The 57,671-nt window shown below is 35.5% G+C and carries 45 protein-coding genes, 2 tRNA genes and 3 rRNA genes (2 of these 50 running past the window's edge); 27 read left to right on the top strand and 23 right to left on the bottom strand.

Annotation, left to right across the window (positions count from 1 at the left end; translation table 11 throughout):
• Window positions 1–140, bottom strand: partial view of a FecR family protein gene (locus PQ463_RS23160; protein WP_274255679.1) — the 5' end (the start) only. 1,009 nt of this gene lie to the left of the window's left edge; the window shows 140 of its 1,149 coding nt (coding positions 1–140); its start codon is at window positions 138–140; the stop codon falls past the left edge of the window.
• A gap of 279 nt (window positions 141–419) precedes the next feature.
• Here PQ463_RS23160 and PQ463_RS23155 point away from each other — a divergent pair, with 279 nt between their 5' ends.
• On the top strand, window positions 420–1,031 hold the full coding sequence (locus tag PQ463_RS23155) for an RNA polymerase sigma factor (RefSeq protein WP_274255678.1): 612 nt from the start codon (window positions 420–422) through the stop codon (window positions 1,029–1,031).
• A gap of 48 nt (window positions 1,032–1,079) precedes the next feature.
• Here PQ463_RS23155 and PQ463_RS23150 read toward each other — a convergent pair whose 3' ends face one another.
• The gene (locus PQ463_RS23150; RefSeq protein ID WP_274255677.1) at window positions 1,080–1,829 is read right to left on the bottom strand and encodes an MBL fold metallo-hydrolase; all 750 of its coding nucleotides are present in this window, start codon (window positions 1,827–1,829) and stop codon (window positions 1,080–1,082) included.
• Between the two features lie 102 nt (window positions 1,830–1,931).
• Here PQ463_RS23150 and PQ463_RS23145 point away from each other — a divergent pair, with 102 nt between their 5' ends.
• Window positions 1,932–2,810 carry a LysR substrate-binding domain-containing protein gene (locus PQ463_RS23145; RefSeq protein ID WP_111376166.1) on the top strand — a complete coding sequence of 293 codons (879 nt, stop codon included), beginning with the start codon at window positions 1,932–1,934 and terminating at the stop codon, window positions 2,808–2,810.
• Between the two features lie 510 nt (window positions 2,811–3,320).
• On the opposite strand, the gene xylA is transcribed toward PQ463_RS23145, so the two are convergent.
• The 11 genes from xylA to PQ463_RS23090 all read right to left on the bottom strand — a co-directional run bounded on the left by xylA (window position 3,321) and on the right by PQ463_RS23090 (window position 17,814).
• On the bottom strand, window positions 3,321–4,646 hold the full coding sequence (gene xylA, locus PQ463_RS23140; protein WP_274255676.1) for a xylose isomerase: 1,326 nt from the start codon (window positions 4,644–4,646) through the stop codon (window positions 3,321–3,323).
• Window positions 4,647–4,655: 9 nt separating this feature from the next.
• A complete protein-coding gene (locus tag PQ463_RS23135) occupies window positions 4,656–6,137 on the bottom strand; it encodes a xylulokinase (protein ID WP_274255675.1) in 1,482 nt (493 codons plus the stop codon).
• Window position 6,138: 1 nt separating this feature from the next.
• On the bottom strand, window positions 6,139–7,146 hold the full coding sequence (locus tag PQ463_RS23130; RefSeq protein ID WP_274255674.1) for a GntR family transcriptional regulator: 1,008 nt from the start codon (window positions 7,144–7,146) through the stop codon (window positions 6,139–6,141).
• 409 nt (window positions 7,147–7,555) lie between these two features.
• Window positions 7,556–8,590, bottom strand: coding sequence for a glycoside hydrolase family 43 protein (locus tag PQ463_RS23125; protein ID WP_274255673.1), 1,035 nt, complete (start codon window positions 8,588–8,590; stop codon window positions 7,556–7,558).
• 21 nt (window positions 8,591–8,611) lie between these two features.
• Window positions 8,612–10,045 carry an MFS transporter gene (locus PQ463_RS23120; protein ID WP_274255672.1) on the bottom strand — a complete coding sequence of 478 codons (1,434 nt, stop codon included), beginning with the start codon at window positions 10,043–10,045 and terminating at the stop codon, window positions 8,612–8,614.
• A gap of 296 nt (window positions 10,046–10,341) precedes the next feature.
• A complete protein-coding gene (locus PQ463_RS23115; RefSeq protein ID WP_274255671.1) occupies window positions 10,342–11,451 on the bottom strand; it encodes an endo-1,4-beta-xylanase in 1,110 nt (369 codons plus the stop codon).
• A gap of 101 nt (window positions 11,452–11,552) precedes the next feature.
• On the bottom strand, window positions 11,553–12,716 hold the full coding sequence (gene uxuA / locus PQ463_RS23110; RefSeq protein WP_274257995.1) for a mannonate dehydratase: 1,164 nt from the start codon (window positions 12,714–12,716) through the stop codon (window positions 11,553–11,555).
• Between the two features lie 172 nt (window positions 12,717–12,888).
• Window positions 12,889–13,626: an SDR family NAD(P)-dependent oxidoreductase gene (locus PQ463_RS23105; protein WP_274255670.1), complete on the bottom strand. Its 738-nt coding sequence runs from the start codon at window positions 13,624–13,626 to the stop codon at window positions 12,889–12,891.
• Window positions 13,627–13,788: 162 nt separating this feature from the next.
• Window positions 13,789–15,942, bottom strand: a complete 2,154-nt coding sequence (locus PQ463_RS23100) for an alpha-glucuronidase family glycosyl hydrolase (protein ID WP_274255669.1) — start codon at window positions 15,940–15,942, stop codon at window positions 13,789–13,791.
• Window positions 15,943–16,209: 267 nt separating this feature from the next.
• Entirely contained in the window at window positions 16,210–17,238 is a 1,029-nt protein-coding gene (locus tag PQ463_RS23095; RefSeq protein WP_274255668.1) for a LacI family DNA-binding transcriptional regulator, read from the bottom strand.
• Window positions 17,239–17,376: 138 nt separating this feature from the next.
• A complete protein-coding gene (locus tag PQ463_RS23090) occupies window positions 17,377–17,814 on the bottom strand; it encodes a PepSY-like domain-containing protein (protein WP_274255667.1) in 438 nt (145 codons plus the stop codon).
• Between the two features lie 297 nt (window positions 17,815–18,111).
• Here PQ463_RS23090 and PQ463_RS23085 point away from each other — a divergent pair, with 297 nt between their 5' ends.
• Together PQ463_RS23085 and PQ463_RS23080 are read left to right on the top strand one after the other, a co-directional pair.
• A complete protein-coding gene (locus PQ463_RS23085) occupies window positions 18,112–20,301 on the top strand; it encodes a tetratricopeptide repeat-containing sensor histidine kinase (RefSeq protein ID WP_274255666.1) in 2,190 nt (729 codons plus the stop codon).
• Window positions 20,302–20,312: 11 nt separating this feature from the next.
• Complete coding sequence (locus tag PQ463_RS23080; protein WP_274255665.1) at window positions 20,313–20,954, top strand: response regulator; 642 nt, start codon at window positions 20,313–20,315, stop codon at window positions 20,952–20,954.
• A gap of 391 nt (window positions 20,955–21,345) precedes the next feature.
• Here the strand turns inward: PQ463_RS23080 and rrf are convergent.
• From rrf to PQ463_RS23045, 7 genes are all read right to left on the bottom strand, one after another.
• Window positions 21,346–21,455 (bottom strand): 5S ribosomal RNA (gene rrf, locus PQ463_RS23075).
• 153 nt (window positions 21,456–21,608) lie between these two features.
• Window positions 21,609–24,491: ribosomal RNA gene (locus PQ463_RS23070) — 23S ribosomal RNA — on the bottom strand.
• Between the two features lie 126 nt (window positions 24,492–24,617).
• Window positions 24,618–24,691: transfer RNA gene (locus tag PQ463_RS23065), tRNA-Ala, on the bottom strand.
• A 91-nt stretch (window positions 24,692–24,782) separates the two neighbouring features.
• A tRNA-Ile gene (locus PQ463_RS23060) sits at window positions 24,783–24,856 on the bottom strand.
• Between the two features lie 130 nt (window positions 24,857–24,986).
• Window positions 24,987–26,500 (bottom strand): 16S ribosomal RNA (locus PQ463_RS23055).
• The 16S, 23S and 5S rRNA genes sit together here with 2 tRNA genes alongside, the layout of an rRNA operon.
• A 479-nt stretch (window positions 26,501–26,979) precedes the next feature.
• Complete coding sequence (locus PQ463_RS23050; RefSeq protein WP_274255664.1) at window positions 26,980–27,144, bottom strand: hypothetical protein; 165 nt, start codon at window positions 27,142–27,144, stop codon at window positions 26,980–26,982.
• 339 nt (window positions 27,145–27,483) lie between these two features.
• Complete coding sequence (locus tag PQ463_RS23045; RefSeq protein WP_274255663.1) at window positions 27,484–28,488, bottom strand: LLM class flavin-dependent oxidoreductase; 1,005 nt, start codon at window positions 28,486–28,488, stop codon at window positions 27,484–27,486.
• Window positions 28,489–28,662: 174 nt separating this feature from the next.
• Here PQ463_RS23045 and PQ463_RS23040 point away from each other — a divergent pair, with 174 nt between their 5' ends.
• The 4 genes from PQ463_RS23040 (at window position 28,663) to PQ463_RS23025 (ending at window position 33,930) form a co-directional block, all read left to right on the top strand.
• Window positions 28,663–29,178: a DUF2975 domain-containing protein gene (locus PQ463_RS23040; RefSeq protein WP_274255662.1), complete on the top strand. Its 516-nt coding sequence runs from the start codon at window positions 28,663–28,665 to the stop codon at window positions 29,176–29,178.
• A gap of 2 nt (window positions 29,179–29,180) precedes the next feature.
• Window positions 29,181–29,387 carry a helix-turn-helix domain-containing protein gene (locus PQ463_RS23035; RefSeq protein WP_072975024.1) on the top strand — a complete coding sequence of 69 codons (207 nt, stop codon included), beginning with the start codon at window positions 29,181–29,183 and terminating at the stop codon, window positions 29,385–29,387.
• 117 nt (window positions 29,388–29,504) lie between these two features.
• The gene (locus PQ463_RS23030) at window positions 29,505–30,389 is read left to right on the top strand and encodes an ABC transporter ATP-binding protein (protein ID WP_274255661.1); all 885 of its coding nucleotides are present in this window, start codon (window positions 29,505–29,507) and stop codon (window positions 30,387–30,389) included.
• A gap of 4 nt (window positions 30,390–30,393) precedes the next feature.
• Window positions 30,394–33,930 carry an ABC transporter permease/M1 family aminopeptidase gene (locus PQ463_RS23025; RefSeq protein ID WP_274255660.1) on the top strand — a complete coding sequence of 1,179 codons (3,537 nt, stop codon included), beginning with the start codon at window positions 30,394–30,396 and terminating at the stop codon, window positions 33,928–33,930.
• Window positions 33,931–34,109: 179 nt separating this feature from the next.
• Here the strand turns inward: PQ463_RS23025 and PQ463_RS23020 are convergent, their stop codons facing one another.
• On the bottom strand, window positions 34,110–35,321 hold the full coding sequence (locus tag PQ463_RS23020; protein WP_274255659.1) for a polysaccharide deacetylase family protein: 1,212 nt from the start codon (window positions 35,319–35,321) through the stop codon (window positions 34,110–34,112).
• 167 nt (window positions 35,322–35,488) lie between these two features.
• On the opposite strand from PQ463_RS23020, the gene PQ463_RS23015 reads away from it, so the two are divergent.
• The 12 genes from PQ463_RS23015 to PQ463_RS22960 all read left to right on the top strand — a co-directional run bounded on the left by PQ463_RS23015 (window position 35,489) and on the right by PQ463_RS22960 (window position 48,643).
• Window positions 35,489–36,844 carry a sigma-54-dependent transcriptional regulator gene (locus PQ463_RS23015; RefSeq protein ID WP_274255658.1) on the top strand — a complete coding sequence of 452 codons (1,356 nt, stop codon included), beginning with the start codon at window positions 35,489–35,491 and terminating at the stop codon, window positions 36,842–36,844.
• Between the two features lie 363 nt (window positions 36,845–37,207).
• Window positions 37,208–37,489 carry a DUF7674 family protein gene (locus tag PQ463_RS23010; protein WP_008466868.1) on the top strand — a complete coding sequence of 94 codons (282 nt, stop codon included), beginning with the start codon at window positions 37,208–37,210 and terminating at the stop codon, window positions 37,487–37,489.
• Between the two features lie 160 nt (window positions 37,490–37,649).
• Window positions 37,650–37,727 (top strand): K(+)-transporting ATPase subunit F, encoded by a 78-nt coding sequence (gene kdpF / locus PQ463_RS23005; RefSeq protein WP_073099479.1) that lies wholly within the window; start codon window positions 37,650–37,652, stop codon window positions 37,725–37,727.
• Between the two features lie 134 nt (window positions 37,728–37,861).
• A complete protein-coding gene (gene kdpA, locus PQ463_RS23000; RefSeq protein ID WP_274255657.1) occupies window positions 37,862–39,583 on the top strand; it encodes a potassium-transporting ATPase subunit KdpA in 1,722 nt (573 codons plus the stop codon).
• A 198-nt stretch (window positions 39,584–39,781) separates the two neighbouring features.
• Window positions 39,782–41,839, top strand: a complete 2,058-nt coding sequence (gene kdpB, locus PQ463_RS22995; protein WP_274255656.1) for a potassium-transporting ATPase subunit KdpB — start codon at window positions 39,782–39,784, stop codon at window positions 41,837–41,839.
• A gap of 96 nt (window positions 41,840–41,935) precedes the next feature.
• Window positions 41,936–42,487 carry a K(+)-transporting ATPase subunit C gene (locus PQ463_RS22990; protein ID WP_274255655.1) on the top strand — a complete coding sequence of 184 codons (552 nt, stop codon included), beginning with the start codon at window positions 41,936–41,938 and terminating at the stop codon, window positions 42,485–42,487.
• A 411-nt stretch (window positions 42,488–42,898) separates the two neighbouring features.
• Window positions 42,899–43,975 (top strand): porin, encoded by a 1,077-nt coding sequence (locus tag PQ463_RS22985; RefSeq protein WP_274255654.1) that lies wholly within the window; start codon window positions 42,899–42,901, stop codon window positions 43,973–43,975.
• Window positions 43,976–44,192: 217 nt separating this feature from the next.
• Window positions 44,193–45,320 carry a sensor protein KdpD gene (locus tag PQ463_RS22980; RefSeq protein WP_111376114.1) on the top strand — a complete coding sequence of 376 codons (1,128 nt, stop codon included), beginning with the start codon at window positions 44,193–44,195 and terminating at the stop codon, window positions 45,318–45,320.
• Window positions 45,321–45,457: 137 nt separating this feature from the next.
• The gene (locus tag PQ463_RS22975) at window positions 45,458–47,173 is read left to right on the top strand and encodes a sensor histidine kinase (RefSeq protein WP_274255653.1); all 1,716 of its coding nucleotides are present in this window, start codon (window positions 45,458–45,460) and stop codon (window positions 47,171–47,173) included.
• Between the two features lie 58 nt (window positions 47,174–47,231).
• Entirely contained in the window at window positions 47,232–47,468 is a 237-nt protein-coding gene (locus PQ463_RS22970) for a hypothetical protein (protein ID WP_274255652.1), read from the top strand.
• Entirely contained in the window at window positions 47,450–47,749 is a 300-nt protein-coding gene (locus PQ463_RS22965; protein WP_274255651.1) for a type II toxin-antitoxin system RelE/ParE family toxin, read from the top strand. Before PQ463_RS22970 ends, PQ463_RS22965 begins: the two co-directional genes overlap by 19 nt.
• Before the next feature lie 132 nt (window positions 47,750–47,881).
• Window positions 47,882–48,643, top strand: coding sequence for a phosphatase PAP2 family protein (locus PQ463_RS22960; RefSeq protein WP_274255650.1), 762 nt, complete (start codon window positions 47,882–47,884; stop codon window positions 48,641–48,643).
• A gap of 164 nt (window positions 48,644–48,807) precedes the next feature.
• Here PQ463_RS22960 and PQ463_RS22955 read toward each other — a convergent pair whose 3' ends face one another.
• Window positions 48,808–49,257: a GNAT family N-acetyltransferase gene (locus PQ463_RS22955; protein WP_274255649.1), complete on the bottom strand. Its 450-nt coding sequence runs from the start codon at window positions 49,255–49,257 to the stop codon at window positions 48,808–48,810.
• 132 nt (window positions 49,258–49,389) lie between these two features.
• Between PQ463_RS22955 and PQ463_RS22950 the strand changes: the two genes are divergently transcribed.
• The 3 genes from PQ463_RS22950 to PQ463_RS22940 are packed head-to-tail and all read left to right on the top strand — an operon-like array spanning window position 49,390 to window position 50,596.
• Window positions 49,390–49,818 carry an SRPBCC family protein gene (locus PQ463_RS22950; protein ID WP_274255648.1) on the top strand — a complete coding sequence of 143 codons (429 nt, stop codon included), beginning with the start codon at window positions 49,390–49,392 and terminating at the stop codon, window positions 49,816–49,818.
• Window positions 49,818–50,138 (top strand): ArsR/SmtB family transcription factor, encoded by a 321-nt coding sequence (locus PQ463_RS22945; protein WP_213254177.1) that lies wholly within the window; start codon window positions 49,818–49,820, stop codon window positions 50,136–50,138. The genes PQ463_RS22950 and PQ463_RS22945 overlap by 1 nt, the downstream gene beginning before the upstream one ends.
• 17 nt (window positions 50,139–50,155) lie before the next feature.
• The gene (locus PQ463_RS22940; RefSeq protein ID WP_274255647.1) at window positions 50,156–50,596 is read left to right on the top strand and encodes a DinB family protein; all 441 of its coding nucleotides are present in this window, start codon (window positions 50,156–50,158) and stop codon (window positions 50,594–50,596) included.
• 141 nt (window positions 50,597–50,737) lie between these two features.
• Here PQ463_RS22940 and PQ463_RS22935 read toward each other — a convergent pair whose 3' ends face one another.
• Window positions 50,738–51,511: an XRE family transcriptional regulator gene (locus tag PQ463_RS22935; protein ID WP_274255646.1), complete on the bottom strand. Its 774-nt coding sequence runs from the start codon at window positions 51,509–51,511 to the stop codon at window positions 50,738–50,740.
• Between the two features lie 90 nt (window positions 51,512–51,601).
• Between PQ463_RS22935 and dinB the strand changes: the two genes are divergently transcribed.
• The 4 genes from dinB to PQ463_RS22915 all read left to right on the top strand — a co-directional run.
• A complete protein-coding gene (gene dinB / locus PQ463_RS22930) occupies window positions 51,602–52,783 on the top strand; it encodes a DNA polymerase IV (protein ID WP_111376108.1) in 1,182 nt (393 codons plus the stop codon).
• Window positions 52,783–55,836: a DNA polymerase III subunit alpha gene (locus PQ463_RS22925; RefSeq protein ID WP_274255645.1), complete on the top strand. Its 3,054-nt coding sequence runs from the start codon at window positions 52,783–52,785 to the stop codon at window positions 55,834–55,836. The genes dinB and PQ463_RS22925 overlap by 1 nt, the downstream gene beginning before the upstream one ends.
• A gap of 185 nt (window positions 55,837–56,021) precedes the next feature.
• Window positions 56,022–57,398 carry an exonuclease domain-containing protein gene (locus PQ463_RS22920; protein WP_274255644.1) on the top strand — a complete coding sequence of 459 codons (1,377 nt, stop codon included), beginning with the start codon at window positions 56,022–56,024 and terminating at the stop codon, window positions 57,396–57,398.
• Between the two features lie 42 nt (window positions 57,399–57,440).
• Window positions 57,441–57,671, top strand: partial view of an alpha-ketoglutarate-dependent dioxygenase AlkB family protein gene (locus PQ463_RS22915; protein ID WP_274255643.1) — the beginning only. Its footprint extends 396 nt past the window's final position; only the first 231 of its 627 coding nucleotides appear in the window; its start codon is at window positions 57,441–57,443; its stop codon lies beyond the right edge, outside the window.

The raw sequence follows: 57,671 nt of genomic DNA, 5'->3' as shown, positions 1-57,671 counted from the left end.
TAATTGGTTTTTACAAAATCCTTAAATGCAATTTGATTCTCTTCTTCTTTTAACCACTCCGTAAGCTGCTCAATCTCTTCTTGAGAAGCCTGATTTGTGATAAATTTAACAATTAGTCTCTCTGACTTTTTTGCTGTCATTTTAGTCGTTTTTAATATTATTACGAAGCCAAAAAACAAAACCCTAACAATTTGATAAAGTTTTTTTCATTTTGCTGAATTTTTTATTTTTCACAAGTCTTTTCTTTCAATAAAACTCGACTAATTTGGTAGAAATTATAAAACAAAAGATTTATATTTGCATTTTATTCCTTTTTTATTTGTAATAAATTTCGAATAGAAAAGAAAAAAAGAAGTCGTTTTGAGCAATTTCAGTTCACTTTTGACCCAAAAAAACTATTAATTTATATATTTGTTTTTATGAAGATTGATGATTACAGCGATAATACCATTCTAATTGAATCTCTCAGAAATGGAGATGAAAGCGCTTACACGTATCTTATCGACACCTATCATCATAAACTTTGTGTGTATGCCAACAGCTTGGTAAAAAATGTTTACAGCGCCGAAGATATTGTGCAGAACGTTTTTATAAAAGTGTGGGAACAACGCACAAGATTAAAAGCAGATCATTCTCTAAAAAGCTTTCTTTATAAATTGACTTATAATGAGTTTATCGATTTATATCGAAAAAACCAGTCTTTGTTTTCTTTAGAAAAGTCCTATTATGATGCCTTAAACGGAATTGTGCAGGAAGAAGATTCTGAGGATTTTAAAAGAGTTTTGAATGCTGTGAATAAAGAAATTCAGAACCTTCCTCCAAAATGTAAAGAGGTTTTTATTTTAAGTAAAAAAGAAGGTTTAACCAATATCGAGATTGCAGAACATCTTGACGTTTCAATAAAAACCGTTGAAGCTCAGATTACAAAAGCATTTTCTATTCTAAGGACTTCACTTGAAGAAAAAGTGAGAAGTGTTTTATTTCTTCTGTTTTCTGCTAAAAAAAAATTCAGACTAAATAATTTAATCTGAATTTTCTTTTTATTGTTTTAAAGTTGAAATTGATTGCAAATCTTTTATTTATGATACGTATTTCATTTCTTCTTCAAAAAACGCTACAACAGGCGTTTTCATATCGTGATAAAAAAGCACTTTCCAATTTTCATCTTTTGCCTGCTGTTCCCATTTTTTACGAGATTGCATAGCGCGTTTTCCGTCAAAATCAGTTTTGTAGGCAACGTGCATGGACCAATATATTTTTTGCGGCAAATCGTCGGCTCCATAAAAAACAATTTCATCATCGGCTTTAATCCAAAAAACTTGATGAAATTGGGTATGCCCAGCCGAAACTTCATAGAAAATTTCATCGGTTATATTTCCACTATCAGAATTCAGCAATTCTACATTAGGAAGTTTTTTCAGCTCATTTAATATTTCAAATACATAAGATGGATTATTGATTTGTTCTAGAGCAAAATCAATTTCTCTTTCTTGAATATAAATTGTCGCGTTTGGAAAATTTTGAACCAGATCTCCGTTTTCAAAATAACCAATTCCTTCAATATGATCTTTATGCAAATGTGAAACCAAAACTTTGGTTATCTGCTGAGGTTCAATATTGTTCTTTCTTAAAGTTTCATAAATAAACGGAACGCCATTATTAACAAATCCTAAACCGAAGTCTAATAAAATAACGTCATTGTCGGTGATAACAACAAAGGGCTGGATTGCCATTTTTAAACCTGGAGTCGTTGATTCAGCTGTTAAAAGCTGAAATTCTTTTTGAGAATTGGCAACATAATTTCCTTCTTGTAAAGCTATAATTTCCATTTTGTTTTGCTTTAATTTTGCAACACGACAAAGTTCTAAAGAATTTCTATATTTGTAAAACCTTATTTTTCGATAAAATCAATCGATAAAACCGATTTAGAAATGGAACTTCGTCAGCTAAAATATTTTCTAAAAGCAAAAGAATTACTGAATTTTACCGAAGCTGCTTCGGCGCTTTACATCAGTCAAAGTACATTATCGCAGCAAATTAAACAGCTGGAAGATGAACTTCAAGTGCCTCTTTTTAACCGAATTGGAAAAAGAATTACGCTTACTGAAGCTGGAGATTTGTTTGCCGTTTATGCGCAGCAATCTATCAACAAAGCTTCTGATGGATTGGAATTATTAAAAGATTTAAATAATCTGGAAACAGGAAAAGTAGCAATTGGCGTAACGTATGCCTTACGTCATGTGGTCACAAAAGCATTGATTTTGTTTAGTTCTCAATACCCTAAAATTCAATTCGAAATTGTGTTTGGCACTTCGCAGGAACTCATTCAAAAACTAAATCATTTTCAACTCGATGTTATTCTGACTTTTGAAGAAATTGCTTCAGAAGCGCACTTTAAATATCTCGAATTATTTACTTCCCCAATGGCTTTGGTTACGGCATCTGAAACGCCGTTGACCAACAAAAAAAGCATTTCTTTAGATGAGGTAAGTTCATTGCCACTTGCACTTCCGTCGAGTGGTTTTAGTACGACGCAATTTATCAATAAAGCTTTTGAAAAAAGTAATTTACACCCAAATGTTACCATTGAAATAAACGATATTCCGACTCTGCTTGAATTGATTAAAACGGGAAAATGGCATACGATTTTAACCAAAACTACCATTGAAAATGAGGAAGATTTACATGCGATTCCGATAAGCGGTAAAAATATGACACGAACAGCAATGCTGATTTCTTTGAAAGAAGTGTATGAGAAAAAAGCGGTTGTCGCGTTTTTGAAAATGCTAATGGAAAATGTAACTACATAGAATATTAAAGTTTTTTACGTGAATATTCAGTAAAAAAAAGCTCTTTTCTGAACGAAAAGAGCCTGCAAATTGTGTGATTTATTTTAGTCTAGAGATTCATTTTTTTAGCATCTTCAACAAACTGTTTCAATCCGATATCAGTCAGCGGAGATTTCTCCTTCGTCGAAATGACAAAACTGTACGTATTTCTTTGCTTAAGTAAAGTTCTAGTGAGTAAAAAATGTGCATTTCGATTGATTTTGCTCTTCAAAAAACCTTCAATAAAAAATACTCACTATTATTTTATCAAACTGACCTTTTATTCGTTTCGATTTTCAAAAAATAGCAACTAAACCTTAAATCTATTTTTTTTCAAATCTCAAGAAAAAAAAGCCATAATCTTAATACACATTTTTAGAATTTTATCTAAAAGAATATCAGAAAACAGTTTTTAAACTTTTCTAGATTTGCCTCACTAAATATTTTGTAGAAACCCAACAGATTTAGAAGATCTGTTGGGTTTTAGTTTTATTAAATATATTGATTGATGATATTTTCAAACAATTCTTGTTTACCGCTTTGAAGATTTAATTCTCCATTTTCGTGAGCGATTGTATAAAGATCTTTCAAGTTTAATTTCCCATCAGCAAAATCTTTACCTTTTCCAGAATCGAATGAGCTATATCTTTCTTTTCTTAATTTCTCGTAAGGAGAAGAAGTAATGATTTTATCTGCAGTCAATAATGCTCTTGCAAAAGTATCAGCACCACCAATGTGCGCCAAGAAAACATCTTCTAAGTCGGTAGAGTTTCTTCTGATTTTAGCATCAAAGTTAACTCCTCCGCCTTGTAATCCGCCAGCTTTTAAGAAAACCAACATAGCTTCTGTAGTTTCCTGAATGTTGTTTGGGAACTGGTCTGTATCCCATCCGTTTTGGTAATCACCTCTGTTCGCATCGATGCTTCCTAACATTCCTGCTTTTGCAGCCACTTCCAATTCGTGTTGGAAAGTATGCTGTGCCAATGTAGCGTGGTTTACCTCTATATTGATTTTGAAATCTTTATCTAAACCATAATTTTTCAAGAATCCAATTGCAGTTGCTGAGTCAAAATCGTATTGGTGTTTAGATGGCTCCATTGGTTTTGGCTCAATAAAGAAAGTTCCTTTAAAACCTTGAGCTCTAGCATAGTCTCTAGACATTGCTAAGAATTGCGCCATGTGGTCTAATTCTCTTCCCATATCTGTGTTTAGTAGAGACATATAACCTTCTCTACCACCCCAGAATACGTAGTTTTCTCCGCCTAAAGCGATTGTAGCATCTAGAGCTAATTTTACTTGACCTCCAGCTCTTGCTACTACATTAAAATCAGGATTTGTAGCCGCCCCGTTCATGAATCTTGGATTTGAGAAACAGTTTGAAGTTCCCCAAAGCAATTTAATTCCAGACTCTGCTTTTTTCTGTTTTAAGTAATCTGTAATAAAAGCCAAACGTTTTTCTGATTCTGCAAAAGTTGGCCCTTCGTTAATCAAATCGTAATCATGGAAACAGAAATAATCAAATCCCATTTTGCTGATGAATTCAAAAGCGGCATCTGCTTTATCTTTCGCTGCCTGATAAGGATCTGATGAAGCATCCCAAGCAAATTGCTGTGTTCCTGGTCCGAATGGATCGCTACCTTGTCCGCAGAAAGTATGCCAATAAGCGATAGCAAATTTAAAGTGCTCACGCATTGTTTTTCCAGCCACAACTTGATCTGGATTGTAATATTTAAATGCTAAAGGATTGTCTGATTCTTTTCCTTCAAATTTTATTTGGCCAATACCTTTGTAGTATTCTTTATCTCCTAAAACTATCATTTGATTCTTTTATTTAGTTGTTAATATTAATTCTAATTCTTGTTTCCATTTCTTATAAGCAGCTTCGTAAGGTTCTTTGTTATGAAGTGGCAAAAACGTCATTACGTGGTCATTGTCACTAACATTAGCTCCAAACTTGCTGTAATCGCCATCTTTTAAGCCAACCGCTCTTGCTGCACCAACTGCTCCGGTTGTGTTGTAAATTTCAATTTCGTGTCCAATTAAAGTCGCCACAGTATTGGAGAAAATCTCAGAACGGAAAAGATTATCATTTCCGGCTCTAATGACATTAATAGTTGCATTATCTTCTTTTAAGCATTCCATTCCGTAGACAAACGAAAAAGCGATTCCTTCAAGAGAAGCTCTAAACAAATGTGCGCTGTTGTGAATATTTAAGTTGAGGTTTAAGAAATGCGTACCAATTGTTTTGTTGTTGAACATACGTTCAGCGCCATTTCCAAACGGAATCACAACCACTCCTTCTGATCCAATTTCAATATTCGAAGCTTTTTCATTCATTACCTCGTAACTTTCGTTCCCCATATTATTACGAAGCCATCTATATTGAATTCCCGCTCCGTTAATATTTAAAAGTTTACCAACTCTCGGCGTTTCCAATTCGTAGTTTACATGGACAAAATTGTTTACTCTAGTGCTTTTTCCAGAAGACATTTCGCTTACTGCATAAAACACTCCCGAAGTTCCGCCCGTAGCCGCCACTTCTCCTGGATTCAAAACATTTAATGAAAGAGCATTATTAGGCTGATCTCCTGCTCTATACACAATAGGAATTCCAGCTGGAAGTCCAGATTCTGCCGAAGCCTTTTCAGTAACAACGCCTTGATTCGTAAAATTCTCTACAATTTTTGGAGTCATAGACTGATCGATTCCGTAGTAATCCAAAAGCCAGTCGGCTACTTTATTTTCTTTATAATCCCAAAGCATTCCTTCAGACAAACCGTTTTTAGTTGTCGTTACTTCGCCTGTCAGTTTCAAAGCGATGTAATCTCCAGGAAGCATATATTTAGCAATTTTACTATAAAGTTGAGGTTCGTTTTCTTTAACCCATTTTAGTTTTGAAGCTGTGAAATTTCCTGGCGAATTCAATAAATGCGACATACATTTCTCTTCTCCAATTTCGGTGAAAGCCTTATTTCCAATTTCAACGGCACGGCTGTCACACCAGATAATTGAATTTCGCAATGGTTCGCCTTCTTTATCGACAATTACCAATCCGTGCATTTGGTACGAAATACCAACTCCTTGAATTTTAGATGCATCAATATTAGCTTCTTTAATGGCTCTTTTTGTTGCCGTACAAATGTGGTTCCACCAGATTTCAGGATCTTGTTCAGCCCAGTCGGGATGAATCGAAAGGATTTCCATTTCATTCTGAGGCTCGTTCAAAACGATTACTTTTTTACCCGTTTCAGCTTCTACCAAGGCTGCCTTGACAGAAGAACTTCCAATATCATAACCGATATAATACATACTACAATGATTCTCTTATTATTAATTTTGTCGGCACATAACACTTCGTTTCTTCGTCATGCGTAATAAATGCCGCTGCTTTGGTTCCCATTTCTTTAAAATCAGTTGAAACAACCGAAATACCTTTGTATATAAATTTCTTCATCGGGGTTTCGTTGTACGACAAAAAGCCAACGTCTTTTCCCGGTTCAAAATCTTTCTCTTTGCATTGTTCCAAAAAGTGCCCTAAAATCCTGTCGCTTACACTGATATAAGCAATTCCTTTTTCGATATCGAACTTCTTTGGATCTGTAATTACTTCATATTCAAAACCAAAATCGGCACAGAATTTCTTAAAAAATTCAACCGTTTCCCACGGGTGATTTGTAAAATCAGGATATACAAATTGTATATTTTTATACTTTTTAAACAAATCCACAGCCTCTGTCAAAGACTCATAAAATGCTTTTCCAAAATCCTGAAAAACATAATTATTGGCTTTATCTGCCTGAATATTCCAGTCTATCAAAAGCAGTTTATCTTTTGAAATAGCCGACAACACAGAAGCGATTTCTTTGTGATCAAAGTTCATCACCACATATTTATAATACTTCCCGATTCCGTTATTAATGATCGTTTTAAAAACATCAATATTATAATGATGAAACTGCACATCTATAATCACATTATCAGGCAGGTTATTCACAACCGAATGATACAAAACCTCTTTATAAGCCTTAAATGTGTCTAAAACCAAAAGCACTTTTCTGGTTTCACCAGCTACATAATAGCCTTTATTCGGTACAGAATCAATTACTTTTTGGTCTTTCAAAATCGAATACGCTTTAAAAACCGTGTCCCTTGAAAGCTGATACGTTTTACAGATTACATTAACAGAAGGCAACAAATCTCCCTTCTGCAAAATATTCTCTGCAATGGCATTCGTAATCCCATCAACCAACTGCTGGTACTTCGGAATATCACTTTCGTGATTTATTATAAACTCAAATTTTTCTTCTTCTTTTAGCATACCGTTCTGTTCCGTTCTGTTATGCTAAAATAGATAAAATTCTTTTATAAAAAATTGTTTTTTGCATTAATTATGTTAAGTTTTTAAAATCCTATATTTCAATATTTTGGGCGTTTGCCTGTCCCGATAACTATCGGGAGGCTATCCGTTTCAAGTCCTCGCACTTCCTTCGTCAGGCTCCGGGCTTTCCACTGCTATCCTTCACGCAAATCGTTTTCATAAGAACGTTTGCTTAATTTTTGTCATTTCGAGAAACTCCGAAGATTTCATAAGTAACCCCTTAAATAATAATTTTCAATCTTTTCAGAGTTTATCACAAAGATTTCTCGTTCCTCGAAATGACAGACCAGGCGCACTAAACTAACACAACCGATTGTAGTTTTTGTGAAATTTTTTTACACAAAAAATCCTAATCAAATAATCTTCTTATTCCGTACGGGTCAATAGTTACAATAGAGCCGTCTTCCAAATAATCTATTTTAGTAACTTTCATACTTCGCAAGTGCGTTACGCCTTTTGAAAGGCTTGAATCATGATAGAACAGATACCACTGCCCTTCCACTTCGCAAATCGAATGGTGCGATGTCCACCCGATAACCGGATTCAGAATTCTTCCCTGATACGTAAAAGGCCCATACGGACTGTCGCCGATTGCATAGCAGATAAAATGCGTGTCCCCCGTTGAATAGGAGAAATAGTATTTCCCATTGTACTTATGGACCCATGAAGCTTCAAAAAAGCGGCGGTTATTGTCTCCCGCAAGAATCTCATTTCCGTTTTCATCCAAAATCCTGATTTCTTTTGGCTCTTCGGCAAACTCAAGCATATCGTCTCTCAACAAAGCCACAATTGGCCCTAAAGCTTTTTCTTCTGCAAGAGGCTCTTGATTGTTTTCATCGTATCTATTATTTCTGTATTTCTGAAGCTGACCGCCCCAGATTCCGCCAAAATAGATGTAATGCCTGCCGTCTTCATCTTCAAAAACCGCGGGATCTATGCTGTAACTGCCTTTTATGGCATCCTTTTCAGGAACAAAGGGGCCAACAGGCGAATCTGAAATGGCAACGCCAATCTGGAAAATTCCATTGGCGCGTTTGGCAGGGAAATACAGATAATACTTTCCATCTTTATGTGCGGCATCGGGCGCCCACATCTGCTTTTCGGCCCAGGCAACGTCATCCACATGAAGCGCAACCCCATTATCCACAGCTTCCGATGAAATATTCTCCATCGAAAAAACATGGTAATCCTCCATTCCGAAATGGTCGCCATTGTCATTGAACGGAATTCCCGCATCAATGTCATGCGACGGATAAATGTAAATCTTCCCGTTGAATACATGAGCCGAAGGATCGGCCGTATAAATATGGGACACTAAAGGCTTTGAAATCGCCAGATTATTAATTTCTTCAAAATTAATGTGTTCAATGCTATCTTCAGGCATAGTATATTTTTCTTTAAATAATTAACTTCTTCTTTCTTTCAATTCAGCTTCAATCTTCACTTCCATTTTCTTGTTGATCTTGTAAAAAAACAGTAATCCAGCTCCAATTAAAAAAGGGATTGCAGGAAAAATGCTTACCAATAATTTGATTCCATTTATTGCTATTTCTGATTGTTGAGGAGCATTTGGAACGTAGTGAAAATAACCTAAAAATAAGGTTGTCAAAGCGCCTCCAACACTTAATCCTGTTTTCAGCCCAACCATCATAGCAGAGAAAATAATTGCAGTAGCACGACGGTTATTCAACCATTCCGAGTAATCGGCAACATCAGCAATCATAGCCCATAAGATTGGAATTGTAATTCCGTAGAAAAATCCATGCAAAATTTGCGAGAAAAACATCAGTCCGATCGAAGTTGGCGGAAAGAAATAAAAAGCGATAATGAATAAAGTCGAAATGAATAAAAACAATCCAAATACATTTCGCTTCCCATATTTGTCAGCCAAATTTTTAGACAAAGTAATACCAACAATCATAAAGATAATTCCACCCGCATTGAATAGACCAAAGCCTGCAGAAACGGGATCATTTCCAAAATAATTCAATCTTATATTAGTTAAAAAATCTAAAATAGGTTGGATAAAAAGAGCTAGCTGGTCTTTATTTACATAGTTTTCGAAATAATAGACATACGAGCCGCCTTTCATTGCCAGAGTCACAAAAACCAGAGTTGTCAGCGAAAGCATAATTATCCAAGGCCTATTCTTGATTAAATCGCTTAAATCCTCTTTGACACTTGACTTTTGCTCAGGCTTTGGAATGATTCTTTCTTTTGTAGTCAAGAATGTAATTAAAAGCATAATCGTTCCGATAATTGCCAAAGCGGTCATTACTTTTTCAATTCCAACTGCTTTATCACCGTTTCCTGCACTTTTGATAATGCCAAGCATAAAAACCTGAACAAAAAATTGTGCAAACATCACTGCCACAAAGCGATATGACGACATACTATTTCTTTCGCCCATATCGCCAGTAATAACACCACTTAAAGCAGAATACGGCAGATTGTTTCCTGCATAAAAAAGCAACAATAAGGTATAGGTTACAACGGCATAAATTACTTTCCCTTTATAAGAGAAATCGGGAGTTGAAAATGCTAACAATGCCACGATTCCAAGCGGAATTGCGGTCAATAAAATCCAAGGTCTGAATTTCCCCCATTTGGTACTTGTTCGGTCTGCCAAAACCCCAATGATCGGATTAAAAATAAAAGCCGCAATTAAACCAACGATCAGCATAATGATGGAAGAATCGGTTGGCGATAAGCCATAAATATCGGTATAGAAATACGCCAGATAGGTCATCAAAGTTTGAAAAACCAAATTGGCAGCCAAGTCTCCTAAGCTATACCCAATTTTTTCTTTAATGGATAGTTTTTGTGAAATGTTGGTCATTCGTGGGTTTGTGGTCATTTTGGATAGTTAGTTAGTTTCTTTTTTTTTGTCATTTCGACGAAGGAGAAATCACACGCGGGATTCGACAAAGATTGACGACATTCTGTGCGGAGTTTCTATTTTGATTTCTCCTTCGTCGAAATGACGAGGTTGCGTTGAATTATAATTAAAACAATCGGTTGTGTAAAATTAGACAAAAAAACATATTATACAAATTTAGTTTACTTTATTCAAGTTATTTTTCAATTCACAACCGATTGTTGATTAATTTATCAATCTTGAACTGTTTTGACTGCTTATTCTTTAGTTTCTTTCAATTTTAAAATACTATCGTAAGCAGGTTTATGCTTTAATTGTTTATCAAATGGCAACGGATAATTTGTTCTTCCTTTTATTGGCCAATCGTTTAACCAAGATTGTCCATCGTGAACACCCCAAAAAGTCACTCTGCTTATTTTGTCTTTATGCTTTAAAAATAGCTTAAAAATCGACGCATAACGTTCTGAAAGTTTATTTTGAATGGAATCTGGCAACGCTTTTGGATAAGGATTCATTTTTTTGCTTCCTTCAAAATTCTGATTTACATCTGCTCCTTTTAAATCCCACGGATTTGGCAAAACTGTAATATCTAATTCTGTGAAAGCCACCTTAAGTCCTAAAGCTGAATATTCTAATATGCTTTTTTCAATCTCCTCCAATGATGGGCTTTCCAATCTCCAATGCCCTTGAATTCCCACTCCATCTACTTTTCCGCCTTCAGCTTTGATTTTCTTGATTAAAGCAATTGCTCCAGCTCTTTTTGCTGGTTCTTCGATATTATAATCGTTGTAATATAAATCTACTTTTGGATCAGCTTTTTCTGCTAGTTTAAAAGCATCAACCAGATACTTTTCACCCAGTGTATTCAAAAAAACCGATTTTCGTAAAGTTCCGTCTTCGTTTAAAGCTTCGTTTACAACATCCCACGAATTGATTCTGCCTTTGTATTTTGAAACAATTGTTGTGATATGATCTTCCATAAAAGCTTTCATTTCAGTGCTGTCTGCGATTTTTTCCATCCAGGGTGCTAACTGACTGTGCCATATCAAAGTATGTCCGTGAATAAACATTTTATTTTTCTCTCCATACGCCACAAATTTATCTGCTAAAGTAAAATCATATTTATCTTTCTGCGGATGCGTGTACATCGATTTCATGATGTTTTCTGCTGTAATTGCATTAAATTCTGTTCGGATTAATGAATCAACTTTTACATCTTTTTCTTCAATTTGATCTGCGCTCAAAGCAGTTCCGATATAAAAATCGTTTTTATACGAATCTTTTAAGCTTAACGTTTCCTTGTTAGAAGAACAATTTACAAAAAACACGGTGCTGATTGCGAGCAAATAAGGGTTAATAAATTTCATATATTTTGGTTAATAGTTAATACTTATTTTTTGTTCCTCAGAATGACAAACTAAACATGTTCCTTGTCTCTACACAGACCTGACAGGTCTAGAAAAAGTATTTACAAATTCAGCTTATACCCAATTCCCATTTCTAAACCTCTTAATTCAGCAAGCCCTTTTAGTCTCCCTGTCAAGGAATAACCCGGATAAGTTTCTGTTTTTTCATCAACTTTGTGAAGAAAACCATGATCTGGGCGCATTGGAAGGCTTGTTTTTCTTTCGTTCATTAATAACAATAATTTCTCAACGATAACTTCCATTTTGACGCTTCCGTTTAAATGCTCAGATTCTCTAAAAATGGTTTCGCTTTCGCGGATAGTATTTCTCAGATGTAAAAAATGAATTCGATCTCCAAAATCATCTATTATTTTTTCAAGATTATTTTTTGGATCTGCACTCAACGAACCTGTGCAATAACATAAACCATTGGCTTTTGAAGGAACAGCTCCAAAAATAGCTTTCAAATCGGCTTCTGTTGAAACAATTCTTGGAAGACCTAAAACCGAAAACGGCGGATCATCTGGATGAATGGCTAATTTCTGTCCATTTTTTTCCGCAATCGGTGTTACTTCCGATAAAAAACAGATGAGGTTTTCTCTTAACTTTTGATTGTCGATTTCAGCATAATTTTCTAACAGAGATAAAATCTGTTCTGCTGTAAAATTGATTTTGCTTCCTGGTAATCCCAACAAAACATTTTTAAACAATAATGCTTTTTCATCATTCGATAATTGATTTCCAAATTGGAATGCTTTTTCTTTTTCATCGTCTGAATAATCGTGTTCTGCATTCGGTCTTTTCAAAAGAAACACATCAAAATAAGTAAATGCATCCCGATTGTACAGTAAAGCCCTGCTTCCATCCTCATTCATAAAATTATGATGGGTTCTTACCCAGTCCAGAATCGGCATAAAATTGTAGGTTATAATTTTGATGCCACACTCCGCCAAATTTTGCAAACTGATTTTATAGTTTTCGATGTATTGCAAATAGTTTCCAGAAGCCCGTTTTATTTCTTCATGAACAGGAAGACTTTCCACAACCGTCCATTCCAAACCTTCATTTCTAACCATCTGCTGTCTTTCCTGAATCTCTTCAACTGTCCAAACATCTCCAACAGGGATTTGGTGCAAAGCGGTTACAATTCCTGTTGCTCCAGCTTGTCGAATATCAATCAGCTTAACATTATCATTTGGTCCGAACCATCTCATGGTTTGCTGCATTTTTATCATACTTAACTTTTGTAAAAATTAATTAAACACATAGAAACATAGATTTATATTAACTCGAAAAAAAACTTACAAAAGAAACTAGTTCCTAACTGCGTTAATGTAAGTGAAATGCCTTTTTAGACAAAGAAGAACTATGTTTCTATGTGTTTAAAATATTTAAAAATTAGAACCCAATACTATTTCCGCCATCAACTGGCAAAACAGTTCCTGTTGTATATTTTGATTCACTTAAAGCGAAATAATAAACCGCATCTGCAATATCTGATGGTTCTCCTAAATAACCCATTGGTGTTCTTCCTAATACTTTATTTTTTCTTTCTGGATCATTATCAAGTGCTGTCGAAGACATTTTAGTTTTAATGAATCCTGGAGCAATGCAATTCGCACGAATACCAAACTGAGCTAACTCAACAGCCATTGCGCGTGTCATTGCTTCGATAGCACCTTTACTTGACGAGTACGCAATTACTTTTGGAATTCCGTATTGCGATGCCATTGAACTGATGTTAACAATACTTCCGCCTCCATTTGCTTTCATATTTTTTATCACTTCTCTGCTTACTGCAAAAACACTTAGCAAATTGGTATGAATTATGGAAAGAAAATCCTCATCAGTTACATCTGGAATTTCTTTTTTCATGTTGATTCCAGCATTGTTTACCAAAATATCAATTGAATTTTCTTTTGTGATACTCTCGATCATCTCTGGAATTCCCGCTAGATTATTTAAATCGAAAATTACTGGAATAGCATTTTCTCCAATCTCTCTGCAGGCATCTTCTGTTTTGTCTTTTGATCTTCCGATTATATAAGTTGTGATTCCGTTGTCACAAAGTTTTTTTGCCGTTGCAAAACCTAATCCCGAATTTCCTCCGGTTACAATTGCTGTTTTCTTGCTCATAATTTTTATACTATATTTTTTTGGACGCGGATGATGCGGATTCGCTATCACTAAATCACTGATTTACACGGTTTTTTCTCAATTTAATTTAAAAAATCCGCCTTTTTTCCGTGTCTTTGCGATAGCAAATCCGTTTTATCCGCGTTACAATTACTCAATTTATTAGCCATTTCCAGGTGCAAATGGGAATTGTAATGATTTAAAATACTCTAAAGTTTGCGTTGGTTTTTCTACACCCATCGGAAGTTCTTTTCCTGAAAACTGCTGGAAATATAGCAAACAGGCATCGCGCCACCATTTTGCTTCTTTGTACTGAATTTTCAGCAACATTTCAACTTCATTAAAACGTTCGCTGTCAATATAGTTTTCAGTTTTCTTCCAAACATTCTGCATTGCTACTACCTGATTTACACCTTCCTGATATTTCAATGCCATACTGTTCCAAAGTGTCTCACCATTTTTCAGTTTATAATCCCATGAGAGGTGATGAAACCATAAAAGATCTTTTTCGGGACAAGTTTCTAGATTATCAAAAAGATTTGCTACTTCTGACGCGTACTGCGAAACTGCATTTGTTCCCGATTTCGATCGGTCAAAACCAATTCCGTTTTTATCAGCTTTATGATAATAAGTCGGATTCCATTCTGGCCTTGACAAATTGGATACCCAAGGTCCTGGTCCGTAATGATGTCCCGTATCCATGATGTGATGCAAACCAAGCGGTGTCATATAATTGACAACTGCCTCACGAGATTCAATCATTATATTTTTTACAGGTTTGATGAAATTTTCATCATTAGAAAAAGTGCATCTCAACCATTCATCAGCAATGGTTTCGGAATCTAAATACGGATTCCATGCCAGCCTCCCGAAACCGTACCAATTGGTCTGTGCAAAAGGATGTCCCGTCCAGTTTAAATCATTACCAATATTGGCTACACCTGCAATTCCTGTTAGTTTATTTTGGTTCAAAGTTCCGTCAACCACTTTAGCAACAGTTGAACCTTTTCCTTTTTGATAAGTATCGGATTCCAGAACTTCCTGAAACATTTTAGGCAAGAAAACCAAATGCGTGCTGAAACCTAAATATTCCTGCGTGATTTGAAACTCCATCATTAAAGGCGTTTTTTGCATTGCACCAAATAATGGATGAAATGGTTCTCTGGGCTGAAAATCGATTGCTCCGTTTTTTACCTGAACGATTACATTTCCTTTGAATTTTCCGTCATACGGCTGAAATTCGGTGTAAGCCTGCTTAGCTCTATCATTCGCATCATGTTCTGAATAAACAAAAGCTCTCCACATAACGATTCCGCCAAAAGGTGCGACGGCATCGGCCAGCATATTTGCTCCATCAACATGATCTCTTCCATAATTTTGTGGTCCTGGTTGGCCTTCTGAATTGGCTTTTACCAAAAACCCACCAAAATCTGGGATTCGTTTATAAATTTCAGCTGATTTATTTTTCCACCAATTAATGACTTCTGGGTCTTTTGGATCGGCAGTTTTTAAGTTTCCTATTTCGATTGGTGCTGAAAATCTAGCAGTTAAATACACTTTTATTCCGTAAGGTCTAAAAACATTCGCTAAAGCCTCAACTTTTTCTAAATATTGCTGAGTAAGAATTAAAGCGTTTGCATTTACATTGGTTAAAACCGTTCCGTTGATTCCGATTGAAGCATTTGCTCTCGCATAATCTATATAACGCTGGTCGATAAAATCAGGCAATTTCTGCCAATTCCAAAGTGAAAATCCAGCATAACCACGTTCAACAGTTCTGTCTAGATTATCCCAATGATTGAGAATTCTGATATTCGTTTTTGGAGAATCAGCAATATTTAAATTTTTAATGGACGTATTAGTCTGTAATATTCTTAGGAAATTAAAAACTCCGTATAAAACAGCAACATCATTTTTTCCAGTAATAACGATTTGCTTTTTATTTTTAAGAGAAATGGTTTTAATGATAAAACCCTCAATATTGATTTTATCAAAATCAGATTTTAGTTCGTTTTTGATTTCAGTACTTAAATTAAATTGCGAACCAGCAATAATATTATTTTCTCCTTCTATAGTTTGTCTTATTTCAGGGATATTTCCCAACATATTCAAAAATCCTTCTTTGAGTTCTCTTTCTGCAATTTTTATGGTTTCGGAATTTCCTAAAACCACAATTCCTTTAAGATTGTTTTGGTATTCTGAAACTATTGTAGAATTAGCCACTTTATTATACTGAAGCCACAATTTATAATCCTTTTGAGCCGAAGCTGAATAGGAAATCAAAAAAAGTAGGATAACAAATCTTAATAAACTCATGGGCGCTTAATTTATTCTTTACAATCTCATTCTGAAAGAATCAATATTTCACTTAGAAATAAAAGCATTTTATAAAATTTTAATTTAAAAAATGAATTATTCGAAACAGAACAACAATTGCAATCGGTTGTGTAAAAATATAAGATTGTTATTTAAGAAAGAAATTTTAGCAGTCTTTTTTTCAAAAAAATAATTTATATAACAAATAAAAGCAGGATAATTATAAAAACTATCCTGCTCTATCATATGTTATTTTTAAAAAAAGATTTATTTCTGGGTAGATTCCCTTGCAAGTACTTCTGTATTCAAAAAAGTAATTTCTTTTGCATCATCATTTTTAGATGATTTCAAATTCTTAATAATAATTTCAGCTGCCGCTTTTCCCATTTTTTCAGCTGGATGTGTAATAGTTGATAAATTCGGATCTATAATTTGTGAAATCGGGTCATTATTAAAGCCAATTACTTTAAATTCTTCGGGTACTTTAATCCCTCGCTTTTTAGCAGTCTGCACGGCACTTACAGCCAAAATATCTCCTGGTGCAAATAATCCGTCTGGAATTGGCTTTAAATCAAATAAATGATTGCTAGCTTTTACACCATCTTCATAAGTAACTGAATTTAAATTGATAATCAATTCTTCTTCAACTTCTATATTGTGATCTTTTAAGGCTTCTATATAACCTCTTTTTCTTTCGTTGTACAAATTCCCTAATTCTGAACCAGCAGTAAAATGTGCAATACGAATACAGCCTTGCTCAATAAGATGCTTAGTAGCTTTGTAACCTGCTGTATAATTGTCAATTACAACTCTAAAAGTATTATATCCTTTTGGAACTCTATCGACAAAAACTAATGGGATATTATTGTTTGAAAACTGATTAAAATGTGCCGTATCTCTGGTTTCCATGGCTAGCGAACATATTACGCCACTCACACGATTAGAATACAAAGATTTAGCCATATTTACTTCCTCTTCATACGAGTCATGCGATTGCATAATAATTACGGTATAATCCGATTTTTGAGCCGTGATTTCAATTCCGCTTATTAAAGAAGATAAAAAGGGCTGTGTAACAGTAGGAATCAAAACACCGATTGTTCTGGTTTTGTTTCCACGTAAACCTGCAGCTAAAGTATTCGGAACAAATCCCATTTCTTCAGCGGTCTTTTTCACTTTTTTAATCGTCTTATCACTTATCGTATGATGATCTTTTAAAGCTCGTGAAATCGTAGATGTTGCCAGATTAAGTCTCTCGGCAATATCGTAAATCGTTACATGTTTATTTTCTTCCATAAAATGACTGATAGAAGATGTAAATATAAACTATTTTCTCTCACGTTTATATTCTAAAGAATTAGTCACAAATTAAAATGCCCTGATTTATTTTCAGTTTGAAATATAAATCAGGATACTAAAAATTGATTACATATATTAATTTCCCTTTTTGTCTTTTAAAATTTTACCGTCTTTGGTAAATTCTAAATCAATTTTATTTGTTAAATCTACATCAAGGTCTTTGTGCCCATAGTCGATGTGCGTTATTTTTTCGTTTGGATAATTTTGGGCAACATAAGCTTTTATATTAGCTGGAATAAAATCGGTCGGAATTGGATTGTCGCCACCGTCAACTTCACGGTACGAACCATCTTTCCAGAATTCTACTTCTGTACCATCTTTTAACTTAACTTCATATCCTTTTTCCCCATGCTCTGCGTCTTTTTTAGCAAGTTCGACAGTTGTATGACTAAAATATTTCTTTAAAAAATCTTGTGCCGGTTTTGGCAATTCTGTCACTTCTATTTTCTTTTGTGCCTGGCCCGAGACCATTAGCATTAAAAATCCTATGATTAAAAATATTTTCTTTTTCATGATCCATTCATTTAAATATAGTCTCACTAATTTACTGTGAGAAAATTTAGATTCAAATCAATTTAAGAAACATTTAGTTTTTTTAAAAGCAGTAATCAATTCATTTTCAAAGAATTCAATACAATTTTAATTATTTTGAATTTCACATCTTTGTCTAAAAAATTTATTTTTTCAGCAACTATTTTAAACTTATTTGTAGTACTTTTACTTACCAGTCAAGGAATACTTTAGTAAAGCCCAAGTTTACAAAACTTTAAAATTTATCCTAATTCTATTTAAAATACAAACCAAGAATGTATGGCAATCTGGTTAAGAAGGTTTTACCTCATAATCTTCATCTTTTTATCTTTCAATCTAAAGGCTCAGGTTGAAAATAAAAAGAAAACTGTTGCTGTCAAAAAGTCTTCCACGAGCCAACAAAACAACAAAATTCTGAGTCTTTATGATTTGTACAACAAAGGGGAAGAAAAAAAAGCTTATAAAAAAGCACATTCCCTTTTAAAGTCAAAAATAGATAATCGGTCAATTGCGAGTACAAATCTACTCCTCGCCTATTATTTCAATAAAAGAGCCATAATAGATTCTTCTATCTATTACACAAATCAGGCATTTAAATATAATACAACTTCAAATGACTCTTTAAAAAATAGGCTGTTCTCATTAGGATACAACCTATTAGCCATCAATTATAATAAGAAGGGGTTATTTAACGAAAGTAAAAAATGGCATCTAAAAGGCATCGAAGCTTCTCAAAAATATCACGAAAAAAACCTTTATTATACTCATACACATGGTTTAGCACAGACATATACAGAACTTGGCGATTATCAAAATGCTCTAAATCTATTTAAGGAATGTCTTGAATATAAAGATGATGCAGAAATAACTTTGGGAAGTTACATCAATATTGGCGACCTCTATTCAAGGCTAAAAGATTACGATAATGCTAATTTTTATTATAAAAAAGGAAAAGCACTCTCAGAAAAAACCAATAACTTTCAGGGAAAAGTTATTATTTTATTAGGTTTAGGCGAAAATTATCAGTTGCAAAGCAAATATCAAGAAGCTTTAAAAATGTATCAAGATGCACTTTTTATTGCCGACGAAAACGAGCTAAACCAATTGGCAATTATCTCAAGAAGTACTATTGGCGACTGCTACACTTCTCAAAAAAAATACAATGAGGCAAAATTATTTTTTTCTGAAGCTCTTCAGAAATCAGCAGATTTTGGCTTGCTTCAAAATCAAATAGATATTTGTGACGAGTTACGCAAAATTGCCCTCAAACAAGACGACTATAAAAATGCTTATTTGTTTTTTGAAAAATCAACTCATCTAAAAGATTCTATATCCAAAATGGAGAGAATTAAGGAGATTCATGAATTTGAAATCAAATTTAAGACTGCGCAAAAACAAAAAGAAATTGAAGGCTTGAGATTTGAAAATGAGACAAAAAAATTAATCTTGTTGAGCCAAGAAGACGCAATTAAAAATATGATTCTTCAAGATGAAATTTCAAAGAAAAACAATGAAAATACCATTCTAGCTTATCAGAATTCATCAAATAAAAAACGTAATGAAATCTCTCTTTTAAAGAAAGAACAGCAATTAAAAACATTGGAAATTAATCAGGAAAAGAAAATCCGAATGTTTACCATAGTTGCTCTTCTAATATTTTTAATTCCAATACTCGGCCTTCTATTTCAGTTTTATAAACGATATAAAGTACAACATTTACTCAATATTAAGCAAGCTGAAATTAGCACTCAAAAATTAAACAGCATTTTAAAGGAACAAGAATTAGAATTAATTAGGGCTGAAATTAGCGGACAGGATAAGGAAAGGCAGCGAATTTCACAAGAACTTCATGATAGTATTGGCGGTAATTTGGCGGCAATAAAATTACAGGTAAATCACTTAAATTCTTCTAATTTTTCGAATATTCAAAAAATAAGCCAGCAATTAGACGAAACGTACCAACAGGTTCGAAATTTATCTCATACCTTACTCCCAAAAAAGTTTAACCAGAATAATTTTTTGGAAGCATTAAAATCATATCTTAAAAATATCGGTGAAGCAAGCAGAATCAAAATTTCGTGTATACCATATCCGAAAAAAGGAATCAATGAACTGGACGAAAATATTCAGATCGAAATTTTTAAGATCATACAGGAACTTTTAACTAACACTATCAAACATGCCAAAGCTTCTGAAATAGAAATTCAATTGAACTATATTGGAAATATATTAAACCTATTATTTGAAGATAATGGAGTTGGCTTTGAAACCGAAAATATTTCAAGAGGAATTGGATTTATCAATATGGAGAACCGGATTAACAAACTAAACGGCACATTTGTAATTGATTCTAAACTAAAGCGAGGCACAATCTTTAATATCGAAATTCCAATATTACAGCAAAAATTAAAATCTCACATTAAAGGTATTGATCTAAAAAATCAGCTTAACGAACTAAAAAACAATTAATCTTTTATTGAATGAATAAAATTAACCTTCTTATAGCCGATGATCATACAATGTTTCTTCAGGGACTTATTTCTTTATTAGAACAAGAACCCAACATATGTATTGCTGGAAAAGCTGAAAACGGAATTGAAGCATTAGATATCGTTAAAAAAGGCAATATCGATTTTATTATTCTTGATGTTAGCATGCCAATAATGGACGGGATTGAATTAAGCAAGATTCTTAAAAAACAATATCCGCATATTAAAATTCTGATTGTAAGCACCCACAGCAATGTGATGATTATCTCTAAGCTAATAAGAATTGGCGTAAATGGCTATTTATTAAAAAATGCCTCAAAAGAAGAGCTTTTAAGCGCAATTAATGCAATTGCATTGGGCAAAGACTATTTCGCAGAAGAATTAGAAGAAAAACATCTTACGAGTAGCTCGCGAATTGAAAAACAAGCCTCTAATCTGACAGAACTAAGCACAAGGGAAAAAGAAATTCTTGTATTGATTGTCCAAGAATACAATACTGCTGAAATTGCCGAAAAAACTTTTATAAGCTTAAATACAGTAAATACACATCGTCGGAATTTGTTATCAAAATTGAATGCAAAAAACACAGCAGGTTTAGTAAAATATGCAGTAGAAAATGGTTTAGTAGACTAAACAATCTAATTTTAATTATTACTAAGCCCGAATAATATAGTAAAGCTCCCCAATGCCACACTAGTTATTCGAGCAAGTAATAAGATCATGATATCTAAAATAAAAAAGTATTATTCTTTAATAGCTGTCAAAACTAAAACTATCTGCATTATAACTTTATTTCAAAGCTAATACTCTATTTTTTCTTTCGCATCACTATAAATAGTGATTTTGTAATTTTAACTAGACTTTTTTTTTGTCAATAATCACAATATTTACAACAACTTCCTATTACCTAAACAAAAGAGCTATTCATTTTTCATACAAGAATTATAATCATTCTTTACTCTGTCTTTTACAAAAAGTATAAAAACAGAAAAACCCTATCCGAATTGGATAGGGTTTTTCAAAAGAAAGGCGACGACATACTCTCCCACAATGATGCAGTACCATCTGCGCAGGCGGGCTTAACTTCTCTGTTCGGGATGGGAAGAGGTGAGCCCCGCCGCAATAACCACCTTAAGGCTATTCGCTGCAAGCAGCTTTTAATTATTAATTATCAATTGTAAATTGTTAATTATCAATTAAACAATATTTTAACATACTGAGATAAAGAAACAAATAAGCTTTATTTAAGAAAGTTCCTTCCCGAGCCATTGGCTCGGGAAAAAGGGTGTGCATAAGCTTACGGATTATTAGTACTACTCGACTGTGACATTACTGCCTTTACATCTGTAGCCTATCAACGTGGTCATCTTCCACGATCCTTAAAAGAAATCTCATCTTGTGGTGGGTTTCGCGCTTATATGCTTTCAGCGCTTATCCCTTCCCAACGTAGCTACTCTGCGGTGCCCCTGGCGGGACAACAGATACACTAGAGGTTAGTCCAATTCGGTCCTCTCGTACTAGAATCAGATCCACTCAAATTTCTAACGCCCGCAGTAGATAGAGACCGAACTGTCTCACGACGTTCTGAACCCAGCTCGCGTGCCACTTTAATGGGCGAACAGCCCAACCCTTGGGACCTTCTCCAGCCCCAGGATGTGACGAGCCGACATCGAGGTGCCAAACCCCCCCGTCGATATGAGCTCTTGGGGGAGATCAGCCTGTTATCCCCGGCGTACCTTTTATCCTTTGAGCGATGGCCCTTCCATGCGGAACCACCGGATCACTATGCTCTACTTTCGTACCTGATCGACCTGTATGTCTCTCAGTCAAGCTCCCTTATGCCATTGCACTCTACGCACGGTTACCAAGCGTACTGAGGGAACCTTTAGAAGCCTCCGTTACTCTTTTGGAGGCGACCACCCCAGTCAAACTACCCACCAAGCACTGTCCCCCACATCGCGGGGTTAGGCCTCAGATAAACAAAGGGTTGTATTTCAACAATGACTCCACAGCGCCTGGCGACGCCGCTTCAAAGTCTCCAACCTATCCTACACATCATTTATCCAAGGTCAATACTAAGCTATAGTAAAGGTGCACAGGGTCTTTTCGTCCCACTGCGGGTAAACGGCATCTTCACCGTTACTACAATTTCACCGAGCTCATGGCTGAGACAGTGTCCAGATCGTTACACCATTCGTGCAGGTCGGAACTTACCCGACAAGGAATTTCGCTACCTTAGGACCGTTATAGTTACGGCCGCCGTTTACTGGGGCTTCAATTCAATGCTTCTCCGAAGATAACATCTCCTCTTAACCTTCCAGCACCGGGCAGGTGTCAGGCCCTATACTTCATCTTACGATTTTGCAGAGCCCTGTGTTTTTGATAAACAGTCGCCTGGACCTCTTCACTGCGGCCCCGATTGCTCGGGGCGACCTTTCTCCCGAAGTTACAGGTCTATTTTGCCTAATTCCTTAGCCATGAATCTCTCGAGCACCTTAGGATTCTCTCCTCAACTACCTGTGTCGGTTTACGGTACTGGTTCTTACTGCCTGAAGTTTAGAGGTTTTTCTTGGAAGCCCTTAGGCGCACTATCTCTTTGTCCGAAGACTCCGAGTACTATCGCATTTCACCAAACTCTCCGGATTTGCCTAGAGAGCCTATAGCTAGGTGCTTTAACGAACTATTCCGTCAGTTCGCGGCGCTTTCATCACTCCGTCACCCCATCACAGCAATAAGAAGTACGGGAATATTAACCCGTTGGCCATCGACTGTCCCTTTCGGGTTCGCCTTAGGTCCAGACTAACCCACAGCTGATTAGCATAGCTGTGGAAACCTTAGTTTTTCGGTGTGCGGGTTTCTCGCCCGCATTATCGTTACTTATGCCTACATTTTCTTTTCTGACCGGTCCAGCATGCCTTACGACACACCTTCAGCCCTGTCAGAATGCTCCCCTACCACTTGCACATACATGCAAATCCATAGCTTCGGTAATATGCTTATGCCCGATTATTATCCATGCTCGTCCGCTCGACTAGTGAGCTGTTACGCACTCTTTAAATGAATGGCTGCTTCCAAGCCAACATCCTAGCTGTCTGGGCAGACAAACCTCGTTCTTTCAACTTAGCATATATTTGGGGACCTTAGCTGATGGTCTGGGTTCTTTCCCTCTCGGACTTGGACCTTAGCACCCAAGCCCTCACTGCTGTAAAACATTATATAGCATTCGGAGTTTGTCAGGAATTGGTAGGCGGTGAAGCCCCCGCATCCAATCAGTAGCTCTACCTCTATATAACTATTATCAGCGCTGCACCTAAATGCATTTCGGGGAGTACGAGCTATTTCCGAGTTTGATTGGCCTTTCACCCCTACCCACAGGTCATCCGAAGACTTTTCAACGTCAACCGGTTCGGTCCTCCACTGTGTGTTACCACAGCTTCAACCTGCCCATGGGTAGATCACACGGTTTCGCGTCTAACACTACTGACTAAAGCGCCCTATTCAGACTCGCTTTCGCTGCGGATCCATGGCTTAACCACTTATCCTTGCCAGCAGCGTTAACTCGTAGGCTCATTATGCAAAAGGCACGCCGTCACCCCACGAAGGGGCTCCGACCGCTTGTAAGCGCATGGTTTCAGGATCTATTTCACTCCGTTATTCACGGTTCTTTTCACCTTTCCCTCACGGTACTGGTTCACTATCGGTCTCTCAGGAGTATTTAGCCTTAGCGGATGGTCCCGCCAAATTCAGACAGGGTTTCACGTGCCCCGCCCTACTCAGGATACCGCTATCCTTTACATTCATTACTTATACGAGGCTATCACTCTCTATGGCTCTACTTTCCAGCAGATTCTAATTCTTTATGCAAGAAATGTCGCGGTCCTACAACCCCAGCAATGCCGTAACAATCCTGGTTTGGGCTAATCCGCGTTCGCTCGCCACTACTTACGGAATCACTTTTGTTTTCTTCTCCTCCGCCTACTTAGATGTTTCAGTTCAGCGGGTTTGCCCACCTATCGGTGTGCTATATCTTCAATATAGCGGGTTGCCCCATTCGGATATCTGCGGATCAATCGGTGTGTGCCCGTCCCCGCAGCTTTTCGCAGCTTATCACGTCCTTCATCGCCTCTGAGAGCCTAGGCATCCCCCATGCGCCCTTATTTTGCTTATTGCACCAATCTTGTTCCTTAAAACAAGACCGTTTTGTTTTGTTTTTATTATTGCTAATAAAAACGCTTTCTACTTTCTTATTATTTTCTTATCTCAATATGTCAATGAACTTTTTTCCTTTCGGAACTGTGGAGAATAACGGAGTCGAACCGTTGACCTCCTGCGTGCAAGGCAGGCGCTCTAGCCAGCTGAGCTAATCCCCCAAATCTAATGATGAATTGTGAATTATGAATTATGAATTAATATTCATAACGCTTCAACTCTAGAATTTCCTTCTCTTTAAGCCTTAAAAAGTAGTCCCGGGCAGACTCGAACTGCCGACCCCTACATTATCAGTGTAGTACTCTAACCAGCTGAGCTACGAGACTCTGTTTTTTTTTACTTAAAAGTTTATTTCTTTAAATTAACAGCAAGAGTAATGCAATTTCAAGATCCAGAACCTAATGTCCGGCATCTTATTTCCCAAGCGTGCCCTGAGGCTAACACTTTGGGCTCTAGAAAGGAGGTGTTCCAGCCGCACCTTCCGGTACGGCTACCTTGTTACGACTTAGCCCTAGTTACCAGTTTTACCCTAGGCAGCTCCTTGCGGTCACCGACTTCAGGCACCCCCAGCTTCCATGGCTTGACGGGCGGTGTGTACAAGGCCCGGGAACGTATTCACCGGATCATGGCTGATATCCGATTACTAGCGATTCCAGCTTCACGGAGTCGAGTTGCAGACTCCGATCCGAACTGTGACCGGCTTTATAGATTCGCTCCTGGTCACCCAGTGGCTGCTCTCTGTACCGGCCATTGTAGCACGTGTGTAGCCCAAGGCGTAAGGGCCGTGATGATTTGACGTCATCCCCACCTTCCTCACAGTTTGCACTGGCAGTCTTGTTAGAGTTCCCGACATGACTCGCTGGCAACTAACAACAGGGGTTGCGCTCGTTATAGGACTTAACCTGACACCTCACGGCACGAGCTGACGACAACCATGCAGCACCTTGTAAACTGTCTTGCGAAAGATCTGTTTCCAAATCGGTCAGTCTGCATTTAAGCCTTGGTAAGGTTCCTCGCGTATCATCGAATTAAACCACATGCTCCACCGCTTGTGCGGGCCCCCGTCAATTCCTTTGAGTTTCAAACTTGCGTTCGTACTCCCCAGGTGGGATACTTATCACTTTCGCTTAGCCACTGAACTTGCGCCCAACAGCTAGTATCCATCGTTTACGGCGTGGACTACCAGGGTATCTAATCCTGTTCGCTACCCACGCTTTCGTCCATCAGCGTCAATCCACTGGTAGCAACCTGCCTTCGCAATTGGTATTCCATGTAATCTCTAAGCATTTCACCGCTACACTACATATTCTAGTTGCTTCCCAGTAATTCAAGTCCTGCAGTATCAATGGCCGTTCCACCGTTGAGCGATGGGCTTTCACCACTGACTTACAAGACCGCCTACGGACCCTTTAAACCCAATGATTCCGGATAACGCTTGGATCCTCCGTATTACCGCGGCTGCTGGCACGGAGTTAGCCGATCCTTATTCTTACGGTACCGTCAAGCTCCTACACGTAGGAGTGTTTCTTCCCGTACAAAAGCAGTTTACAATCCATAGGACCGTCATCCTGCACGCGGCATGGCTGGTTCAGGCTTGCGCCCATTGACCAATATTCCTCACTGCTGCCTCCCGTAGGAGTCTGGTCCGTGTCTCAGTACCAGTGTGGGGGATCTCCCTCTCAGGACCCCTACCCATCGTAGCCTTGGTAAGCCGTTACCTTACCAACTAGCTAATGGGACGCATGCTCATCTTCCACCGTTGTGACTTTAATAGCCAAACCATGCGGTTTGGCTATGCTATGAGGTATTAATCCAAATTTCTCTGGGCTATCCCTCTGTGGAAGGCAGATTGCATACGCGTTACGCACCCGTGCGCCGGTCTCAAAGTCCGAAGACTTCTACCCCTCGACTTGCATGTGTTAAGCCTGCCGCTAGCGTTCATCCTGAGCCAGGATCAAACTCTTCATCGTATATTTTAATATTATATAGTCGATGCCTTTTCTATCGGTTCTTTTCGAATCTCTCGATTCCATTACTCTTATTTTTTCTTGTTCTGATTTTCATCAGAACGGCTGTCAATTCAATATGTCTACGAACGTGTCTTTTTCTGTCTTCGCCTGTATCTCAAAGCGGGTGCAAAACTAAAACTTCTTTTTGTTTCTCGCAAGAAAAACTTAAAAAATTTTTGAAGCTTTCTTTTCGCCTCATCTTTTCGTTTTTCTCACCAGTCTATCAAGGAACTTTCCGTGTTTTGCGGGGTGCAAATGTAAAAAGCTTTTTCCTTTCCCGCAAGCTTTTTTTAATCTTTTTTTTTCGGAAATCTCTTTCCTCAAATGTGATCAAGCTGCCGGAATGTCTAAGAGCGTTTTTCGCTGTTGCGGGTGCAAAAGTAGAACCTTTTTCCGCTTTTCCAATGCTTTTGCCCAGCTTTTTTTGATTTTTTTTCGGATTATTTCTTAATGCACTGATAACGGCAGGTTTGCATTTTGGATATTTTCAGCCATGCGTAGGACTTTTCCTCTTTAGCATGGCTTTTCGGCATTTTTTGCGGGCTGAAGCTTTCCGTTTTTAGGGAATTTTCAGCCCCTCCCCCTTCTTTCTGCCGATTTTCCATTCTTTTTAAGGGGCCCGTCTGCCAAAAGCCTCTTCTGAAAGCCGATGCCCATAGCCCCGATAGGAGCGGAAATCCTTTTGGGGCCGGGGTTCGCCATAAAAAGATTGCAGCGGATAGCGGGAAATAGCTCCTAATTAAACGCAAAATTCTAATCTTTCAAATTCCAAATTCCAAAACTGCCGATAAAAAGGCTTCGCTGCGCTCTGACTGGCAGCCGAAGTTTTCTCATTATATATCTATACAAAAAACAAACCCGACAGGTTTTGAAAACCTGTCGGGTTGTAATCGAGACTTACTCTTATATATATAGTATAATTTAAAAACTATACATTATATGTATTACTCATTCAAAGCATCTATTACTTCTTTTGTAATTTGAATGCTTTTTAGTTTTGCTTGGTGATCGAAGATTGGACTTGTCACCATTAGCTCATCGATTCGGATATAGTCAATAAACTTTCTCAAATCGGCTACTAGCTGCTCTTTGTTTCCTGTAAAGGTACCTGCTGTCATTTGGTTCACATGGAAACGTTCTGCTTCGTTCATGATATCATCTAGCGATGGAACTGGTGGTTGCAATCCTTTACGATCATTTCTAATTAGATTTAGAAACATTTGATACAAACTTGTCGATAGCAATTCTGCTTCTTCATTGGTATCTGCCGCAATGATATTTACACACGCCATTGTTTTTGGCTGATCTAAATACTCTGATGGCTGAAAATTTTCTCTATAAAATTCGAATGCCTGAATCATTAGTTTTGGCGCAAAGTGTCCAGCAAAAGCATAAGGCAATCCATAAGCTGCCGCTAAGGCCGCACTATCCATACTTGATCCTAAAATCCAAATTGGCACATTTAGCCCCTCGGCAGGAAATGCGCGAACTTTTCCTGTGGCGTTTTCAGAAGAAAAATATTCTTGAAGCTTACTTACGTTTTGCGGAAATCGCTGTGCTTGTTCGAAAAAGTCTTTTCGGATTGCTTCGGCAGTTGGCTGATCTGTTCCTGGCGCTCTTCCTAAACCTAAATCAATTCGATTTGGATAAAGAGTTTCTAAAGTTCCAAATTGTTCTGCCACTACTAGAGGAGAATGATTTGGAAGCATGATTCCGCCAGAACCTACGCGGATATTTTGGGTTTGACTTGCCACGTAACCAATTAAAACTACAGTTGCCGTACTTGCAACATGTGCCATATTATGGTGTTCTGCCAACCAGATTCTCTTATATCCTAGTTTATCGGCTAATTGCGCTATGTCTTTTGTTTTTTGGAATGTTTCTGTTGCGTTACTATCTTGGGTGATAATTGCAAGCTCTAATATTGAGACTGAAATCGGTTTTTTCATATAAATTAAGGCTAAAATGCAAAATTAACTCATTTATGCGAATGCCTTTTGTTTTCTAGTGTTAATAGAATTATAATATTCTAAAGTCATTCAAAATAACTAATTTTTAATAATTAATTATCGTTTTACGATAATTAATTATACATTTGCAATATCAATTTAATTTCTCATTGTATGAAGACTACTCATATTGTTTCCAGAATATTATTTTATTTCACCCGATTCTTGTCTGTAGTTTATTTTTTCTTGGCTGCTTATTCGGTTTTTACTTTAGTGACAGGATTTTTTCTAACATTTAAAGATAACGGAAAATATTTTCAGGTTTGTTATCCATTTACTTCTCATCCTTTAATGCTGGGTGATTACAACTTGCCGTATATTCTTTTTGATTTTTTAGCTCCACTGAGTTTGTACGGGCTTTTCTTTTTACTAAGCAGTAATGTCTTTAAAGTTTTCTTTCAGCCTAAATTGTTTACTCAAACTGGAGTTCTACACTTAAAACGCTTTTATTTATCCAATTTATTTATTCCTAGTATCGTGATATTTTTTGCGTTCTTCTTTGTTCCTTTAGATAATGAAGTAGCGCTTTTTATCATATTGCACGGAATGCTTGGCGCTTTTGCTTATTTTTTAGCTGCCATTTTTAAACAAGGTTTAAACCTTCAGAACGAACAAGACTTATTTATATAGCTATGCCAATAATTGTAAATGTTGATGTAATGCTTGCCAAACGCAAGATGCAGAGTAAAGAATTGGCAGAGAAATTAGAGATAACGCCTGCTAATTTATCGATTCTAAAAACTGGAAAAGCAAAAGGTATTCGATTTGATACTCTCGAAGCTATTTGCAAAATACTAGACTGCCAACCTGGTGATATTTTAGAATATGTAAGCGAGTAGCTTTCTTTTAAATCAAATTTTCTGAACATAAAAATCGGCTTTTTGAGGCCGACAGGACTTTTATTGCCTAAAAATTTCAAATCATCATTTATATAATCATCAAAAATCAATCAAAAAATGAACAGTTTATCTATCAAAAATCTCAGCAAAACGTATGAGAACGGCACACAAGCGATTGACCATTTATCGCTTGAAATTTCAAACGGAATGTTTGGTTTATTGGGTCCGAACGGTGCAGGAAAATCGACATTAATGCGAACTATTGCTGCTTTGCAGGAACCTACTTCGGGAATTATCGAATTTAACGGAATTAATATTCTCGAAAACCCAATGTTTATAAGAGAAAATCTGGGATATCTTCCACAGGAATTTGGCGTTTATCCAAAGATTTCTGCTTATCGTTTATTGGATCATTTGGCAATTTTGAAGGGAATTGTCAATAAGAAAGAACGTCACAATCAAATTTTGTATCTGCTACAACAAACTAATTTATTACAACACAAAGACAAAGCGGTTCATTCTTTTTCTGGCGGAATGCGTCAGCGTTTTGGAATTGCACAGGCTTTATTGGGAAATCCGAAAATTATTATTGTCGATGAACCCACCGCGGGACTTGATCCTGAAGAAAGAAACCGATTTAATAATTTGCTAAGTGAAATTGGCGAAAGCATTATTGTGGTTTTGTCAACACATATTGTAGAAGATGTTCGCGATCTGTGCACCAAAATGGCAATTATTTCTAATGGAAAATTGATTTTGGAAGGAAATCCAAATGAAGCGGTCGATTCTTTGAAGGAAAAAATCTGGACGAAAGCAATTCATAAAAATGAACTGAAAAAACATCAGGAACATTTTAATATTATTTCTTCTCATCTGAATTCAGGAAAAATCAATATTCATGTTTTTTCTGAACAACAGCCTGATTCTGGTTTTGAATTGACTTCTCCAGATTTGAGCGACGTTTACTTTAATATTTTATCTCAAAATCAACTTAAAAAATAACGTTATGCTTTCTAAATTAATTCAATTTGAATGGCATAACAATACCAGAAGCTGGACTTTTTATGCCACATTTATTATTTATTTGGTTTTAGGCTTTTTTGTGAGCGCTTTTGCGAACTTTTCGTTTTCGGGAGCTTATAAAAATAGCCCGTTTGTACTGACTTACGCGATTGGCTTGATATCGTTAATGACAATTTTCTCTATCACACTTCAAGTTGCACAGCATTTTTTAAAAGAATATGAAACTAAATTTGATGCAATAATCTTCTCTACTCCTATTTCTAAGTTTTATTTTTTGGGAAGCAAATTTATTACAGCTTTTGTAATTGCACTTTCTTCTTTTGGAATGTTCATTATAGGAATGATCACCGGGCATCAAATGTCGTGGATTCCCAAAAGCGACATTGGACCTTTTGAAATTATCAATTACATTTGGCCTTTTCTTGTTATCATTGTTCCCAACATACTTTTATGCCTTTCGATTCTTGCAACGATGGCTTGGCTTACACGAAGCAAACTTTTTGTTTATGTTGGCGGCTTATTCATCTACATATTATATATAGCAGGTTCTATTTTTTCAAATTCGCCGTTATTTGCAAATGCTTCTCCGTCTTCCGCGAAAGCGATGTCTTTGGCAGCAAAAATAGATCCGTTTGGTTTGGCAGCATTTTTAGAACAAACGAGATATTGGACATCGATAGAAAAAAACACCCAACTGATTGCACTTTCGGGCAACTTCTTATTCAATCGAATCTTATGGATTTCTGTTTCTTTCATACTAATTTTTGTTTCTTATAAGTTATTCTCATTTCGAAAAACAAAAACCAAAAAGATAAAATCGGTTAAAGTCAATATAAAGGAGACAAAAACATATTCTTTTACAATTCCGAAACAGCAATTTAAAACCTCCAAACATAATTGGGCTGTTTTTAAAAGCAATTTGAAAATGGATATTTATTTGGTTTTAAAAGGAATTCCATTTTTATTGATTGTAATTCTCTTTTCGGGATTATTAATGATTGAGATTTCAGATGAAATTGATGGCGGAATCCGTTTAGCTGAAAAAATTACCGATACAGCTCTAATGATTTCCACCATAATGGATCGTTTGCCTTTTATATTGATTTTGACAACTCTTTTTTATAGCAGTGAATTATTGAATCGAAGCGAAAATTCGAGATTTGAAATGCTTGAAAATACAGCGCCGTATTCTCAATTTGTAGTTTTGGTTTCGAAATTGACAGCACTTTTTATGATTCCGATAATCTTAATAGGAATTAGCATTTTTATTGGAATTGGTTTTCAAATCATACATGCAAATGCACCGATTGAAGCTGGTCTTTACTTTTCGATGTTTTATTATATCGGATTTCCATTGTTTTTGATTTCTATTTTAGTGATCGCAATTCAGACTTTCATAAAAAACAAATATTTAGGATTGGGAATTTCTGCTTTTATTACGCTTTTGTTTTGCACAGGAATTGGTGAACAATTGGGAATTTCGCATCCGTTATTTCGATTCGGAGATTCTTTTAAAAGAGAATATTTTGATTTGAATCGTTTCGGAAGTTATACTTTTCCCTTTCATATTTCGATGTTCTATAATTTGGGTCTGGCTTTGATTCTGCTGACTTTGACTGGAATTTTATGGAAACGAAATTCTACTATTCTAAAAACCATTCGTAGAAATTCATTTAACACTATTCAAAAAACAACTTTTGCTTTGGGAAGTATTCTTTTCATTGGTTTTGGAAGCTATATTTTTTATAAAACCAATATTGAATACCCGTATTTGACCAAAGACGATCAGGACAATTGGAGTGAAAAATACGAAAAACGGTTTAAAAAATATTCGAATCTTGATCAGCCAACGATTGTTTCTGTAAAAAGTAAAGTCGATTTGTTTCCTGAAGAAAATCGCTACGAAGTAAGTGGTACTTACGAATTGATCAATAACTCTGAAAAACCAATTGATAGTTTACTCCTATATATAGATCGAAATTCGAAACTGACTTCTGTTGAAATTGAGAATGCGAAAAATCTAGATGATGTTTCTGAATTTCAGCATTATTGGTATCGATTAGAAAAACCTTTAGAACCTCATCAGAAAATGAAAATGAGTTTTTCTTTTAAATCTTCGTGGTCACCGTTTAAAGGTCATACCGCATTTAATTCTATTATTGAAAATGGTTCTTTTATGCGAATAAGCCGTTACTTTCCAACTTTTGGTTATCAGGATTCTAACGAAATTAGCAGTGAAAAAGAGCGAGCAAAAAGGCATTTGAAACCACAGACTCCACTTAAAAAATTGGAAGACAAATCGAAAACAACAAATGATTTTATTGATTACGATGCTGTTGTTTCTACTTCTAAAAATCAAACGGCAATTGGCGTTGGAGATTTAATCGGGAACTGGGAAAAAGAAGATCGAAATTATTTTCATTATAAGTCTAATGGAAAGATTCCGTTTCGATTTGCATTTTCTTCTGCGGAATATCAAATTCAAAAAACGAATTATAAAGGCATTTCAATTGAAGTTTATTTTGACAAAAGACATTCGAGAAACGTTGCAAAACTGATTCAAGATGTAAAAAACACTTTAGATTATTGTCAAAATAATTTTGGAAAATACCCATATAAAACCATTCGTTATGCCGAGGTTTCTGCTTTCGCTGATGGATTTGCGGCGACTTCGTATCCGTCCACAGTTTTTATGAAAGAGAATTTTGGGTTTTACAGCAACTTGAATAATCGAGATAAGGAAGATATCATCAATCAATTGACGGCTCATGAATTGTCGCACGAATGGTGGGGAAATTCGCAAATCAGTCCTGAACAAAAAGAAGGAAGCTGGATTTTGACTGAAACTTTGGCGCAATACACGGAACTGATGTTGTATGAAAAAGAACATGGTTTGGAAAAAGCGCTCGAAACTTTAAAAATTCATCTCGATTTATACTTGAGCAGCCGAAGTTATGATCCTGAAACGCCTTTGTATAAAACAAATTACGAAACTCCACATTTACCTTATGATAAAGGAATGCTGGTCATGCATCAGCTTCGGGTTTTAATTGGTGAAGAAAAAGTAAATCTGGCTTTGCATAATTTCTTAAGCCATTATAAATATCCTAATCCAATTCCAGATTCTGAAAATTTATTGAGAGAGATTTATGCAGTTACAGATTCTAAACTTTATCCAAAACTGGATGAAATGTTTAAAAAGATTATTACTTATTCTTCTAAGATTTCTGAAGTTGAAAGCGTAAAAAAGAATAATCTTTATGAAGTTTCTTTTAACGCTAATTCTAAAAAATATATTGAAAATGCTACAGGAGTTCGGAAGCAAATTGACAATGATAAAACAATCGATATTGGAATTTATGATGAAAACGGAAAGTTATTTCGCTACACATTTCCGATCAAAAACAATAGAATTGAAGGGAAAATTAAAATCAAAAACAAACCTCAACGAATTGTAATTGATCCTCTTTTAATGAATATTGACACTTTTATAAAAGACAACGAAAAGGAAATTGATTAGTTTTTTTTTGTGCCTAATTTTTAAACACATAGAAACATAGATTTTTCTTTATCTAAAAAGGAGTTTAAAAGAAACTAGTTTCTAACACATAGCCAACTATGTGCATTTATACAAGTGAAACGTCTTTTTTATATTGCAAAAAACTATGTTTCTATGTGTTCAAATTTTTATGTAATATTCTATTTTAATTGAATAAAAATCTGTTTGTGAGTGGTTTTTCCGTCGTCTTTTATTTTCAAATCTTTATTGGATTCGATTTCAAATTTTGATGATGTTTCTACATTTAATGAAATATCATGGTTTCTGAAATTTTCTGGAATTTCTGGAAGCTGAATTGTAACAGTTACTTCTTTATTTTTCTGCTGAAAATCTAATTTTATTCTGTCTCTTAACCAAATGTATTCATACACTTCCTGCCACGGCGCCATCCAGATTGAGTCATTCCCCTTTAAACCGTATTTATTGGCAAGCGTAGTCATATAATATTTGAATTCAGGAAAACGAATGCTTAGATTCCACAAATTTGTGTTTCCAGTTCCATGCGTGAATTCATTAAACCAAACTGGGTCTTTTTGTTTTACAATAGAATCTATCGTTTTCAAATAACGATCCATCGTTTTAAAACTTGTTATATCTTTTGAACTCTGAACAAAAGTTCGAGCAGAAATCATTCTATCTAAATCTACTTTTGAAGCCACTTTAAAAACGGGTCCAACACCATAATAAGACGCTACCGAAAAATGTCCGTTATTAAGTGCCTCTTTTTCATATTCCAAATAATATTTCTCATCACCTTCTCCGCCTGGAACTACAAAATGCGACATCGTAAAATCAAGATTTTGCTTTATTGAAGCAGTATTTTCGGTTACTTCTGTCAAATAATTAGTTCCGTGTTTTGTGGCATGATGAAAACTATGATTCAATATATCCCAGCCAGCATTGTACATTTCTTTTACTTCTTTCCACGAAAGATGCCCACGATTTTCTGGCAAATCTCGAATCGAACCACCATTGATTGCTAATGCCAATTTAAACGAAATTTTATTTCCCATTCCGTCCGAATAGAAAAGTCCTTCCGAAGTTGTTCCGTCTCCGCCTTGATCAATTTTCCATTCGTTTATTGATGAATTGCTGATTTTTCCACCATTCAATAATGGAAAAGCGGTTAAATAGGCCGATCTGTAACCGTCGTCGAGCGTAAAACTATACGCCAAATGTTTGTTGTATTTTAAAGGAGAAACAGCTATTTTGAATTTCTCAGCCGATTTCAATTTTATTTTGAATGAAATAGTTTTTGCTTTTGAAGAATCTTTTTGAATAATTCCTTTTGAAAAACTAGTAAAGCTCCCGAAGATTACGATAGCTATTATAAGTAGAATTCGTTTTGACATAAATTTTAGTGGTTCTTTTGCGATCTAAAAGTACATTTCTTTTTGAAAAAATATTTTAAAACTGATTCTGTCTTTAAAAATAATTTGTTCTGAATTAAAAAAGAGAACTAATTTTAAACCTAAATTTGTACATCAAAACACCAATTCGGTTTTAGCTTATCTGCAAAATGACACACAAAATTTTAATTATAGACGACGAAGAAAAACTAAGAAGTCTGCTCGCGCGAATTATAAAATCGGAAGGATTTGAAGTTTTTGAAGCCAAAGATTTAAAATCTGGTTTTAAAAAATTGGAACAAACCGAAATTGATGTCGTTTTGTGCGATGTGAAACTTCCTGACGGAAACGGCGTTGATTTTCTTCAAAACATAAAAGGAAGTTTTCCCTTAACAGAAGTTATTCTGCTGACTGCTTTTGGAAATATTCCCGATGGTGTTCAAGCCATGAAAAATGGTGCTTTCGATTATATAGTAAAAGGCGACGATAATGATAAAATTATTCCGCTTCTTTATAAAGCTGTTGAAAAAGTGCATTTACAAAAAAAAGTACAACAGCTTGAAAAGCGAATCAACGATAAATATTCTTTCAATACCATTATTGGAAAATCAAAGGGGATCGAACAAGTTATTGATTTGGCGCAAAAAGTAGCCAAAACCGATTCGACTGTTTTACTTATGGGTGAAACCGGAACCGGAAAAGAGGTTTTTGCGCAGGCGATTCATGAAAACAGCAATCGTGCAGGAAAATCTTTTGTGGCACTGAACTGCAGTACTTTCACTAAAGAAATTTTAGAAAGTGAACTTTTCGGTCATAAACAAGGCGCATTTACGGGAGCTGTAAAAGATAAAAAAGGTTTTATCGAAGAAGCAAACGGCGGGACTTTATTCCTGGATGAAATTGGCGAAATGCCAATTGATCTCCAAGCAAAATTATTGCGTGTTTTAGAAACTTCCGAATATATTCCTGTTGGTGATACCACTCCAAAAAAATCAAATTTCAGATTAATTGCAGCTACAAACCGAGATTTAAAAACCGAAAGCGATGAACATCGCTTCCGTTCTGATTTGTATTTCCGCTTGAATATCTTCGAAATTAAATTGCCTTCTTTACGAGAGAGAATTAAAGATATTCCGTTATTGGCTAATTATTACGTGAAACAATTTTCAGAAAAAACGAATAAAAAAGATTTACAGGTTGGAGATGATTTTTTACAGAAATTAGAAAATTACTCTTGGCCAGGAAATATCCGCGAACTCAAAAACGTTATTGAAAGATCGGTTATTTTGAGCAATGGAAATATTCTGACCGCAGATGTTCTTCCTTATGAAATGCAACATCAAACTGAAAACAACTCGAAACCAATGTCAGCTTTCTCTATGCAAAGTATTGAAAAACTGCATATTCAAAAGGTTTTAAATTATACGAAAGGAAATAAGGCTGAAACGGCCAGATTATTAGAAATTGGAATTGCAACTTTGTATAGAAAGTTGGAAGAATATGGGATAGAAAATTCCAAAAATTAAATTCCAAATTCCAATGGCAATTTCAATTTCAAAGCTTCGGAGAAGCGGTATATTTATAGAATATTTTTAACCGCATTGATTGAAAGCTCCAACGGAGCGACACCGACACAATCTAAAAAACATGTCACCCCGCTGGGGCTCTTGTAAATGTGAATACATCATTTTCTATAAATATACCGCTTCTCCGAAGCTTCAAAATAACATATCAAAACGAGAAAAGCTTATCAAAATGATAGGCTTTTTTTATGCCTATTTTTTGGCACAAAACTACATCCCTTTTATTCACAACACTTTACACACAACCTGATTTTTTCGGAACATATTTTGGCATAAGGAGAGAGAACATTAAAAAATTCATTCCAAATGAAAAATCAAGTTACCTCAATCTACAAACAAGCAGAACGATTTGCTGAGATCACTAAAAAAAATATTATCTGCGGTAATATCGTTCGAGCAAAAAAATGCTTAGCGCTTGCTGAACGGTTATTTATAAACGGAAGTATCGAAACCAAAAATGCCATTTCTAATGTATATGTTTTCTCAGTTTCGTCTTTTATGGAAATGCGTCACTGCAATATTTCTCACCTTTTCCCTCAAACGCTTAAAGCAGAATATATCAAGCAGGTTAATGCTTCGGGAGTATAACGTTTAATCGGTTAACTGTTTAATTGTTTAATCGGAAAAATCTAAAGTCTACAATCTTAAATCTAAAATAATCATGGTTACAATCCTCCTTCTCGCTTTAGCAGTTTTACTGTTTGCAATTTGTTTTCTGTCAGTTGAATTCTTTGAAAAAATCTAAATCATGACTGCACTATTTATTATTTCAATCGCCGTTTTCGTGTATTTGATTTATGTATTAATCAAACCTGAAAAATTTTAAAAATGAAAAAATCAAATTATAAAAATAAAAAGACATCCCTATTGTATGCATGTGCTGTCTGGACATTAGCCTTTATTGTACTAATCCTGTTTTTATAAAATTCTAAAAATTAAATAATTTCTAACAAATAAAATATGAACTCAGAAATACTAGGCGTCATAGGTATTTTTATTCTTACCATTGTTTTAGCAATTCCTTTCGGAAAATATATTGCTAAAGTTTTCCTAGGAAATAAAACGCTTCTTGACCCGATTTTCAATCCAATTGAAAAACTTATTTTTAAAATCAGCGGTATCAATCCAGCTGAAGAAATGAACTGGAAACAGCACTTAAAAGCACTTTTAAGCATCAATATGGTTTGGTTCTTTCTCTGCTTTTTTGTCTTGCTTTTTCAGGGTTCTTTACCTTTAAATCCTGATAACAATCCTTCAATGACACCAGATCTAGCATTTAATACTGCTATTTCATTTTTAGTCAATTGTAACTTACAGCATTATTCAGGCGAAAGCGGAGTTTCTTATCTTTCACAAATCGTCTTAATGTTCCTTCAATTTGTTTCTGCTGGTATCGGAATGGCTGCTGCTGCTATGATTTTTACAGCAATGAAAGAAAGAACAACAGAACAATTGGGTAATTTCTACAATTATTTCATCAAAAGCTGTACTCGTATTTTATTACCACTTTCAGCAATTGTAGCTGTAGCACTAGTATTTAGCGGTACTCCAATGACTTTTGAAGGTAAAGATGCTATTACAACTTTACAAGGTGATCATGTTGAAGTGTCACGAGGGCCAGCTGCTGCTTTTATCGCTATCAAACATATTGGTACAAACGGCGGTGGATTTTTTGGAGCTAATTCTACTCATCCATTAGAAAATCCAACTTACTTTACAAACGCAATTGAACTTTGGGCACAAATGATTATTCCGTTTGCGATGATTTTTGCTCTTGGATTTTTCCTTAACAAAAGAAAATTGTCAAACATTATTTTTGGTGTAATGACAGTTGGTTTTTTACTCTTGGTTGTTCCAACTGTTATGAGTGAAATCAACGGAAATCCTGCTATTGCAAAAATGGGAATCGCACAGACAACTGGAGCTATGGAAGGAAAAGAAGTTCGTTTTGGCCCAGCAATTTCAGGTTTTTGGAGTATTGCCACAACGGTAATTTCTACAGGTTCTGTAAACAGTATGCATGATAGCTCTATGCCTATTTCTGGTGCTATGCAACTACTATCTATGATGGTAAATGCCTTTTACGGCGGATGTGGTGTTGGTATTCTGAACTACTACATTTTCATAATTCTAGCCGTGTTTATATCTGGATTAATGGTTGGTCGAACTCCAGAATTTTTAGGAAAGAAAATCGAAGCTCGCGAAGTAAAAATTGCTGCTTTTATTGCCATTCTTCACCCTTTATTAATATTAGCCGGAACTGCTTTAGCTTCTTATTTTGCCGCGCATGATACTGCAATGGGTTATTGGTTTAACGGAAACGCAACAGGCTGGTTAAACAATCCAGGAAATCACGGATTCTCTGAAATGTTATACGAATACACTTCGAGCGCCGCTAACAACGGTTCTGGTTTTGAAGGCTTAGGCGATAATAATCCGTTCTGGAATATCACTACAGGAATTGTATTACTGCTAAGCCGTTTTATTCCAATCATTGGTCCATTGGCAATTGCAGGTCTACTGGCAGGTAAAAAATACATTCCAGAGAGTGCAGGAACTTTAAAAACGGATACCTCAATTTTCGGAATTATGACTTTTGCTGTGATTGCCATTATTGCTGCTTTATCTTTCTTTCCAGCGTTGGCTTTAGGTCCATTGGCAGAATTCTTTACACTAAAATAATAACTCATTTTTCAATGCTGAAAATATTTTAAACACATAGAAACATAGTCTTTTCTTTATCTAAAAAAGAAAACCAAAAGAAACTAGTTTCTAACACATAGCTATGTGCATGTATGCAAGTGAAACGCCTTTACCACAAAGTAAAAATCTATGTCTCTATGTGTTTAAATAAATCAGTTAAACAAAATAATATAAAAAATGACAACTAATAAATCCACATCATTGTTTGAAAGCAAACAGGTAAAAGAAGCCTTAGTGCAATCTTTTGTGAAGCTTAATCCAAAAATGATGGTTAAAAATCCGGTAATGTTTACCGTAGAAATTGGAACAGCCATTATGTTTGCTGTCTGCGTTTCGATCTTAATGGGCGCTAACGATCAGGGAAGTTTTACTTATAACTTAATTGTATTTTTAATTTTACTGGCAACGCTTTTATTTGCCAATTTCGCTGAAGCTATTGCCGAAGCAAGAGGAAAAGCACAAGCTGACAGTTTAAGAAAAACCCGTGAAGAGACTCCTGCAAGACAGATTCTTCCAAACGGAGAAATCAGAAATATCAGTTCTTCAGCATTAAAAAAAGACGATATTTTCGTTTGCGAAGCTGGCGATTTAATTGCTGCCGATGGTGAAATTATCGAAGGTTTGGCTACAATCGACGAAAGTGCCATTACTGGAGAAAGTGCTCCTGTAATCAGGGAAGCTGGCGGTGACAAATCTTCTGTAACCGGAGGGACAAAAGTATTATCTGATAAAATTAAAGTACGAGTAACTTCAGAACCTGGCGAAAGCTTCTTAGATAAAATGATTGCTTTGGTTGAAGGTGCAAGCCGTCAGAAAACACCAAACGAAATTGCCTTAACTATTTTATTAGCCGCATTTACTTTAATCTTCGTGATTGTGTGCGTTACGCTAAAACCGTTTGCCGACTATGCCAACGCACCCATCACGATAGCGGCTTTCATTGCTTTGTTCGTTTGTTTGATTCCAACTACAATTGGAGGATTACTTTCTGCAATTGGTATTGCTGGAATGGACAGAGCGTTGCGAGCTAACGTAATTACAAAATCGGGGAAAGCGGTTGAAACTGCAGGAGATATTGATGTACTGCTTTTGGATAAAACTGGAACGATTACAATTGGAAACAGAAAAGCAACCAATTTTTATCCAACAAAAGGAATTTCTTTTGATGACTTTGTGAAATCGGCTGTTTTGAGTTCGCTTGCTGATGATACGCCTGAAGGGAAAAGCATTTTAGAGTTAAGTGAAATGATTGATGTGAAAAGTGAAACAAAAGCAAGTTTCTTAAAAACTACTTCTGATATTTCACACACTATAAAATTTACTGCCGAAACCAGAACTTCTGGAGTTGTATTAAAAGACGGAACAAACATTCGAAAAGGTGCTCAAGATGCTGCAAAAAACATTGCACAACAAGCAGGAAATTCTTTCCCTGAAGATACTGCACAACAAGTAATTTCCATTTCGTCTAACGGAGGAACACCTTTAGTAGTCATTAAAAATAATGAAATCCAAGGTGTTATCGAACTTCAGGACATCATTAAAACCGGAATGAAAGAACGTTTTGAGCGCTTACGCCGAATGGGAATCAAAACGGTTATGGTTACGGGTGATAATCCGCTGACAGCGAAATTTATTGCCGAAAAAGCTGGCGTGGATGATTTTATTGCCGAAGCTAAGCCTGAGGATAAAATGAATTACATTAGAAAAGAACAGGCTGAAGGACGTTTGGTTGCCATGATGGGTGACGGAACAAATGACGCTCCTGCCCTTGCGCAAGCCAATGTCGGCGTTGCGATGAACAGCGGAACTCAAGCGGCAAAAGAAGCTGGAAATATGGTTGACCTTGACAATGACCCAACGAAACTAATCGAGATTGTTGAAATTGGAAAACAGCTTTTAATGACTCGAGGTACTTTAACTACTTTTTCTATTGCAAATGACGTTGCGAAATATTTTGCTATTGTTCCTGCTCTTTTTATTACTGCAATTCCTGCGCTTCAAGGTTTGAATATTATGCATTTGCATAGTCCTGAAAGCGCCATTTTATCGGCTGTAATTTTCAATGCGATTATCATTCCGATTTTGATTCCGCTGGCATTGAAAGGTGTTGAATATCGTCCGATTGGAGCAAGTGCCATTCTAAAACGTAATCTTTTGATTTATGGTCTTGGCGGTTTAATTGTTCCTTTTATCGGAATCAAAGTTATTGATTTAATAGTTGCAATCTTTATGTAAAAAAAGTTGCTAAGGTTCTGAGATACTAAGGCGCTAAGTTTTTTTTTCTTAGTCCCTTAGAACCTTAGCTCCTTAGAACCTCTAAAAATGAAAAAAATGAAAAATCTATTTTCACTCATAAAACTTACTGTCGCTACATTAATCTTGTTCGCAGTTATTTATCCTTTAGCGATTTACGGAATCGCACAAATAGCTCCCAATCAAGGAAAAGGAGAAACTATTTCGGTTAACGGAAAAGTAGTTGGTTATCAAAAAATCGGACAAAAGTTCGATAAGTCAAATTATTTCTGGGGAAGGCCTTCGGCTGTTGATTATAACGCGGCGGGAAGTGCAGGAAGCAATAAAGGCCCAAGCAATGCTGAATATCTAGCATTGGTTCAAAAAAGAATTGATACACTTTTATTGGTTCATCCGTACTTGAAAAAATCTGATATTCCTGCTGATATGGTTACAGCTTCAGGAAGCGGTTTAGATCCGAATGTTTCTCCGCAAGGCGCTTTGATTCAGGTGAAACGTGTGGCTAAAGAGCGAAATTTAGCTGAAGCGAAAGTAAAAGCTTTAGTAGAATCTAAAATTAATTCAGCTGTTGTTGGTCCTGAAACAGTTAATGTTTTGGAATTGAATGTGGCTCTTGATGCGCTTCGATAAGTCGCTAAGATACTGAGTTTTTCTCCTGCAAGGTTTTTAAAACCTTGTAGGTATGACAAAGTGATTTGCTCATTTAATGTCATTGCGAGGAACGAAGCAACCTCACTAACAATTATACATAAAGTTGACTTTGCAAATGTGGTTGCTTCGTTCCTCGCAATGACAAACTGTGCCGAAAATTAGAATCGACAAACTAAACTTTAAAATTAATACCTACAAGGTTTAAAACCTTGCAGGAAACAAAAACGCCTTTTTACCCCAAATGCCCTAGCCCCGATAGAAACGAAAATCCTTTTGTTTGGGGGTTCCAAACAAAAGATTGTAGTGGATAACGGGATTAGCTCCTAAAAAAATCTACTAATAAATAATTTAACTCAGAGGATGAGATTGTTTCGTTCCTCGCAATTACATATGAAAAAAATAATACTTACTGCTTTAATCGCTTTTGGTTATGGCAATTTACACGCACAAGAAGAATCTAAAAGTCCGTTTACGTTTTCTGGATATGTAGATGTTTATTACAGTTATGATTTCGCGAAACCGGAGAATCATACAAAACCGAGTTTTTTTTATAATTATAATCGAACCAATGAAGTGAACCTGAATTTAGGTTTGGCAAAGGTGAATTATTCTAAAGGAAATGTCCGAGCGAATTTAGCCTTGATGGCAGGAACTTATGCGCAATATAATATGTCGGCTGAGCAGGATTTACTGCAGAATGTTTATGAAGCGAATGTGGGTGTGAAGATTTCGCAAAAACATGATTTATGGATTGATGCTGGGATTATGCCTGCTCACATTGGTTTTGAAAGTGCAATTGGAAAAGACTGTCAGACTTTAACCCGAAGCATTTTGGCTGAGAATTCGCCTTATTATGAAGCGGGAGTTAAAATTGGCTATACATCTGATTCTGGAAAATGGTATTTGGCGGCGATGTATTTGAACGGCTGGCAGAGAATTCAGAAAATAGACGGGAATCAAACGCCTGCATTTGGAACGCAAGTTACGTACAAACCATCTGATCGGGTTGTTTTGAACTGGAGTACATATATTGGAAACGAACAACCTGATATTGACAAGAGATGGCGTTACTTTAATAACTTTTATGGACAATTTAAAGTGGCTGAAAAAGTAAACTTAACAACTGGTTTTGATATTGGTTCTCAGCAATCGGCTAAAGGAAGTAATAAATATGATGTTTGGTTCTCTCCTGTCTTAATTCTGCAATACAAACCGACTGATAAAATTCAGCTGGCTGCACGAGGAGAATACTACAGCGACGAAAAAGGTGTAATTATCGCAACTGAAACTCCAAACGGATTTAAAACTTACGGATTTTCAGCTAACTTTGATTACTTAATTACTGATAATGTTATGTTTAGAATTGAAGCTAGAAATCTTTCAAGCAAAGATGAAATTTTTACAAAAAATAATCTGCCAACAGATACGAATACGTTTGTGACAACTTCGCTGGCTATTAGTTTCTAGAAATATTTTTGCCACAGATTACACAGATTAAAAGGATTTTTTTTCGCCACGAATTACACAAATTTTCACAAATTTTTATTCAATATAATTCGTGGAGATTTGTGTAATTCGTGGCAAATAAATCAACACAAAGCAATTCAATAATCTTTTTAATCTGTGAAATCTGTGGCTAAAAAAAATAAAGGTTAGTGTCTTAGCGCCTTCGTGGCAAAAAAATATGAAAGAAGAAAACGAAAATAACGCACAGCATTTTCTGGATTTGATTCAGAAATCACGAAAAGGGAAGTTTAAAATCTACATTGGAATGAGCGCCGGTGTGGGCAAAACTTTTCGTATGCTTCAGGAAGCGCATTCGTTATTGAAAAATGGAATCGATGTCAAAATTGGCTACATCGAAACGCACATGCGAAAGGAAACGCATGAATTATTAGCAGGCTTGCCTATAATTCCGAGGCGGACTATTTTTTATAAAGGAAAAGAACTCGATGAACTCGATGTTCAGGCAATCATCAACCTTAGACCAGAAGTGGTTATCGTTGATGAATTGGCGCATACAAACATTGAAGGAAGCAAAAACGAAAAACGCTGGCAGGATGTTCTGGAGATTTTGGATGCTGGAATTAATGTAATTTCGGCAGTGAATATTCAGCATATTGAGAGTTTAAATGAAGATGTAAAACGTATTACCAATATCGATGTTCAAGAAAGAATTCCCGACAATGTTTTACGTCTGGCCGATGAGGTAGTGAATATCGATTTGACATCAGAAGATTTGATTGCCCGACTGAAAGAAGGAAAAATTTATACAGCAGATAAAATTCCGACTGCTTTAGCGAACTTTTTTAAATCGGAACAAATTCTGCAACTACGTGAATTGGCTTTAAAAGAAGTGGCAAGTCAGGTAGTTCGAAAAGTGGAAAGTGAAGTTCCGAATCTGCATGCTTTAAGACATGAAAAGCTTTTGGCCTGCATTAGCAGTAATGAAAAAACGGCTAAAATCATTATTAGAAAAGCAGCAAGATTAGCCAGTTATTACAACGGATCGTGGTATGTTTTGTATGTTGAAACGCCAAAAGAAAGCAGTAACAGAATTGCACTCGACAAACAAAGACATTTAATTAATAACTTTAAACTCGCTGTGCAATTAGGCGCTGAGGTTATTAAATTGGAAAATTCAAATATTACCGATGCTATTTTAAAAACGGTAGAGCAAAAACAAATTACAACTGTCTGTATCGGAAAACCGCATTTTAATTTGTTTAAAGTAATTTTGTCTACAACAATTTTCAGACGTTTGCTCAACAAATTGTCTTTGTCAAACGTTGATCTTGTAATACTGTCGTAATTTTTCTAACCATTAAGATATTAAGAAAATAAAGGCTATACTTAATTTTCTCTTTGTAAGTTTCATTAAGTTCAAAGCTTAATTTCCTTAATATCTTAATGGTTCAAATAAAAAAAACTTGTTTTTAAATAAACGTCATGAGAATTAAAACCAAATTGAATCTGGGTGTTGGATTATTATTTTTAATGATCATCATTCTCTCATTAGTGAGTGCTTATTCTGTTTTTTTGATTAAGCAGGACACTGAAAATATTCTGAAATCCAACTACAATACACTGGAATATTCACGAAATATGATTCTTGCTTTGGATGGAATAAAAGCGGGTTCAAAAGAAACCATTCAGAGTTTTGAGGAAAACCTCGAAAAGCAGACTCAAAACATTACTGAACCAGGTGAAAAACAAGCTACTGAAAAGTTGAAAGCAAGTTTTGCCCTTTTAGCCAAAAACAATGCAGATGAAACTGTAAAAGTGCAGATCCGCCAAGACATTTTTGCGATAATGAAGCTGAATCTTGACGCCATAAAACAGAAAAGTGACATCGCCAAACATTCAGCTGAAACGGCTAATTTGTCGATTGCCATTGTAGGATCTTTATGCTTTTTGATTGCTTTTAATTTATTGGTTAATCTGCCTAATAATATTGCGAATCCGATTAGGGAATTAACGCTGAGTATTAAAGAAATTGCCAATAAAAACTACTCAGAACGTGTTCATTTTACAAGCCATAGCGAATTTGGAGATCTTGCGAAATCATTCAACACCATGGCGCAAAAACTCGAAGAATATCATGACAGTAATGTTTATAAGCTTCTTTTTGAGAAAAAACGACTGGAAACCCTGATCAATAATATGAACGACCCGATTATTGGTTTGGACAACGAAGGAATTGTTTTGTTTTTGAATGATGAAGCGCTGAAAATTATTGGCCTTAAATCGGAAGATATTATTGGAAAATCTGCTTCTGAATTAGCAGTTTCTAATGATCTGATTCGTTCTTTGATTCTAAAAGAAAATGAAACTCCGAAAAAACAGCCTCTCAAAATTTTTGCTCACAGAAAAGAAAGTTATTTCGAAAAAGAGATTCACAACATTACGATAACGCCAACTGGAGAAGAAAAAGAAATTAATATTGGAGATGTAATTATTTTGCGAAATATTACGCTTTTTAAAGAATTGGATTTTGCTAAAACGAATTTCATTGCCACCGTTTCGCACGAACTAAAAACTCCGATTGCTTCTATAAAACTAAGTCTCCAATTGCTTGAAAATGGAAAAACGGGTGATATGAATGACGATCAGAAACAACTCGTTGAAAGCATAAAAGAAGACAGTCAGCGCTTATTGAAAATTACAGGCGAATTACTGAATTTATCGCAATTAGAAACTGGAAATATTCAGCTGAATATTGGAAAAAGCAATCCGCACGAAATTGTGAAATATGCTGTTGAAGCTGTAAAAGTCCAGGCAGATCAAAAACAGATTCAGTTGGTTGTTGATGCCGATGAAAACCTCAAAAACGTAAAAGCTGATGCCGAAAAAACGGGCTGGGTTTTAATTAATTATTTATCGAATGCCATTAGATATTCATCTGAAAAAAGTACGATTCTCATCAAATTAAAAGAAGAAAATAATCAGATGGTTTTTCAGGTTATTGATACTGGAAAAGGAATTGACACAAGATATAAAGACAGGGTTTTTGATAAATATTTTCAAGTTCCAGGAAGTCAGAAATCTGGAACAGGGCTCGGTTTGGCAATTAGCAAAGAGTTTATTGAAGCACAGAACGGAAGCGTTGGCGTTGAGAGTAATTTGGGATTGGGAAGTATGTTTTGGTTTTCTTTGAAAGTATGAATTATTTAACAGTATTTTGAAAATAAATCTTTAATTTTGAGTATTAAAAGAATTTGATATGGACATGACAGCTCAAATAAAAGAAAATTTAATCTCCAGAATTAGAGATTCTAAAGACATGAATTTTTTAAAAGCACTTCAAACTATTTTTGATTCTTCAGAACAGTCATTATATGAATTAAATCCTGAGCAAGAATCTTCTATTGAAACAAGCCTAAATCAGATAAAAAAAGGAGAGTTTCATAAAAATGAAGATGTAATTTCGGAGATGAGAGAATGGCTAAAAAAGAAATAATCTGGTCTGACCTTGCTAAACTTGAGTTTTCTAATGTTCTTGAATTTTATGTTCTTAGAAATGGAAATTCTGATTACAGCTTAAAAATTCTTGAAGAAGTTGAAGATTTACTAGAAACTCTTTCAAATAATGAATCTATAGGAAGACTTACTTCAAATAAAATCACTCGCGTTATTCCTATGAAAATCTATTTGATTTTTTATGAAATCAATAATAATCAAATAGAAATATTGTCTTTTTGGAACAATCAGCAAAATCCCGAAAATAGAAAAATAAAATAGAGTTTTTTTAGCTAATCTTAATCCAACCATCCTATTTAAAACCTATAAATTAAAGTTCACTTAAGGTTCAATTAAGCGCAAAATACTAGGTTCAAAACATTCGTTAATTTGTAAAATATATCGACCCTAAAAATGTTCTACAAAGCGATTTTCCTTCTATTTCTATTCGGATTCTTGTCTGCTAATGCGCAGCAAAATGATTCCATTGCAAAAATTGACAGTACGTCAAATAATTTGAAATTCAATTACAAACAGCTAATTATTCCATCGGTTTTGATTGGGTACGGCGTTATTGGAATTGGAAATGATCAACTTTTAAGCTTCAATCGCCAGATTAGAGCAGAAGTTAAAGAAGATATTGACGAAAAAATCACAATTGATGACTTCTCTCAATATGCGCCTGCTGCCTCTGTTTATGCTTTGAATGCTTTTGGTGTAGAAGGAAAAAATAACATGCGTGATCGTTCAGTCATATTTGCAACTTCGTATATTATTATGGCAACGACTGTTTTGAGCTTAAAATCGATTGTACATGAAGAAAGACCTGATGGAAGTTCTAACAACTCCTTCCCTTCTGGACATACTGCAACTGCTTTTGCTGGAGCCGAATTTTTATATCAAGAATACAAAGACAAATCGATTTGGTACGGAATTGCTGGTTATGCCGTTGCAACTGGAACTGGACTTTTCAGAATCTACAATAATCGCCACTGGCTGACTGATGTTGCGGCTGGAGCGGGAATTGGGATTTTGAGTACCAAAATTGCGTATTGGATCAATCCGTATATCACAAAAAAACTATTCAAGTCAGATTCTGAAAACAAATCGACTTCTATGATAATGCCTTTCTATAATGGACAGCAATATGGATTGGGATTTGCGAAGGTATTTTAGTTTTTTTATAGCCAAGAAGGCACTAAGTAGTAATTTTTTTAAAAGCCACAGATTGCACAGATTAAAAAATTTTTTGAATGGCTTTGTATAAATTTATTAGCCACGAATTCACGAATTTTAATTTAAAATAATTCGTGAATTCGTGGCGGATTTTTTCTTCGAAATTATAACTTCATTTCCATAATCGGCATGAATCTATTTTTTATTGAAGTTTCAAATTCTCCGATTTTTATAAATCCAATTTTCTGGTAAAATTGTTCTGCATTTGGTTCTGAATCCAAAATAATTTTTTGGCATTTTTCATTTCGCATTCTTTCCAAAAAATCATTCATTAAATAAGAACCAAATCCTTTTCCTATATATTCAGGTAAAATAAATAAATTGTCCAATTTTACCTGATTCTCTTCTAATTTCAAATAAGAATAATATCCAATGATTTTATTTTCAATAACTAAATTACAAACATTATTCTTTTCAATATAATCTGCCGTTACAGTTAGATTATTACTCCATTTTTCAATTTGTTCTTCAGAATATCCCCAGTAGGCTTTTGACCTTTTGGTGATTTCTGTTAGTAGAATATGATCTTCAGTTGTGGCTTTTAGGATATTCATTTATCTCTTATTTTCATCTAATCACTAAAGTTAAGTAGTTTATTCTTAACAACATTCATAAAAAATATTCAAAAATATTTGCATAACTCAAAAGTTACATATAATTTTACGTAACCTTAAAGTTACTTAAATATGAAAACAGAAATTAACCACAAATGGTTTTACAGCCAAGCCCCTGAAGAAATCTGGATGTATCTTACGGAGCCAGAATTAATTGCGCAATGGATTATGCCAAATGATTTTAAACTTCTTTTAGGACATCATTTTACATTTCGTACTAATCCGATTCCAAGTTTAAATCTTGATGGAATTTTTCATTGTAAAATATTAGAAATTGTTCCTTTCAAAAAGCTTGTTTACAGTTGGAAAGGCGGACCAGGAAATAATGAAACGATCTTTGACACTACTGTCGAATGGACTTTAGAAAAGAAAGATAATGGTACCGAATTACGTCTTCTTCATACTGGATTTAAAGAAGAAAATGTTTCTATCCTAACTGGAATGACAGAAGGCTGGTTGAAAAAAATGGAGAAAATCGAGAATCTTTTAAACGAAAAATAATGTCATTACCTAATCTTGATGCTTTACAAGTAATTGCAGATCCAAGTCGCAGACAGATTCTGCAATTACTTACCAAAGAAACGTATAACATAAACGCTTTGGCCGAAAACTTTGATATGAGCCGTCCTGCTGTTTCAAAACATATTAAAATATTGCAACAAGCAGGTTTTATTTCAATTCAGGAAATTGGAAGGGAACGTCATTGTGTTTTAAATCAAAAAGGATTTAATGATGTTAAAGCGCTGATTAGTCATTTTGATCAGTTCTGGGAAAACAAACTCAGCAGACTGGAAACTATTCTGAACAAAAAGAAAGATTAATTTAAAAATTAGAAATCATGCAAAAACAAGTTTTATTAGATCTTTTAGATCATAACCGCTTTATGTGCAATTCAACATTTAAAAACATAACACCAGAAAACAGTCGTTTTCGACTCAATGAAAAAACAGCTTCGGTTGGATTTATTTATAGACATATTGGAGAAACCGCAAACATTCTGGGAACATTTTTCGGAATTGAAACTAATATCGAAAACACAACAATTGGACAATCTGATACCGGCAAAAATTATGATTTGCAAACGAGCCATGCTTTTATGGAGCAAGGATACAAAACACTCGAAAATGTAATAAATAATTCTTCTGATCAGGATTGGTTTGAGGAAGTCGAAGCTTCATTTTTAGGAACAGTTCCAAGAATTAAATTATTATCAATTATTCTTTTTCACAATTCACATCATTGCGGGCAAATTGCATCGGCTATTGTTAAAGGAAATTAAATCTATTTACTTCCGGTTTTCATTCACAAACAAAAAAATCAGCTCTCCAAGCAAAATGTGAAGAGCTGAAATTATAATTTCAGGTTCTGGTTTTATTTATAGGTTTTACCAACCCATAAGTCATAAACAGGAAATCAAATATTATGCATTCGAAGTATTATTCTTAATCTCTCGAACTTCACGTTTCAATTCTAAAAGCAAATCTTTCATTGCTCCAGTTTCCGATATTTCTTGTTTTTTGTCTGAACGGCCGATGTTGCATTCGTATTCCCAAATCTCCAAAATATCAGAAGCTTTCACTTCATAATTTGGGTAAAAACTATTATCAGATTCTAAAACCAAAGCATTCTTTTTGTTTTTATTGAGACGCTTATATACCATCCCTTCATTTTTGGTAATCAGAATATAGGTTTTGCCATCCATCACATCTCCCAATTTTTCTACATAACGGCCAATAATAATCGAACCATCTTCGTGCGGAGGCATAGAATCACCCTCAACAGGAAATCCGCGATGTTTTCCAGGTCCTAGAAATGGAAGTGTAATCTGCTGTAAACTTTCAATATATTCTGGATCAGCATATCCGTTGAGGTAACCTGCTTTTGCTTTTTGAGATACAATTTCGATATAATTTTCTCCAAAACTATCCACCTGAATGGGTAAAATAAGTCGGTTGCCTTCCAGTTTTATCAAATTTTGCACATCAATTTTGCGTATATCGACAGATAATATCAAGTCAATACTCATATGAAAATATAATGCAATCTTCTTTAAAATGTCATACGGTGCTTCCGAAGTTCCGTCTTCGTATTTCACGTATCTTCCTCTGGTAATACTAAGGTTTTCAGCTAATTTCTCCTGTGATATTTTATGCTTAACCCTTAATGCTCTGATGTTGTCTGAAAATAAGGACATAATTAATTTGTTATAATTTGGAACAGCAAATATACAAAAAATTGTTATCACCTGTGCTAATTTTGTTCCATACAAAAACAAAAAGGAAAAATGGCACGGGCAATTGTACATATGGATTTGGATACCTTTTTTGTATCCTGCGAAAGACGCACCAACTCAGAACTCAACGGAATTCCGCTTATTATAGGTGGCGGAGACCGCGGTGTTGTTGCTTCTTGCTCTTATGAAGCCCGTAAATATGGAGTGCGTTCTGCTATGCCAATTCGTATGGCATTAAAACTTTGTCCAGACGCAAAAGTGATGAAAGGTGATATGGAATTGTATTCTCAATTATCTCATGATGTTACCGAAATTCTCCAGGAAAAAGCGCCTGTTTTAGAAAAAGCGAGCATCGATGAATTTTATATGGACATTACCGGAATGGATAAATTTCACGGCAGTTATAAATGGACAAATGAATTGGCGCAAAAAGTCATTAAAGAAACTGGACTTCCAATTAGTTTTTCATTATCCATCAATAAAACCGTTTCTAAAATTGCCACAGGAGAAGGCAAACCTGTTGGGAATCTTGAAATTCCGGAACAAAAAGTTCAGGACTTTTTAAATCCCCTTTCGATTCAGAAAATCCCGATGGTGGGCGCTGTGACTTTTCAGCTTTTGTCCCGAATTGGCGTTCGTAAAATTCAGACTTTGGCAGAAATGCCTGCTGAGGTTTTACAGCAAATGATTGGTAAAAATGGTCTGGAGCTTTGGAAAAAAGCCCACGGAATCGACCATACACCTGTTGAACCTTATACCGAAAGAAAATCAATTTCGACCGAAACGACTTTCTCTCAAGACACTATCGATCTTGCAAAACTCAGAAGAATATTATTAGGAATGGTCGAAAAACTGGCTTTTCAACTTCGTGCAGAACAATGGCTGACTTCAACCGTTACAGTCAAAATACGTTACGCCAATTTTGATACCGAAACCAAACAATGCCGAGTAGCTTATACTTCAGCCGATCATATTTTGACCAAAAATGTAATAGAACTTTTTGAGAAAGTGTATCAACGTCGTATGCGTCTGCGTTTGATTGGCGTACGCTTTAGCGGATTGGTACGCGGAACGTATCAAATTGATCTTTTTGAAGACACTCAGGAAATGTTATCACTTTATGAAGCGATGGACAAAATGAAAAGCCGTTATGGTTTTGATGCCGTAATGCGTTGTGCCGGAGCTCACTTTAAACCGAATACCAAAGACGAAATTTTAAAACGCAAAAAATAATGTATCTTAATTGTCATTCCTATCATTCATTACGTTACGGCACGATTCCGCTTAAGGATTTGATTGCCGAAGCCGTTTTGCATGGTATAAAAGCAATGGCATTGACCGATATTAATACCGTTACTGGAATTTACGATTTTATAAAAGCGTGTCAGGAAAAAGAAATCAAGCCTTTGGTTGGAATGGAATTTCGATGCGAACATCAATTCCGATATATTGGCTTGGCGAAAAATGCTGAAGGTTTAGCTGAAATGAATCGCTTTTTAACGGATTATAATTTCAGCGGAGAAACTTTGCCTTTGCGTGCTCCAAAATTCAAATCGGTTTTTGTGATTTATACTTTAGAAAATGCTCCCGAAACGCTTTTTGAAAATGAATTTATCGGAGTTCGTCCTGAAGAAGTTTCAAGTCTTCTGACTTCAAAACATAAAAATAAAATCTCCAAAATGGTGATTTTACAGCCTGTAACTTTTAGAAGCAAAAAAGAATACAATCTGCATAAAGTGCTTCGGGCTATTGATACGAATATCATTTTATCGAAGCTTACAGAAGCTGATTATTGTAAAGTTTCTGATGTGATGAAACCTGTAGAATCGATTCTGCCATTTTATGAAAAATATCCTGAAATTATTTTAAATACACAACGCATTATTGACGATTGCAATTTTCAATATGATTTTTCGGCTAAAAGAAATAAAAAGTTCTATACTGAAAACCGTCAAAAAGATTTAGAAAAATTGACAGAATTGGCTTGGGAAGGATTCGCAAAACGTTACGGAGACGAGAATCTAGAAGCAAAAGCCCGCGTTAAAAAAGAATTAAAAGTAATTGACGAATTAGAATTCAGCGGTTATTTTTTAATTACTTGGGATATTATTCAATACAGCAATAGCCAAGGTTTTATGCACATTGGGCGCGGAAGCGGTGCCAACAGCATCATTGCCTATTGTCTCGGAATTACCGATATCTGTCCAATCGAGTTAGATTTATATTTTGAACGTTTTCTAAACCTAAACCGAAAAACTCCGCCTGATTTTGATATTGACTGGAGTTGGCAGGAACGCAACACAATTCTGGAATATATCTTCAAAAAATATGGCAAAGATCACGTTGCGTTTTGCGGAACGAATGTTGAGTTTAAATACCGTTCTATTTTCAGAGAAGTAGGAAAGGTTTTTGGTCTACCTAAAGAAGAATTAGATCTTTTGGCAAAAAATCCGGAAGAACTTCATCCGACCAATAAAATTGTAAAATTGGTTCAGGAATACGGACAAATGATGGGAAAATATCCCAATCAACGAAGCATGCATGCGTGTGGAATTCTGATTTCTGAAGAACCTATTACCAATTATACGCCTCTGGAAATGCCTCCAAAAGGTTTTCCAATCGTACTTTTTGACATGCATATTGCCGAAGAAATTGGTTTTGACAAGTTTGATATTCTAAGTCAGCGAGGCATCGGACATATTGATGACAGCGTAAAACTGATTGCAAAAAACCGAGGCATAAAAGTTAATATTCGTGATACTTCGATTTCTAAAGACGAGGCTGTCTGCAACTCTTATTTAGCAAAAGGAAATACGATTGGCTGTTTTTATATCGAAAGCCCTGCTATGCGTGGTTTACTACGTCGACTAAATTGCGATAATTATAAAATTCTCGTTGCAGCTTCGTCCATCATTCGTCCCGGCGTTGCACAATCGGGAATGATGAAAGAGTATATTTTTCGTCATAATAATCCAACTCAATTTGAGTATTTCCATGAAGTTTTTAGGGAACATCTTGGCGAAACCTACGGTATTATGGTGTATCAGGAAGATGTAATTAAAATCGCCCAGCATTACGGCGGACTTCCCGCTCCTGACGGCGATATTCTTCGTCGTGCCATGTCGGGAAAAGGAAGGTCTCTCGAAGCGTTGCAAAAAGTAAAAGATAATTTCTTTGCGAGCTGTGCACAAAAAGGACATCCGTTACAATTGAGTCAGGAAATTTATCGCCAGATTGAATCGTTTGCAGGATATTCTTTCTGCAAAGCGCATTCAGCTTCTTATGCAGTTGAGAGCTATCAGAGTTTGTATCTGAAAGTTAATTTTCCTGTTGAATTTATGACGGCGGTAATCAACAATCAGGGCGGATTTTACAGAACCGAAGTTTATGTACACGAAGCTAGAATGTCTGGCGGAACGATTCATAATCCTTGCGTAAATAAAAGCGAATATCAGACTACTTTATATGGAACCGATATTTATCTCGGTTTTATGCACATTCAAAGTCTGGAATCTAAAATCGCTCACTTGATTGAAGAAGATCGAAATAAAAAAGGGGATTTTAGTTCTCTAGAAGATTTTATCAATAGGATTCCAATTGGAATCGAAGGTGTTAAAACTCTAATTTTCATTGATGCTTTTCGTTTTACAGGAAAAACCAAAAATCAGCTTTTGGTAACTGCTAGTTTATTGCTGAACAATTTTAAACCTGAAAACAGAGATTTGAAATTACTGCAAGAACCCGTTAAAGAATATAAACTTCCAAAATTAGAGCGTTCTGTTTTTGAAGATGCTTTTGATGAAATCGAATTGCTGAGTTTCCCTGTTTCATGTACTGTTTTTGATCTTCTGCAAACCAAACACCGTGGAGATGTTATGGCGAAAGATTTGGTTCAATATCATAAAAAACAAGTCAGAATGCTGGCGTATCTCATTTCCAGAAAACATGTCCCGACAAAAAAAGGCACCATGTATTTTGGAACTTGGATCGATCATGAAGGCACTTATTTTGATACAGCACATTTTCCTGATAGTTTAGAAAAACATCCTTTTCAGGGCGGAGGCTGTTATCTTTTGTTAGGAAATGTTGAGGTCGATTATCATTTTCCGACTATTACGATTCTCAAAATGGCCAAAATGCCTTTTATTCCAGATCCGCGCTATATGGATTTGAAAGATCAATACAGAACACAAAGTCAGATAAAGGAAGATGTTAGTTTGACGCATCGAGCGCCTTATCCGCAGGGACATGAAATTAATTTGCCGAGACATAGAATGAAGTTTTAAAAATTATTTAAACACATAGAAACATAGTTTTTTTTACTTGATAAAAGAACAATAAAAAAAGCTTGCTTTTAACACATAGTCACTATGTGTATTAATACAAGTGAAACGCCTTTAACCACAAAGAAAATCTATGTTTCTATGTGTTAAATTAAAAATAACTAAAGAAGAACTTACGTTATATAAAGATGAAAAATACGGAATATGCTATAGTCGATATTGAAACCACAGGCGGAAATGCCAGTGGCAGTCGCATTACTGAAATTGCGATCATTATTCATGATGGTAAAAATGTACTGGATCGTTATGAAACACTTGTAAATCCTCAACAGGACATTCCTCCTTCTATTTTTGGATTAACGGGCATTAATAACGAAATGGTAGCCAATGCACCAATCTTTGATGATATTTCAGAAAAAGTATTAGAAATGCTTACTGATCGTATTTTCGTTGCACACAATGTCAATTTCGATTATTCATTTGTTCATCATCAGTTGGAACAGTCAGGTTTTAAATGGTCGGCTAAAAAACTCTGCACCGTTCGTGCGGCCAGAAAGATCAAACCTGGATTGGGTTCTTACAGTTTAGGAAATCTTTGCAATTCCTTAAATATCAATTTAGAAAACAGGCACCGTGCTGGCGGAGATGCCGATGCTACTGCCCTATTGTTTTCTCTTTTGCTAGAATGGGACGATGCTGGAGAAATCGAAAAAATGATTAAAAAAACAGCACAAGATCAGCGCTTGCCTCCTAATCTTCCGCCAGATGATTTCAATAATTTACCCGACAAACCCGGCGTTTATTATTTCTACAATCAGGCGAAAAAAGTGATTTATGTTGGGAAAGCTATTAATTTGAAAAAACGTGTTTCTTCTCATTTCAGCGGTAATAATATCAATCCGCAGAGACAGCATTTTTTAAGAGATATTCACGGAATTTCTTTTGAAGTCTGCGCTACCGAGTTAATGGCACTTCTTTTAGAATGTACTGAAATCAAAAAACTCTGGCCAACTTATAATAGAGCCTTAAAACGCTTTGAAGCAAAATTTGGCATTTACCAATACGAAGCCCGAAACGGTTATAAATACCTTGCTATTGGCAAAGTGAGTAAGTTTCAAGTCTGCATTCACGAATTCAGCAGTTTGCATGAAGGCATCAATTTGCTTCGAAATCTTGCCGAACGTTTTGAAATCGATCATCGTTTCTGCAAATATTCAAAATCTGAAGAGGGAGATTTTTTCTATAATAATAATCCGCAAAGTCTGCCCGATGCTATAATGCATAACGCTCAAGTTGACAATGCGATTGATTATCTCTTAAATAACAGACCAACTTTTGCCATTATCGACAAAGGAAAATCAAAAGAAGAACGCAGCTGTATTTGGATTGAAAATGGACATTTTTATGGTATGGGATATCTTCCTTCAGATGTTTCGATTCATGAGCCTTCAGACGTAAAAAATTATGTTACGCCTTACAAAAGCAATCAATATATTGAACAACTGATTTTTTCTTATGCAGAGAAGCATCCTAGAAAAGTATTCTTTAAAAAGCATTTAGTCTAAAATCAAATTAGAGAAAAAATAGAGCTGTAAAAAATCAAAATTATGACACTATTTACCGACACCGAATTATTTACCACTGGACACGGAGGTAAAAAAATATTTGATCTTCCGGATTGCGAACTAATTCTGATTGAAAATTTCTTCAGTAAAGAAGAATCAGATTCTTTTTATGAAAGAATACTACGTAAAACGAAATGGAGAGAATATGAAATGGAAATTTACGATAAAACCTATACTGTTCCCAGAATGATTGCGTGGTACGAAGATAAAGAC

Source organism: Flavobacterium sp. KACC 22763 (assembly GCF_028736155.1).
Lineage (GTDB): Bacteria > Bacteroidota > Bacteroidia > Flavobacteriales > Flavobacteriaceae > Flavobacterium.
The sequence above is the reverse complement of the archived record's forward strand: the minus strand, read 5'-3'. Positions and strand labels throughout refer to the sequence as shown.

Coding starts and splice junctions, on each gene's coding strand:
- PQ463_RS23155 (WP_274255678.1), top strand. CDS start 420: ATGAAGATTGATGATTACAGCGATAATACCATTCTAATTGAATCTCTC.
- PQ463_RS23150 (WP_274255677.1), bottom strand. CDS start 1,829: ATGGAAATTATAGCTTTACAAGAAGGAAATTATGTTGCCAATTCTCAA.
- PQ463_RS23145 (WP_111376166.1), top strand. CDS start 1,932: ATGGAACTTCGTCAGCTAAAATATTTTCTAAAAGCAAAAGAATTACTG.
- xylA (WP_274255676.1), bottom strand. CDS start 4,646: ATGATAGTTTTAGGAGATAAAGAATACTACAAAGGTATTGGCCAAATA.
- PQ463_RS23135 (WP_274255675.1), bottom strand. CDS start 6,137: ATGTATTATATCGGTTATGATATTGGAAGTTCTTCTGTCAAGGCAGCC.
- PQ463_RS23130 (WP_274255674.1), bottom strand. CDS start 7,146: ATGCTAAAAGAAGAAGAAAAATTTGAGTTTATAATAAATCACGAAAGT.
- PQ463_RS23125 (WP_274255673.1), bottom strand. CDS start 8,590: ATGCCTGAAGATAGCATTGAACACATTAATTTTGAAGAAATTAATAAT.
- PQ463_RS23120 (WP_274255672.1), bottom strand. CDS start 10,045: ATGACCAACATTTCACAAAAACTATCCATTAAAGAAAAAATTGGGTAT.
- PQ463_RS23115 (WP_274255671.1), bottom strand. CDS start 11,451: ATGAAATTTATTAACCCTTATTTGCTCGCAATCAGCACCGTGTTTTTT.
- uxuA (WP_274257995.1), bottom strand. CDS start 12,716: ATGCAGCAAACCATGAGATGGTTCGGACCAAATGATAATGTTAAGCTG.
- PQ463_RS23105 (WP_274255670.1), bottom strand. CDS start 13,626: ATGAGCAAGAAAACAGCAATTGTAACCGGAGGAAATTCGGGATTAGGT.
- PQ463_RS23100 (WP_274255669.1), bottom strand. CDS start 15,942: ATGAGTTTATTAAGATTTGTTATCCTACTTTTTTTGATTTCCTATTCA.
- PQ463_RS23095 (WP_274255668.1), bottom strand. CDS start 17,238: ATGGAAGAAAATAAACATGTAACGATTTACGATATTGCCGAGAGACTT.
- PQ463_RS23090 (WP_274255667.1), bottom strand. CDS start 17,814: ATGAAAAAGAAAATATTTTTAATCATAGGATTTTTAATGCTAATGGTC.
- PQ463_RS23085 (WP_274255666.1), top strand. CDS start 18,112: ATGGCAATCTGGTTAAGAAGGTTTTACCTCATAATCTTCATCTTTTTA.
- PQ463_RS23080 (WP_274255665.1), top strand. CDS start 20,313: ATGAATAAAATTAACCTTCTTATAGCCGATGATCATACAATGTTTCTT.
- PQ463_RS23050 (WP_274255664.1), bottom strand. CDS start 27,144: ATGGAAAATCGGCAGAAAGAAGGGGGAGGGGCTGAAAATTCCCTAAAA.
- PQ463_RS23045 (WP_274255663.1), bottom strand. CDS start 28,488: ATGAAAAAACCGATTTCAGTCTCAATATTAGAGCTTGCAATTATCACC.
- PQ463_RS23040 (WP_274255662.1), top strand. CDS start 28,663: ATGAAGACTACTCATATTGTTTCCAGAATATTATTTTATTTCACCCGA.
- PQ463_RS23035 (WP_072975024.1), top strand. CDS start 29,181: ATGCCAATAATTGTAAATGTTGATGTAATGCTTGCCAAACGCAAGATG.
- PQ463_RS23030 (WP_274255661.1), top strand. CDS start 29,505: ATGAACAGTTTATCTATCAAAAATCTCAGCAAAACGTATGAGAACGGC.
- PQ463_RS23025 (WP_274255660.1), top strand. CDS start 30,394: ATGCTTTCTAAATTAATTCAATTTGAATGGCATAACAATACCAGAAGC.
- PQ463_RS23020 (WP_274255659.1), bottom strand. CDS start 35,321: ATGTCAAAACGAATTCTACTTATAATAGCTATCGTAATCTTCGGGAGC.
- PQ463_RS23015 (WP_274255658.1), top strand. CDS start 35,489: ATGACACACAAAATTTTAATTATAGACGACGAAGAAAAACTAAGAAGT.
- PQ463_RS23010 (WP_008466868.1), top strand. CDS start 37,208: ATGAAAAATCAAGTTACCTCAATCTACAAACAAGCAGAACGATTTGCT.
- kdpF (WP_073099479.1), top strand. CDS start 37,650: ATGACTGCACTATTTATTATTTCAATCGCCGTTTTCGTGTATTTGATT.
- kdpA (WP_274255657.1), top strand. CDS start 37,862: ATGAACTCAGAAATACTAGGCGTCATAGGTATTTTTATTCTTACCATT.
- kdpB (WP_274255656.1), top strand. CDS start 39,782: ATGACAACTAATAAATCCACATCATTGTTTGAAAGCAAACAGGTAAAA.
- PQ463_RS22990 (WP_274255655.1), top strand. CDS start 41,936: ATGAAAAATCTATTTTCACTCATAAAACTTACTGTCGCTACATTAATC.
- PQ463_RS22985 (WP_274255654.1), top strand. CDS start 42,899: ATGAAAAAAATAATACTTACTGCTTTAATCGCTTTTGGTTATGGCAAT.
- PQ463_RS22980 (WP_111376114.1), top strand. CDS start 44,193: ATGAAAGAAGAAAACGAAAATAACGCACAGCATTTTCTGGATTTGATT.
- PQ463_RS22975 (WP_274255653.1), top strand. CDS start 45,458: ATGAGAATTAAAACCAAATTGAATCTGGGTGTTGGATTATTATTTTTA.
- PQ463_RS22970 (WP_274255652.1), top strand. CDS start 47,232: ATGGACATGACAGCTCAAATAAAAGAAAATTTAATCTCCAGAATTAGA.
- PQ463_RS22965 (WP_274255651.1), top strand. CDS start 47,450: ATGGCTAAAAAAGAAATAATCTGGTCTGACCTTGCTAAACTTGAGTTT.
- PQ463_RS22960 (WP_274255650.1), top strand. CDS start 47,882: ATGTTCTACAAAGCGATTTTCCTTCTATTTCTATTCGGATTCTTGTCT.
- PQ463_RS22955 (WP_274255649.1), bottom strand. CDS start 49,257: ATGAATATCCTAAAAGCCACAACTGAAGATCATATTCTACTAACAGAA.
- PQ463_RS22950 (WP_274255648.1), top strand. CDS start 49,390: ATGAAAACAGAAATTAACCACAAATGGTTTTACAGCCAAGCCCCTGAA.
- PQ463_RS22945 (WP_213254177.1), top strand. CDS start 49,818: ATGTCATTACCTAATCTTGATGCTTTACAAGTAATTGCAGATCCAAGT.
- PQ463_RS22940 (WP_274255647.1), top strand. CDS start 50,156: ATGCAAAAACAAGTTTTATTAGATCTTTTAGATCATAACCGCTTTATG.
- PQ463_RS22935 (WP_274255646.1), bottom strand. CDS start 51,511: ATGTCCTTATTTTCAGACAACATCAGAGCATTAAGGGTTAAGCATAAA.
- dinB (WP_111376108.1), top strand. CDS start 51,602: ATGGCACGGGCAATTGTACATATGGATTTGGATACCTTTTTTGTATCC.
- PQ463_RS22925 (WP_274255645.1), top strand. CDS start 52,783: ATGTATCTTAATTGTCATTCCTATCATTCATTACGTTACGGCACGATT.
- PQ463_RS22920 (WP_274255644.1), top strand. CDS start 56,022: ATGAAAAATACGGAATATGCTATAGTCGATATTGAAACCACAGGCGGA.